The sequence below is a fragment of the Dysgonomonas hofstadii genome (assembly GCF_014196915.1).
Taxonomy (GTDB): domain Bacteria; phylum Bacteroidota; class Bacteroidia; order Bacteroidales; family Dysgonomonadaceae; genus Dysgonomonas; species Dysgonomonas hofstadii.
This window is the reverse complement of the sequence record NZ_JACIEP010000012.1, coordinates 57,672-115,342: the sequence shown is the minus strand read 5'-3', so window position 1 is coordinate 115,342 and position 57,671 is coordinate 57,672. Positions and strand designations below refer to the sequence as shown.

Genomic DNA, 57,671 nt, shown 5'->3' with positions numbered 1-57,671 from the left:
AAGCCCGGGGATTACGTGCATTATACAATTTCGAACTGGTACGCAGATACGGAAACATCGCATTAATGGCCAATACAGCCATGTCTAGCCAGCATCCTTCATCCTTTGTACAAGAAGACCCGATTAAGGTCTATGAATTTATCGAACAAGATTTATTATATGCTATTGAGAATCTCCCTTATGCAATAGATGACTCGTCACGGAGAAACAGTAGCTTCCGTCTTTCAAAAGGCTCTGTGCTCGGGCTCCTTGCCAAAGTATACGCTACCTGGGCCGGTTATCCCATAAAAGATGAATCAAAATGGGAAAAAGCTGCTAAAACGGCACAAATTCTGATAGAATCCGGAAAGCATGACCTCTTAGAGGATTATGAGCAGTTGTGGAAAAACTCAGGAGCAGGGGTTTGGGACTCTAAAGAGAGCCTGATTGAAGTATCTTTCTATTCTCCCACTACTACAGGAGCGGCAACAGACCCTGTAGGACGTATAGGAAAATGGAATGGAGTGAAAGCAACAGCAATCGCCGGAGAGCGGGGAAGTAATGCCGGAAATGTAAAAGTAGTACATACTTTTATTCTCGACTGGAGAAACTATGAAGGAGACAAGCGTAGAGACATCGCCGTCGCTAATTACAGATATGATCCCCAGAAAACACTTTGGGTAAAAGGTGCAAGCGATACGGAAGATATTGCTATTGCCAATGATGCAGATCCACTAAAAAAACAGAAAGAAAAGCAAAATTACACTCCGGGTAAATGGGATACCGAAAAATATGTACCTCAAAGCAACAAGCTCATTAACAATGACAAATCGAATGTTAACTGGTATATACTTCGCTACGCCGATGTGTTGCTGATATATGCAGAAGCCCTTAATGAATGGAAGAAAAGTCCTACAGCAGAAGCATATACCGCAGTGAATATTGTTCGCCGCCGCGGATATGGTTTACCAACAAATACAACCAGTAATGTGGCCGATCTTCCAAGCGGGCTGAACGAAGACGGATTCCGGCAGGCTATACGTAAAGAGCGGGCATTTGAGCTGGCTTTTGAAGGACATAGAAGACTCGACCTGATACGCTGGGGCATCTATTATGAAACTGTAAAAGAAACAGCAGGAGCATTGGGTACCTGGTGGAGTTCTTCCGATTCTCCTAATTATGCCGTTGCAAAGCCCGGATTTACAACAAAAGGCAAACACGAGCTATTCCCTATACCACAGCGGGATATGGACCTGATGTCTCAGTTTAAACAAAATCCCGGATGGCAATAATATTAATATTAATGAGATATAAGTACTAAAGTAAAGATGAATAACTTGAAAACAAAACTAGCTATTTGTATTTGCCTGTTGGCGGCAATGGTATCGTGTAACAACAAATCGAAGGAAGATCATAGTTGGATAAAGAAAAGCATTGATGTATCAGTTGCTCAGTTGGATATGACTGCCCGAGAGATTTCTGATTCAGCAAAAATACCCCGTTCCATATGGGTAGGATACGATACCGAGTTCCTATGTAAACAATTAGAGAAAGATTATTCGGCATTTAAAGATTCGTTACGTCCCAATCCAAACAGCAATAGACTTGGACAGAGAAGACTAGCCGACGTTTACGACTGGACAAGTGGATTCTTTCCGGGCAGCTTATGGTACGCGTACCACATTACAGGAGATAATTCCTTGAAGGAACAAGCGACCAGATATACCAATCTGCTATATCCTGTCAGCAATTACACAAAAACTCACGATCTGGGTTTTATGATCAATTGCAGTTACGGTAACGCAGAGCGTTTTGCTGCTAACGATACAATTATCCCTATACTTATCCGCACAGCTGATAACCTTATTTCGAGATTCGACCCCACTATAGGAGCGATTCGTTCCTGGGATTTCGGAACATGGAATTTTCCTGTGATTATAGACAATATGATGAATCTGGATCTACTATTCTATGTATCCCATCTTACAGGTGATAGCAAATACAAGGATGTTGCCCTGATACATGCAGATAAAACAATGGCAAACCATTTCCGTCCCGATTATTCTTCATACCATGTAGTAAGTTACAATAATGACGGTACGGTAGAGCGCAGACAAACACATCAGGGAAAAAACGATGAATCTTCGTGGTCGCGTGGACAAGCCTGGGCCGCATACGGCTATGTCTCATGCTATAGGGAAACTAAGAACAAAGCCTATCTGGATCAGGCAATCAATATAGCAACATTCATAATGAGCAGAGTTAAAACGGCTGATCTTATTCCGTTATGGGATTACGATGCACCTGATACACCAGAAACTCCCCGCGATGCATCTGCCGCATCCATCACAGCTTCTGCATTCATTGAACTCAGTACTATGGTTGAGGATGGCAGTAAATATTTCGATTATGCTGAAAAGATTCTTCAAAATCTCTCCAGCGATAATTATCTCGCTACTCTAGGATCCAATCAGGGCTTTATATTAAAACACTCCACAGGTTCATTACCAAATGGTTCGGAGATAGACGTACCCCTAAATTACGCCGATTATTATTTCCTTGAGGGTCTGGACAGATATATGAAACTGAAGAATATAGAATACAAAGATTTATAATAAAATAAAAAACCGTATATGTCAGCAAAATATCTCGTTACAGTTATTTCTTCAGTCTTCCTTCTCTCTTCTTCATTTGCTCAAAATAAAGAAATAGAAAAGCAGCCCGGCCAGAAAGCGCTTTACCCGCGTTATCGTGAATGGGCGGTTCCTACGGACGGTAAGGTCGTAAATATGAATCCTCCGGCTTTGCTCTGGCCTGCAAAAAAAGGTAAGACATACAAGGTAAGACTGTCACAGGATAATACATTCCCCAAAGAAAACACAATAGAGAGTAGCGAGATACAATGGGCTATGTACAGTACTCACAGAAAGGTAAATGTTGGTAAATGGTATTGGCAGTATGGTACTGTTACTCCAGCCGGCATAGAATGGTCTGACATATACGATTTTAAAGTACAGGAGAATATACCAGAGTTTGAGACTCCTCCCATCGAAGAATTTCTAACGGATTGCAGTCTTTCCCACCCCCGGTTATATGTTTCTCCATCGGAACTGAGCGACTTCAAAGAGAGGAACAGAAATAATCCGGAAGCTGAAAATATTATAAAAAAGGCTGAAAGGCAACTAAAAGCCCCCTTACCGGAAGAAATACCTACACGCCCGCGTGACACAACCGATATGACCGTATCGCAGAGAAATGTCATGATGACTTTTATGTATCACCGCTTTGGCGATAAGGTAAAAGAGCCTGTTAAAAATCTCGCGATGGCATATCTGCTGACAGGAGATATAAAATATGCGGCAACAGCACTAAAACAAGCTTTACATTTAGCAGAAATGAATCCGGAAGGATATGCTACACGAGAAGATTTCAATTCGGCAAGTATAATGCTGGCTATGGCTGTGGCATATGATGTTGCATATGATATTGCGACACCCGAAGAAAAACAAACACTTCTAAAAGCTATTAGCATACGGGGAAATAAATTTTTCAACAAATATGCCAATGAGTTTGAAACGCATTCGATGGATAATCATGTATGGCAACATACCCTGCGCCGATTGTGCTTCACAGCTATTGCCACAATGAACGACCTACCCGAAGCAAGGCAGTGGCTATCGTATTGTTACGAAGTCTGGTGTTGCCGGTTCCCCATACTGGGAGGACATGATGGCGGATGGCATGACGGCACAAGTTATTTTCAGGTCAACTTTGAAACATTCATCTATATGCCGTTTATATTTAAAAGATTTACCGGTACTGACTTTTTTAATATACCCTATTATCGTAACCTTTCCCGATTCCTTATCTACTCTTATCCGAAGGACTCTTATTCCACAGGCTTCGGAGATAATGCGGAAAATCAGAACAAACCGGGAAAAAGTTACTGGGGATTTGCAGATGCACTGGCACGTGAGCTACATGATCCTTATGCCCGGTGGTATGCGGATGAGATAAGCGAAGAAAAAAAAGAAATAGTAAATGAGAGCACCAATTTCTCTTTTTATCGGTTAATGACCAAAAATAGGTATGGAGATATAATTCCGCGTTCGCCAAAACACTTACCTCAAAGCTTATTATTCAGAAACGCCGGTTTTGCATTGATGCATAACGATGTAACCAATACACCCAATGACGTGATGATTTCCTTCATGGATCTCCCATTCGGATCGACAGGTCATGCACATGCTGCACATAATGGTTTTGGAATCAATGTGGGAGGAAAGCAAATGTTTGGAGGATCGGGACATTACAGCAACTTCACAGATAAGCATACACTGATGCATTACCGCACCCGTGGACATAATACCATCCTGGCAGACGGCATGGCACAGGTAATAGGTGAAAATGGCTATGGCTGGATAGCCCGTTTCAGGGATACCCCAGCGTTCACCTACGTTCTGGGAGATGCCACTCATGCTTATGGCCCGATAACTACTCCTTTCTGGATAGACAGAATGAAACAATTTGAGGTAAAATATACAAAAGAAAACGGGTTTGGGGATCCGGGAATTACTCGTTTCCGCAGGCATTTCATATTTCTCCGGCCGAATATTATTGTTATATACGATGAATTGAAAGCAAAAAGACCTGTTGAATGGACATGGCTGCTACATTCCTATAATAAAATGGAAAAAGGAGATAAAGAAAATGTAATCTGGGGTCAGAATGAAGTCGCCGACAGCAGAGTCGATATCTTTTGTCAACAACCGTCAAGAAGTTACATAACCGATGAATTCTTCTCTCCTGCAATCAACTGGAAAAACCGGGGAGGGTCTGATAATGGCCAACCATATGAGTATGCTAAACACTGGCATCTGGAGTTTTCGACATTAGATAAATCCGAATCCAACAGATTCCTGACAATAATTCAACTGGATAAAAAAGGAACTTCTAAAAAAATCGGTTCGCCGGAATCCGGACAGAACGGACTGTGGAAAATCAATGGATGGATTATAGAAGCTGAGATGGACGGGCAAAAAAAACCTTCCCTTAAAATAAAAAATGGGAAAGGAGATGCGGTAGAATATATAAATCAGGGTAAAACTATCATTCGTGAAAAAGGCAAAATAATAGATCAGCTGACAGACGAATTGCCTGATATTGCAAGATAATGTTCATACCTTTATTGTTTAAGTCAACATCATAATCACATACCATGTCTAGAATAATTGTAGCTATCTTATTTTTGCTTATCTGCCAACTTGTTTCCACCCAGAATAAAGAGTTGATCACAATTACCGAACGGGTAAATGTACAAGCCGATACCGTCCGGGCAGACCAGATTATAAACGATGAATGGGTAGCGGTGGGAACTAAAAAGAAATATGCTATCTGTTACGATTATACATTACCATTTAATGGGGAACCATCATTCCGCTTCGAACTGAAAGAAAATGACAACACCCTCGCCGGATATAGTGAAGGAGAAACAAAAGGCAGAGCCGAATTATCTTATTGTTACGCTACAGCACAAGACTTTAAAGGATTTACGGAAGATGTATTTCTGAATGCTCAGAAGATGAAAACTGTATATCATTACGGCAAAGGTATTTGTGAGCAAGGTAGTCATTGGAAATATACATTTTCTATATATGTGCCTTCAGCATTGCAGAGAGATGTTTCTACAATTTTCGCCCAATGGCACGGCATGCCTGACCGCACATTGGTATCTACACCTGAAGGAATAGTAAAAAAACTTACGGTAACCGAATTCCTCGAGTTATACGACCAGATGATATTCAGGAAGAATATCGCCCACGATATAATAAAAACAGTGAACGAAGATGGTACGACAAGCTATAAAGCCGGCAAGCCTAATGGTTGGCTGATAGAACAGGGTGGATATCCTCCGCTGGCATTTGGTTTTTCAAACGGCTACTTTTACATTAAGGCCAATTCTGACCGGAAATGGCTGACAGATAAAACTGATCGCTGTAATGCCAGTCCGGATAAAGCCAATATTATGCAACCATTGACATCAGAATACAAAGCCTCTACCATTGCATACAAAATGCCCTTCGATGATTTTCCTAAAGATCGCTGGGTCACTTTTATACTAGATATTAAATGGACTAAATACAGTGGTGAATCTGAAAAAATACAAGTTCCCGGAAAATTGGACGTTAAAACATCCTACAACGAGGGTAATAAACTCATAAACAAACATTTGGTAAAAAACGAAACAATACTTATCGGACGAAATGACGACGATGGCTATTATTTCAAATTTGGCATCTACAGAGTAGGAAATAGCACTATTCCTGTTTGCTACAATCTGGCAGGATATAAAGAGGAAAAGTTAAATATTCCGATAAATAATTAAAAGCCCATATTGTTATTCTTATAGAATGTATCTTTATATCTAATATCAATGAATACAGCAAGTTGTATAGTATTCATATAGATAAAAACCTGTACGATTATAATAAATACTGATCGCACATAATATAACGGGGACAAGAAAAATGATAAAAAGAAATCTATCTGTTCTTTTACTTCTCTTGATAGTATTAACAGGAAATGCCTATACAAATAAACGGACTCCACCCATTAAATTCTCGTCATTATCTGTAGAAAACGGACTATCGCAAAGTACTGTATTTGACATTATACAAGATAAAAAAGGATTTCTCTGGATAGCAACAGCCGATGGACTCAACAGATATGATGGATATACCTTCACTGTATACAGGCACGAAAATAATAACCCTAATTCTATACAATCCGATTTTATCCGGAGCCTCTTCATCAACGAAAAGGGAGAACTATGGATCGGTACCAATGCCGGAATCGCATCTTATGACTCAAAAAAAGATATATTCAGTACGTATCCATACAAGGCGCAGATAAACAGCATCATACAATCGTCTACGTCTGATCTGTATCTTGCTACAAGCGAAGGATTACTATCTTATAACATTGATCATAAAACATACAGGATACTTTCTCCAAAAGGGATATTATGCGAAAATTTTCATATACTGGCTAAATATAATGACCTCATACTGATAGGAACAGACAAGGGTCTGTACATGATGAACCCTAAAGACGAAAATATAGTCTTATACAGAAAAGAGTTAGCCAGTAAAAATATAATGGATATCTGTATCGGACGAAAGGGAATATGGATTGCTACTGAAGGGAACGGGCTATATTATATCGCAGATGACGGGAACCTGAAGAATTACAGGAACGACAAAAACGATCCGAACAGTATTTCTTCCGACTTTGTCCGAAGTCTGTGCTTCGATAATCAGCAACGATTATGGGTGGGGACCTTTATCGGACTAAACATTTATGATGAGATTGAAGATACATTCAGCCGTTATTACAGTAATGAAATTGAGAAAAGGTCTATCAACCAAAATTCAGTCCGGACCCTATATTTGGATAACCAGGGAGCGATGTGGCTTGGAACATTCTATGGTGGATTGAATTATCATCATTTGCTGCAAAACCAGTTTGAAAGGATATATCATATTCCCCATATGAATTCTCTGAGTGATAATGTTGTCAGTTGTATCGTAGAAGACAGCCCTTCCGAATTATGGATCGGCACGAACGATAATGGACTGAATCTGTATAATCTGGCGACAAAGAAGTTTACCTATTATACAAAGAATCCGAATAGCAATAATGCGATCTTGTCCAATAACATTAAAGCTGTTTTGGTAGATGGAGATTTTGTTTATATAGGTTCACATGGCGGAGGAATGGGCAAACTTGATAAAAGAACCAACAGAATAAAAAACTATACGAATCAAAATAGTGCTGTGGGAAGTGACAATGTATACTCTTTATCAAAAGACATTCGCGGCAATATCTGGATAGGGACTCTCGAGGGATTGACTATTTATAACCCTCAGAACGACACATTCTCTTCATTTGATTCTTTTTTGCAAGAAAGTAAAAGCAATAAAGAACTTCTGAAGAAGCTGAATAAATCACACATATATGTACTATATCTCGACACTAAACAGCAAATGTGGTTCGGTACGGAAAACGGAGTATATACATACTCTTTTCTCACTAAAGATATAAAAGAATATAACATCGGGATAAAAAACCAGCCCTCTACCAAAAACCGCATATATTGTATTGCCGAAGATAGCCAGAACAGGATATGGATAGGTACAAATCTGGGGCTAAACCGACTTAATGATAACCCGCAGAGTTTTAAGACCATCACAACTGCCGATGGATTGCCAAACAATAATATATATGGTATATTACAAGACAGTTTTGGCAGGCTCTGGCTTAGTACAAACCGGGGACTTGCATGCTACAATCCCAATAGTGAAGAAATAAGGACATATACAATGCTGGACGGATTGCAAGGCGAACAATTCAATAATTACGCCTATTGCAAAACATCATCAGGTGAAATATTTTTCGGAGGGATAAATGGTATAACTGCTTTTTCGCCCGAACACCTCACCGATAATCCATTCACCCCATCCGTAATAATTACCCAGCTATTATTGTTTAACAAACCAGTTATACCCGGAGACAATACCGATATCCTGTCTGAAGATATAAGTGAGACGAAAAAAATCATATTGAAACCCAATCAGACCTCATTTGGATTGTTATTTACCGTACCCAATTATTTATCAGCCCAACACAATACTTTTGCCTATAAGCTCGACGGCTTTGACAATGACTGGACTTATACAGACGACAGACGCATGATATCTTATTCCAACCTGAAACACGGGAAATATACCTTTTATGTAAAGGCGGCAAACAATGCCGGAAAATGGAATGACGAACCAACCATACTGGAAATCGAAATCCTTCCTTATTGGTGGGAAACTGTTTGGGCTAAAACATTATTCATCCTGATAGGACTTATAACCTTATTCCTCTTATTCAAATTTTTCTATAACCGTCAGTTACTGAAAAACCAGCTGGCACTAGAACGCTTGGAAAAAGAAAAAATAGAAGAAGTAAATCAGATGAAACTACGTTTCTTTATCAATATATCGCATGAATTCCGTACTCCACTTACCCTGATTGTATCACCATTGCAGGAAATACAAAGCATGACAAACGACAAGCGGATACTAAATCAGGTAAAAACAATACAGCGGAATTCTAATAAACTGCTGTATCTTGTCAATCAACTGATGGATTATAGACGTGCCGAACTAGGAGTATTCGAATTAAAGGTAGTGGAACAAAATCTTTTACCTCAAGTAGAGAATTCCATGAATTTATTTGAACGTCTGTCTAAACAAAAAAACATCGACTTCATATTAGAAGATGAGCTAAGAAACAAACCCGCTTTGTATGACCCTCATTATCTAGACCTTATCCTATCCAATTTATTATCCAATGCTTTCAAATTCACACCGGATAACGGATCGATCATTATCAATCTAAAATTTGCGGACAACAACTTTATACTGTCCGTAAAAGATACCGGAATAGGTATATCTCCCGAGTATCAGGCACGGATATTCGAACGTTTTTATCAGGTGAATTCCGATAACATTGGTACGGGAATCGGGCTTTCTTTAGTAAAGCGTCTTGTCGATCTGCACCATGGACATATTACAGTAGAAAGTGTACCGGGAAAAAGCTCTGAATTCACCGTCTTTTTCCCTCAAGATAAAGAACTTTATTCACAAAATGAGCTATCAGATATCCACAAGGACGATGTGCTCAAAAACACTTTCAGAGACGATGTAGATATTGTGCGTCTACTGAAAGAAAATGACAGGGAAGTTGATTTACAAGAAGAAATAAGCGAGAATAAGCCATCTCTACTGATAATAGAAGACGATCTCGATGTCAGGAATTACCTCGTTGACAACTTCCGACCATCGGCTAATGTACTTGCTGTTGCCGATGGTGAAGAAGGACTGAAACTTATCAAGGAGAATAAAATCGATCTGGTTATAACTGACCTCATGCTGCCGGGTATCGACGGACTGAAGGTCTGTAAAAGTATCAAACAGAATATACGCACCAGCCACATTCCCGTCATTATGCTTACGGCAAAGACTAACCAGCAGGACCAGATAGAAGGACTATCTGTAGGTGCCGACGATTATGTATACAAACCGTTCAATATCTCCATATTGAAAATGAAAGTACATAATATGATTAAATCCCGGGCACGTACACTCGAACATTATTCCAATTCGCTGGATGTTGATCCGCAAATGATTACATTCAATGAAATGGATAAGGAGTTTCTGGAAAAAGCAAAATCAATAGTTGAACAAAACCTTGATAATATAGATTTCTCTGTTGATGATTTTTGTGCTCAAATGGCAATGAGCCGTTCAAACCTTCATCTGAAAATGAAAGCAATAACAGGCGAATCAACTATCGAATTCATTAAGAAGATAAGATTCAGCCACGCCTGTAATCTACTGAAAGAAGGAAGATATTCCATAGCCGAAATCAGTGTGATGGTAGGTTTTAATACACCCTCATATTTTACTTCCAGCTTTAAGAAGTATTTCGGAATATTGCCTACAGAATATGTCAAAGACATAAAGAAAACTGATAAATAAACAATATTAATCTTTTTTGAGATAAAATTAATATCCACTGGCACCGTATTCCTATAATATAAGACATATCTGAAAGTCCATCCGGTATATATTGCATAATATTGCTATGCTGAATAATTTCATTTCTATAATGAATGGATAGTATATGCAATAGCAATATGAATTTATACCTAAAATTAAAAATATATGAAAAAACTGTCTCTTACTCTCCTCCTTATTTTCATTACTTGTTTTTCAAAAGCTCAAGAGCTAAACAAGGAAGTATTTAATGTCGTTAATCTCAATTATCCCGGACTGGAAACAGTCAAAGACCTGCATAATAAAGGAAAAGATAAAGAAGCTGTTTCCGCTTTATTAGATTATTATCGTAACCGCAAAGGGATCAACCATCCGGATATTGACCTCAATAATGTGAAAATCTCGAGGGAAGAACAGAAATGGGCCGACGATGGACTTAAACATGTTTTTTTTGTACACAAAGGATATCAACCATCCTTCTCTTATGGTGACGATATCGACTGGAAGTACTGGCCTGTGAAAGACAATGAACTGCGGTGGCAACTACACCGAACCAAGTGGTGGCAGCCTATGGGTAAAGCTTATTACCTGTCGAAAGATGAGAAATATGCCAATGAATGGATACATCAATATATGGACTGGATAAAGAAAAACCCGTTGGCCGATGAAAAAACGGATGAAAATGTGAAATTTGCATGGCGTCCGCTCGAAGTAAGCCATCGTTTACAAGATCAGACAATTCAGTTTCTTCTGTTTCTCAATTCTCCCGGCTTCACCCCGGAATTTCTATCCGGATTTCTTGTTAATTATAACAAACATGCCGAGCATATTCTAAATAATTATTCAGATCAGGGAAATCACCTTTTGTTCGAAGCCCAACGCGAACTGTATGCTGGCGTGCTTTTCCCGGAAATGAAAAATGCACCTGTATGGAGAAAAAGCGGAATAGATATCCTTAACCGTGAAATTAAATTACAGGTATATGAAGATGGCATGCAATACGAGCTTGATCCTCACTACCATCTGGCGACAATCAATATTTTTGCCAAAGCTATCAGCATAGCCGATGCTAACGGATTCAGGAACGAATTTCCTCAATCTTATCTCGATACAGTGGAAAAAATGATTATGGTTGTACTCAATACATATTTTCCTGATTATACTAACCCTATGTTCAGCGATGCCAAACTCGACGATAAAAAATCCATGATCAGGAACTATAAGGGTTGGGCAAAGATATTTCCAGCTAATAAGGCTATAAGATATATGGCATCCGATCGTAAAAAGGGAACGCCTCCCAGCAATCTGTCTATTGCATTCAGGCCATCCGGCTTTTATGTTTTCCGCAATGGCTGGACAGAAGAAGCAACCCAAATGACACTCAAAGCAGGCCCCCCTGCCTTCTGGCATTGTCAGCCGGATAACGGAACTTTCGAATTATATATTAAAGGACGCAATTTCTTCCCCGATGCAGGAAGTTACGTATATGGCGGGGATAAAGAAGTATTAAAAGAGCGCGATTGGTTCCGCCAGACAATGGTACATAAGACATTAACATTGAATAATGCAAATCTGGATAGCACAGATACCAAATGCCTGTTGTGGCAACCAAATCCTGATTTAGATAAACTGGTTCTCGAAAATCCGAGTTATAAAGGGCTTACACACCGCCGTTCTGTATTTTTTGTCGATCAAAAGTTTTTCGTAATAGTAGATGAAGCCTATGGTAATTCGACAGGAGATGTAGCCATACATTATCAAATGTGCGAAGGAAAAGTCAACATAATAAAAGAACAACTATCGGCAACAACAGAATTCGACGATAAAAACAATGTGCTGGTACAATGTTTTTCCGCGCAACAAACAAAAATGACAAAAGAAGAAGGATGGGTATCATACGCATATCGCCATAAGGCTAAACGTGAAGCATATGCATTTGTTACTGACAAACAAGATAACAATCCTGTCCGCTTAATTACTGTCATAATGCCGATAGAATCTCAAAAATCGGCACCGCAGATAAAAGCCTCATTCGACAATAAGAAATTCGACAATAAAGGCCTGAAAATAAGAGTAGAAGTAGACAAAAAGAAATACGACCTGAATTATACTCTATGAAAAAAAACAACCTGGCTGTAGCTTCATCCTTGTTGGCCGGAGGGCTGAGCATCATATCTGCACAATCGGCCCAAGCTTTTTCTTTCGAAAAGCAGGCAAAAGATAAGCCGGACATTATATTGATCATTACCGATCAGCAAACCGCATCAGCGATGAGCTGTGCAGGCAATCCTTATGTGAATACTCCGGGAATGGATATGCTGGCACAGGATGGAATCCGCTTTAGCCGTTCTTATGTAACATACCCGCTTAGCGGCCCCTCACGGGCAAGTCTGATAACAGGACGCATGCCCGTCGAAATAGGAGTGAAGGATAATGGCGGCAGAATTCCGGATAGGGATATGCAGAATAGTCTGGGCTTTGTCATATCGCAATCTGGATACGATTGTCTGTATGCAGGCAAGTGGCATGCCCCCGCCGAAGTGAATATACCCGAAACCGGAACAGGGTTTAAAAAAATTTGCAACGTGAACGATCCTACACTGGTAGACAGCTGTATACCATATATTGAAAAAAAGAGAGAAAATTCACTGTTTCTGGTAGCTTCTTTTCTAAATCCCCACGAGATATGTGAGTACGCCCGTGACGAAGCATTACACTATGGTCGTTTGTCAGAACCCAACATATCCGAATGTCCTCCATTACCTTATAATGCTGTGATTCCCGCCTATTACCCGGAAGCTATAACTCTGCACAGGCAGTGGGTTCCCAAGTCCTACCCCACCGGATTATACTCCGATGACGACTGGCGACGCTACCTCTTTGCTTACTACCGCCTTGTGGAAAGGGTGGACAGGGAAATTGTCAGGCTTATTAATGAATTAAAAAAGAATGGTTTATATGATAGCAGCCTAATCATCTTTGTAAGTGACCACGGTGATGGAGCAGCCGCCCACAGGGGAAACCAGAAACGGGTATTGCAGGAAGAGATTATCCGGGTACCGTTTATTGTAAAACCACCCAACAGAAAGACGAAAAGAATAGTGAACGATGATGCCCTCATCAGTATCAATCTGGATATTTACCAGACCATATGCGATTATGCCGGTGCCGGAGAAAATAAGGAAATGAAAGGTAAGAGCCTGCGCCACCTGATTGATGGTAAGATCAATACCCATCACGATGAAGTTTACGTAGAGACAATGCTGGATGGTATCGACACCAGAGGCTGGAGCGTTGTGTCCAAGGACTTTAAATATACGCTTTACCGGTATTATAAGAATAAAGAGCAACTCTCCGACCTCACAAAAGACCCTTATGAAATGCAAAATCTGGCTGTAGATAAGAGATATGATGAAACACTTCTGGCTATGCGTAGAAAACTATACGATTGGGGAATAAAGACGAATGACAAGATGTTAACCAGATTGCTGAAAAACGAACTGGACAATAAATAATCTGTTTATGAAACCATATAATCCATTTCTTTTATTTGTTCCCTTAGCTTTTTTCGCCTGTAAGGAAAAACCACAGGAGCAAAAAAAGCCAAATATCCTGTTCATAATGACGGATGATCATACAACACAGGTGATCAGCGCCTATGGTGGAAAACTGGTTAAAACTCCGAATATCGATCGCATTGCCAATGAAGGAATCCGTTTCGATAACTGCTACGCTACAAATGCACTATCCGGTCCTTCACGGGCATGCATACTAACCGGAAAATTCGGCCATATAAACGGATTTACCGATAATGCCAAAACTTTTGACGGCAGCCAAGAGACTTTTCCTAAGTTATTACAACAAAACGGTTATCAGACAGCTATTGTTGGGAAATGGCATTTGATCTCCGAACCGCAAGGTTTCGATTTCTGGAGTATCTTATCCGGACAACACGAACAAGGCGACTATTACAATCCGGATTTTATAGAGAACGGGCAGCTCATTCAGGAACAAGGATATGTAACTGATATAATCACTGACAAGGCGATTCATTATATCAAAGACAGGGATTCTTCCAAACCTTTTGCACTGATGGTACACCATAAGGCGCCACACCGCAACTGGATGCCGGCGGAAAGGCATCTGGGTGTTTTTAATGATTCTGTATTTCCCGAACCAGATAATCTTTTCGACGATTATAAGACCCGTAGCATGGCTCCTAAAGAACAGGATATGTCAATTGCCAAAACTTTGACGAATTATTGGGATCTGAAACTGGCCACTGCAAAAGAACTAGAAAAAGAAGATTTTCCGGATAAGCGCTTCAAAGGTGTATATGCCCGCATGCCGCAGCCGGCGAAGGATAAATGGAACAAAGTGTATGCCGGAAGGATTACGGAATACCGTAGCCAGAATATGACAGGTAAGGATCTTGTCAGCTGGAAATACCAGCAATATATGCGCGACTATCTGGCGACTACGCTAGCTGTAGATGAAGGCATCGGCAAAATATTGAAATACCTGGAAGAGATAGGTGAACTGGATAATACAATCATAATTTATACATCCGACCAGGGATTCTTCTTAGGCGAACACGGTTTCTTCGATAAGCGTTTCATGTACGAAGAATGTCAGCGAATGCCTCTCGTCATGCGTTATCCTAAAATGATAGAAGCCGGAAGCGTAACTTCGGCAATGAGTATGAATGTGGATTTTGCTCCTACATTTCTTGACATAGCAGGTATCGACATCCCTTCCGAAATACAAGGCAGGTCGCTATTATCTGTTTTGTCGCATAAAGGACAGACACCGGAGGACTGGAGAGAATCAGTTTACTACCATTATTTTGAATACCCGGCCGAACATAGTGTGAAAAGGCATTACGGAATACGGACAAACAGATACAAACTAATTCATTTCTACAACGATATAGACGAATGGGAGATGTATGACTTGCTGAACGATCCTAAAGAGATGAACAATCTCTATGATCAGCCGGAGTATATGAAACTACAACAAAAACTAACAGATATTCTGATCCATAACCGTGAATTATACAAAGACGACATCAACCAATAGTCAATAATTCATTGGATTAACTTGGTGGTAAGGAAATAAAACATATAAAATACATAAAGCTTGTCAGCTTTTAAAGTTGATGCACTCCAATAACAATAAAAAATTAATACCAATATAATCATGAACAGACGTAAATTCATAAGAAGTGCGGGGATTACCCTGGCAGGAATAGCCGCTGGAGGTAGTGTTTTACAAAATACAGCGAAAGCGATGTCAAATAAGAATTTCAGACAAACCCTAGCTAATGATAGCAAACTAAAAGTATACTGGGGAGACATTCACAACCATTGCAACCTTACTTATGGTCATGGTGGAATGCAGGAAGCCTTCGAAGCAGCCAGACAGCAACTGGATTTTGTATCGATCACCCCACATGCTATGTGGCCCGATATTCCGGGAAAAAACGATCCACGTCTCGAATGGGTTATTGAATATCACGAAAGTGCATTCCGCCGTTTGCGTACAGGGGGGTGGGATAAATATGTAAAAATGACCACCGATTATAATAAGGAAAAGGAGTTCCTCACATTCCTCACATACGAATGTCATAGTATGGAACATGGAGATCATGTAGTGTTGAATTACAACCTGAATGCTCCGCTAGTAGAGTGTACTTCTGTAGAAGACCTTAAACAAAAACTAAAAGGAACGAAGACTTTCATTACCCCACATCATATGGGGTATCAGGAAGGATATAGGGGCTATAACTGGAAACATTTTTCGGAAGGAGATCAAACTCCTTTTGTGGAAATGTATTCACGTCACGGATTAGCAGAAAGTGATCTTGGAGATTATCCTTATCTGCATGATATGGGCCCTCGTCATTGGGAAGGGACTATTATGTACGGACTGAACCAGGGACACAAATTCGGAATAATGGGCTCTACCGACCAGCATGCAGGTTATCCTGGCAGTTATGGTGACGGCCGTATCGGAGTATTGGCTACTGAACTGACACGCGAGGCCATCTGGAATGCTCTTAAGAACAGGAAAGTCTGTTGTGCCACAGGCGACAAGATAATGATTGACTTCCGTATCAATGATGCAACGATGGGAGATGTGATCAAGGGAAACAAACGTCATATCTACTTAAATGTGATAGGAGAAAGTGCGATTGACTACATTGATATCGTAAAAAACGGACAAACAACCGGGCGTATCAGCGGACCACTTATTCCATTAATGCCGTCAGAGGATATTGTGAGGGCTAAGGTTAAGTTCGAATTCGGATGGAACCGTTTTGACGAACCTGTGAAATGGGAAGGAACTATCAAAGTTAGTGAAGGTACAGTAAACGAGGTTACTCCTTGTTTCAGGGGTGCACCTTATACAGCCCCGGTTAAAGGTATCAAAGAAAGCCCGACACTGGTTAACCGCATACTTCAGAAAAATGGAAAAGGTGTGCAACTGGAAATGTATTCAACCAAAAACCCAAATACTACCACAGCATCTACCCAGGCAGTAATAATGGATGTAACGATGCAAAAATCGGGTAAACTGATGCTCAATTTCAATGATCAGCACCTTGAATACACACTAAATGAGTTGCTTGCAGGTACAAAAACTCATTTTATGAACGGATGGCTGAGCGAAGCTATCCAGTCCCACAGGGCAATCCCTGTCTCGGCATTTGTATTCGAACATTTTATGACAGATGATAAACCTGAAAAAGATACGGATTACTATTATATCCGGATTCGGCAAAGAGATAACCAATGGGCATGGAGTTCTCCTATCTGGGTTGAGAAAGCCTGATGAAACTTATAACCAAATTGAGTGGCAGAAAAACCTTATTAATGTAATTAATTTGTTATATAAACTTAATCCGATAAATCTGCATAAAATGAGAGTACTTCAAGTAAAAAGTACTCTCAAATTTTTATAGATATCAAATATATTCACTTAACTATTTCAATTCCTGCCTATTCTTTGGATGAAAAATTGTAAAAACAAATCCCTGACTGATCCCGATAGACGTACGATAAGTCTATTTAATACTATTTAGCAGATCGAGCTTACCTTCGTTGGCTAGCTTGGATATTAATTCTCCAAAGAGAGTATTCTGCCAGGCAAACCAGGCTCGTGTAAATTTTTTCGGATTATTCACGTTGAAAGATTCATGCATAAATCCGGTATCGGCATCTGTATCCATCAACATTTTGATGCACCATTTGATTTCATCATCGTCCTGGCTGGTAAATGACTTCATCATAATACTCATAGGCCATGCCATATCATAACCAATATGAGGTCCACCAATACCTTCACCTGCTGTTCCACGGAAAAAATAAGGATTATCCGTGCTCCAAACAAACCGGCGTGTATTCTGATAGATAGGATCATTTACATCCACATCTCCCAGATAAGGCATTGCGAGTAGACTTGGAACATTTGCATCGTCCATTAGCAACTGATTACCATAACCATCAACTTCGAAAGCATAGATCATTCCATATTTAGGGTGATTGTAAGTTGCATATTTTTTCAGGGCTTCTTCTACCTCCTTAGCCAAATCCAGACACTCTTTTACCAATGCCTCTTTTTTATTTACAGATTGAAGTATTTCGGCGGCTTTGCGTAAAGAACTTACTGCAAAGAAATTTGAAGGCACCAAAAATTGTAAAGTCGTTGCATCATCCGACGGGCGGAAAGAGGAAACTATCAAACCAACCGGTTTAACTGGCGCTCCCATACCGTTGTTATTCACCGTATCAAGGGCACGTTCGGTTTTCCGTTGGAAAAGATATGGGCCAACACCGTCTTTGCGTTGCTGTTCTTTGAATGTTTTAAGTATATTTTGTATAGCCTGTAACCATTCGTCAGAGAAAACACTGGTATCTCCCGTTGTTTTCCAATAATGGTATGCCAGGCGAATAGGATAACAATGCGAATCTATTTCCCACTTGCGTTCATGAACACCGGGTTTCATTTTTGTAATATCAGACTTCCAGTGTCCGACTTGGTTGGTATCTGTATAAAATGCATTCGCATAAGGATCCAGATTGATCGAACTGAACTGACGTAAAATTACACCTGCCAGCATTTCTTTCAGTCCGGGGTCTTCGTTGGCCAATCGGACATAAGGCCATACCTGAGCTCCAGAGTCTCTGAGCCACATAGCATGGATGTCTCCTGTATAGACACTTGTATCGGGTTTACCATTCTTTTTTGCAAAACGAACAGTAGTATCAAGCGTATTAGGAAAACAATTTTCGAACATCCAACGCAACTTTGGATTATGCAACAATGCTTTGATTCTGTTCAGCTCCTTTTCTATTGCTTCCGACCGAAACAGACGTTTTTCTTTGGCCGGACGTTTACTAACATAATCTATCTGTTGAATTGCTGTATTGTCTGAAACTATAGCAACCAGATCTTGATTTAATTGATTAATCTCTTTCGGAACTGTATTTGCCCCCCCAGACACACAAATTAATAATGTGCTGACAAGTAACATATACTCTCTCTTTACTAAAAATAAGGTTTTCATTGTAAGCTATTTATATTTTTCAGATTAATTATAGTTTAAGTATTAATGGTTGTTCTGATCAATCACAGGAGCGAAGCGTATGTAAATTGTTAAAAGTTGACAAAGTTGACACATTTTTTAGTTTTTAATTTTCTTTTTGTCATCCTGAGGAACGAAGGATCTCTTTCTTAGATGCTTCGCTTCGCTCCAACATGACAGAGTACAAAACCTGACAAACAACGTTCGGCAGAGCAAAGCGGAGCCAATTAGCTACTCTACGTTCCGCTGAACATTGTTTCTTACACATTTTATTTTCTTTATTTTTCATCTCTTTCATTGCCATATTGGCATATTACCGCATTCGCTCATTGTTTTCCTCATAGATAAAGATATTTTCTAAAAATGCAGATTTTAACTATTGATTTGCATTAAGAACAGGACTTAACTTTATTCCATTTATGGCTTGACTACTTTCCACTCATGCGGTGCTATAAAACCGTCTTTACCGTATCCATAAGGCAACTCTTTTACAGAAGGAGTAATAGTATCGTATGACATTATATATTTCTTAAGCCTGTCGGCCTCTTTTTTATGACCTGCGATATGGCTTGTACTTTCATATTTATCATCAGGATAATAGTTCAGGAAGTCTTCTTTCAGCTTCATACTTTTATTCTCTCCTGCCAGAATCATTTTATAGTTACTATTCACAGCAGCACCAACTCCAAGATACATGTCCCGTTCTATTTTTTTCTCTTTTCCGTTAAGCACCGAGAAAATACTAATACCATCATAAGGTCTTTGAGGTTTTCCCTCTACACCGATAATGTCAGCAATAGTAGGCAGCATATCCACAAAACCCGTTACCTGCTCTATTTTACGACTGTTTTTGAAGCCTTTGGCCCAATAGATTGCAGCGGGAACACGTACTCCCCCATCCCACTCCGATCCCTTGTTGCCTCTAAGAGGCAAACTGGTTGATCCGGTCTGTAAGTTAGGTACAGCTCCATTATCACTCATGAATAATATGATCGTATTATCCAGATCGCCCGATTTTTCCAAAGCTGCGAGTATCTTCCCTATTCCCTTATCCATACGGGTTACCATCGCACGATATGTATATCCGTTTTTATCTTTTTTATTCAAAGCCTTGAATTCCTCAGGGGAAATATGTTCTGCTATTTCATCCTCGGGTGCCTGATATGGGCTATGAGGTGCATTATATGCTATGTAGAGAAAATAAGGTCCTTTCTTTGAATACTGTTCTATACAATTCAATGCTTCATCAGTTATCAGATCGGTAGAGTAGCCTTTAGCATAACTCGGCTCCCAGTTACGATGCCAATCGAGTTCTCCCTCACGATGATGAGAGAAATAGTCTATTGCCCCGTTCAGGCAGCCATAGAAATGTGTAAATCCTCTATTCAGCGGATAATGCACTTTCCTGCCATGTCCCAGATGCCATTTTCCGATCATTGCCCTGTTCAGATAACCGTTTTCGGAAAGGACGTTGGCTATAGTCACTTCATTTTCATCCAACCCGTAGTCCCTCCAGGGAGGTATCACTGTTTTACGTATCCCGAAACGACTTGGATAACGTCCGGTCATCAGCCCTGCACGAGTCGGAGAACTAACGGGAGCTGTATAAAAACGGTCTAGTTCTATACCTTGTCTAGCTATACGATCAATATTCGGTGTTTTTATAATACTCCCATGAAAGCTCACATCGCCCCACCCCAAATCGTCAGCTACAATAAAAATAACATTGGGTTTTTCATGGGCTGCAAGGGTGCCTGTAAAAGCGAGAGACAAAACACCCAGATAAGGTAAGTGATTTTTCATAATTGATTCTTTTCAGGAGTTAAACGTTTAGCCCACCACTCAAGCAATGCTTTACTCAATTCTTTTACCACTTTAGGATTACTCTCGGCTACATTCATGGCTTCATTTTCATCTTTGGCCATATTATATAACTCAATCTGAGTTCCATCACTATTCATCAGCAGTTTCCAGTTGCCCCGCCTTAGTGCTAAGTGAGGACTCCTGTTAGCCCCTTTTAGCTGGGCAAAATATTTATTACGTCCAAAGTCCCACATCATATCTTTCTTCCTTTTTTGAGGTTTCCCGATAAGAACTTTACTCATATCTTCCCCAGCCCATGAATGTCCCTTTGGAAGATTAGCTCCGGCAATTTTACATAAAGAAGGCAATAAGTCCGCGGCAAAAATCAGACTCGTTTTATCAATCTCTCCGGCTTTTACCTTATCAGGCCAGCGAACCATAAACGGCATGCGGATACCTCCTTCATACAGACTGTTCTTTGTGCCTCTAAGGCCATTCGCGCGTATCTGTTTAAAACTGGGGGCAGGGCCGTTATCACTGGTAAATATCACTATCGTGTTTTTATCTATACCTAACTTTTTCAGACCTTCCATCAGGCGTCCCATCTGAATATCATATTCAATCAGTACTTCATGAAAATTAGGCTGAGATTCCCATGTCTTGCGTTTACCTACCGCTTCTTCATCTTGTACCCATGGGGTATGCATATCATCGGGCCATAAATTCACAAAACAAGGTTCTCCTTTATGACGGGAAAGGAAATCGAGCGTTTTATCTACAAAATAAGCTGTCCGGCTCCATCTTTTCACCTCATCTTTATCACTCCATATCCAGTTCGAACCGGTTATGACCGGATCTGGATCAGGACTTTCCCATGTGGAAATATATTCATCGAATCCATATTCAGTGATTTGCGGAGCATTCTTAACGTCACGTCCCCCTCCCATATGCCATTTACCAAAATGCCCTGTATTATATCCGGCATCTTTTAATATCCGTGCCATAGATGGAGCCGATGTACTTAAATAGTCAAATTGTTCGCAGTTAGAATTGTGTTTCTTATCCGAAAGATAGGTGTTGATACCCCATTGCAGAGGGAACATGCCCGTGGTAAGCCCAACCCGTGAAGCAGAACTAACCGGTGCAGCTGAATAATAATTATTGATTATCAGACCTTCCGAAGCAATCTGATCTAAATTAGGTGTCTTAGTCCAGCCGGTGTTATAGCATGACAGGTCACCTATACCCATATCATCGGTGTAGATTATTAGGATATTAGGTTTTTCTTCATTGGTATACGTATCTCTTGCTAAAGCAGGAACTGAAGCAATCAATCCGCTGCTCATGAAGCTAAGGCCGGTCAATAATTTACTCTTATTTATATTCATTTTGTCTCATTTTTGGTTTCTCCACTGGTGTTTTTTCGCTTCCAGTTCTGTTTCCTGTCCTTTATCCCCCTGGCTCTTCATCCATGTTTGTAGCTTATTTTTCAGCCTGCTTCTTACTTTATCATAAGATTTATTTTCCGCCAGATTATTCATTTGAAAAGGGTCGGCAATCACATCATATAGCTCTTCCGCAGGGCGATGCTGATATATCTCTACTCTTTGTTGAGCAAATTTGTCTTGCTCTGCTACTTTATTCCAGGATGTCCACAGCTTGCTGCCTTTGGCAGTTACTACATTTTTAAATTCCGCATCAGGGGTAAGATTGTTGATATACAGATATTGGACATCCCGCACCGAACGGCTTCCGTAATATTCAGAACCGGCATGGATACCTCTGGTTGTTTGTATTCCGTAAACGTATTCTTTATGTTCCTTTTTCTTGCCCTGCAGTATTGGTAAAAAACTTTTACCATCCAGACCGGAAAGCGTCTTACCTGTGGCAATATCAACAAGTGTAGGCGTTACATCGACATATTCACACATAGCATCAACTGTCGTGGACGGCTCAATTACTCCTTTCCAACGTACGATGAAACCTGTTTGCAGTCCGGCATCATAACATGTCCATTTCGCAAAAGGAAATTGATGTCCCTGTTCGCTGGTGAATATAAATATAGTATTATCTGTTAGCCCGTATTTTTCTAAGAGTTTCTCCACTGCTCCCAAATCATTATCCAGCTGGTTAATTTCAGCCAGATAATTAGCATACTGTTTTCTTAAAACCTCTGTATCGACTAAATTAGGTGGTAATGTCAGGTTCTTTGGATTAAACAGAGACTGATCGCCCCGGGTCCACGGCGAATGAGCATCATTCGATGCTACATACAAAAAGAATGGCTCCTCTTTTTTTGCCGCATCGGCTATAAACGGTTCGATAAGTTGTGTATCTACATCGGTCTTTGTACCCAGATATTCGAAAGGAAACGACTCCTCGGGATTGATATGCCTTTTTCCCTGTAAAGCAACTCGGTAACCTGCTTCTTTCAGATAATACGGAAGCGTTTTCACTCCATCGTTAATAAACGTGTGATTGGGATAAGCTCCCGATTTAACAGGGTACAGACCAGTTAACAGGCAGTGCCGTGTAGGGGAACTCATTGCTGTAGCCTGAAAGAAACTATTAAATTTCATCCCCTGCTCCGCTAAACGGTCAATATTGGGAGTAATAGCATCGGGGCTTCCGTAACATCCAAAATCGCCCCTGCGGCAATCATCAGATATCATAAGTACGATATTAGGCCGGGATTTCTGTGGGGGATTACCTGCAAGAGCATTACTGCCAACTATCCCAGTAAGAGTAATCGGGAAAAGATATAAGCTTTGATTTTTCATGATATTTCAGCTTTTATAATAGTTTCTTTTATTCTTATTTTTTAGGCCTCTACGATATTTTATATGCGTTCCATTATTCGGTATTGTTACTTAATAATTCTTATTCAGATTGTTGAGGGAATACATTGCGGGGTTCGGCCCACTCATTCCATTTAGCGATCAGTTCTTTTAAAAGCGTAGAGTTCTTAGCTGCAAGATTGGTTGTTTCCGACCGGTCTTTAGATATATCATATAATTCCCACTCGGTCGATTCCTGATCTTTGACAGCTTTCCAGTTGCCTTTTCTCACGAAGTTATTCTGAAAATGCTCACCAAATATATATTGATGCAACTCTGATTTTGGATTAGTAACTGTAGACAGCATACTTTTACCTTCCAATGGTTGAATATCGTTCCCTTTATAGGTCGCCGGATAAGCACCTTGTCCCGCATCGATGAATGTTGCCATTATATCGGGCAGGAAACATATATTATGACGTATTTGGTTGTTGTAAGCCGAAAGCTTTTCTGGCCATGACATAATGAAAGCAGTAGATATGCCACCTTCATAGGCTCTCACTTTATATTTTCTGAACGGAGTATTACTTACTTGCGCCCATGGCTTGCCATAAGACGGTGATACCCAGCTCGAATGTTTATTTATATCGGCAATTGTGCTAAATCCGGTTTCGCTATATGGCTCGGCGCATCCGCCATTGTCAGAAAAGAATACGATCAGGGTATTCTCTTTCTGTCCGGTTTTCTCCAGATAGTCAATAATGCGCCCCACATTATAGTCCATACTGTGAATCTGTGCAGCGTAAACTGACATCCGAAGCGCCGAATGACGGCGTTCTTTTTCATTCAACTGATCCCATGAGCGGTTTTCCCATTCTGCTAATTCCCAGTTTTTATCAATAATACCAAGCTTTTTCATGCGTTCATAACGTCCTTCACGGATTACTTCCCAGCCTTTGTCGTATTTCCCGATAAACTTTTCAATATCTTTATCTTTCGCATGCAATGGCCAGTGAGGAGCGTTATAGGCTACATAAAGAAAAAACGGATCATTTTTATCGTTACTATCCATAAATGAAATAGCATGGTCTGTGAATGCATCTGTAGTATAGTAAGGTTGTTGAGGTGCAGGTAGTTCCGAATTATCGAGAGTCAGCCCTCTGTCCCCTTGTGGAGAGAAATAGCTGGTTGCTCCTGCAAGAATACCATAAAACCTGTCGAATCCCCGCTGTAAAGGCCATTTTTCCATCCCGTCCATACCCAGGTGCCACTTGCCTACCATATAAGTATGGTAACCGGCTTCTTTCATTACCTCGGCAAGGGTAACACTATTACGGTTGATAAATCCTCTGTAGCCCGGCAATTGCTTATCGTGGGGTGATCTGTCGCGCTTACTCTTATCATAAGGATCTTCGGACATGCCTCCGATTCCGGCCTGATGCGGATACAATCCTGTCATTAAACTGGCCCGGGTAGGACAAGATCGGCCTACATTATAGAATTGTGTATATTTAATGCCGTTTTCTGCCAGTTTATCAATATTCGGAGTCGGGATCTCACTACCAAAACACCCTATATCAGAATACCCCATATCATCTACCATTATGAGTATAATATTAGGTTTTTTGTCTTGTTGATTAGCATACGCACTATCAATGGAGAGAAGTGCAGCTGTAGTAGAACCTAATAAAAGAGCTGTGTTTTTCATATTCGTTTTATATATTATGATAAGTATCAACCGATTTTAACAGAAAAACAAGTTGTAGTGAAAATCTTTATTGTTGAAATTAAACCGGGATTCAGCATCATCCTAAATCCCGATTTAGTCATATTTCAAAAGTATTTAATAATATTCTTTAGTCCGGTAATTTCATGGACTCGATAACTTCCTTATTAGCAGACTTAATACGGTCAGGTATAACTTTCAGCACTTTACGATCGTATGTAAACAAACCGTTTACTTCACCCTCTACATCAGTTGTCTGGGTATATACCGCACCTGAAAATCCCAGGCGTACATATTTAATAAGATCTTTAGCATATTTCTCATACTCGGCAGTTACTTCTTCAGCGCTTTTAAACTGGACATATCCCCAGTTACGTTTGTTCCACCATAAGTGATCCTCCATAGCAAAACCGATGCCGCCATATTCACCTAACACATTTACCCGCTGCGGATCGAAAAGTTTCATCGCAGGCCCCGGATAGTTATGCAAGTCCATCATATCCCCGCAAGGACGATGGTTACCTCCACTTGCAGGATTTACCAAACGGGAAGGATCATATTCCTTAGTCCAGTCAGCAATACGCTCTGTATCGAATTGCCCCCAGGCCTCGTTAAACGGAACCCATACAACAACACTTGGAGAAGATATACAAAGATCCATAATCTCTTTCCATTCTTTACTGAAATTATCTTTGGATGCCTGAGTACGGTCTTTATCTGTCCCACCGTTATATTTATACATTTCCCATGTATTACCCATATCTCCGGATGGCATATCCTGCCACACAAGAATACCTTCGCGGTCGCAATGGTAATACCAGCGAGCCGGTTCAACCTTCACATGCTTACGGATCATATTATACCCCATTTTTTTTGTCTCTATAACATCAAACAGAAGGGCTTCATCCGTTGGAGCTGTATACAACCCGTCAGGCCACCAACCCTGATCTAAAGGGCCGAAATGGAATACTGGTTTGTTATTGAGTGTCATGCGCATAATACCTGCGTTATCCCTTTCTGCCGAAATTTTACGCATGGCTGTATATGAATCAACTTTATCTACCGCTTTACCGGCCTGTTGTAATGTTACTTCCATATTATAGAGGAAAGGAGAATCAGGGCTCCACAGCTTCGGATCGGTGATACTTAAACGTAACTGGCTACCAACACGGCCTGTAGCAGTAGCAACGACTTTATTTCCATCAGAGATTGCGACATTCACTAAATCTTCATTCCTGGTATTCGCTGCATCCACAGTCACTTCTATATATTTATTATCTAAGTTGGGAATAGATTTGATGTTTGTTATATGACTCGGCGCAACAGGTTCAAGCCATACAGTTTGCCAAATTCCACTAACAGGAGTATACCATATACCGTGAGGATTTAATATTTGTTTACCCCGAGGCTGATATCCTTTATCTGTTCCGTCAAATACCCTTACAACAAGTTTTTGCTCTCCTTTAGTATTCAAGAAAGGCGTAATATCAAATGAAAACGGAGTAAAGCCTCCGGTGTGGGTGCCAACATGAATATCATTGACAAAAACATCAGCCTTCCAGTCTACAGCACCGAAATGAAGCAACAAATTGCGTCCTTTCCACGATGCAGGCACCGAAAATGAATGACGATACCAAAGTTCGTCTTTCTCTGTCAAGGGTTTTTGCACACCCGACAATGATGATTCCACAGCAAATGGAACAAGAATCTTTCCATCCATTTTTTCAGGCTCCTGTGCTCCTATCGGTTTTATACTGTAATCCCATAATCCATTAAGATTCTTCCAATCTGCACGCACCATCTGAGGGCGTGGATATTCAGGAAGTGTATTATTGGGATCTACTTTTTCCGCCCATGGCGTTTTTAACTTATCTCCCTGAGGCTGCCATTGGGCAAAAGTGCCTAGTGTACAAATCAATGCTATAACAGTTAAAGCTGTTTTTCTCATTCTTTCAAATTTTATATATTATTATTTCTTCTTTTTGTTTTGTCCCGGATAAGGTTCTACCATACATTCTTTTGCCCATTTGTCGTATTGAGCAGTCAACTCCTTAAGTTTTTCTGGATTTTCATCAGCTACATTATTTAGCTCTGTACAATCTGTCTTCAGATTGTATAGCTCCCAAGGCTTCTTCTCTCCCTGACGAATAATCTTCCAGCCGTCATTGGAAATAAATGCACGTTCATTGAAGTGTTCGAATCCAAGATACTGATGTCCTTCACGTTTTCCCTTGTTTAATATAGGGACAAGGCTTTCTCCTCTGAGTGGAATAATTTCATTACCTTCATATACCGTTGGATACTTAGCGCCCGATAGTTCGATACAAGTAGCCATAATATCCATTACGTGTCCCATTTGATTTGAGACTTTCCCTTTCAGATTCTTATTCAGCCCTTTTGGCCAATGGGCAATTAAAGGAGTGGAAATACCTCCGTTAAATGATTTAGCTTTCCAATAGCGAAACGGAGTATTGGCGACATTTGCCCATTTTTGCCCAATTCCGGCATAAGTAGTTTGCGGGCCAGGCAGTATTTCTTTATTCTTAGGATAAATAACAGTCTTACCATCGCGGGTCATATCGCCCCGGTCGTTCTCACCAGGAGAATAATGCTGAGGACTCTCTCCACTACAGCCATTATCCGATAAGAAAAGGATTAAAGTATTATCCAGTTGTCCGTTCTTTTCCAATGCATCCAGCAAATGGCCTATTCCCTGATCCATCCGGTCAACCATTGCCGCATGCACGGCCATAGCCCGTGCATCCCATTCAGCATCGGGATTATCTGCCCAACTATCACTAAACTGTCGGGGAGAAAGGAAATCTTCTTGTTCGGGGAATATATTAAGTTTCTTTATACGTTCATAGCGTGCCTGACGAATAGCATCCCATCCGTCCTTGTATGTATCTTTATATTTTTCTATATCTTCGGGTAAAGCATGGAGAGGCCAGTGCGGAGCAGTATAGGATAAATAAAGGAAAAACGGTTTTTCGTCACCGGCATATTTGTTTACATAATCTACAGCCTTCCGGGAGAAATCATTGGTTATATAATAACCTTCCGGAACTTCACGTACCGGCTCTTCACCGTTTACCAGACTAAATGGATCGAAATAATCTGTAACTCCGTATATTATACCATAAAAATCATTGAAACCCCTGCGAGTAGGATAATTTACCTTGTCGGCAAATTCTTCGTGGTAAACCTGATGGGCAAGCCATTGTCTCTGATCGGGACGCAATGGTGTTTCTGCCACGTGCCATTTGCCTACCATTCCGGTATTATAACCTGCGGTATTCAGCACTTCAGCAATCGTTACAGCATTTTTTGACAATGTACCCCGGTAACCGGGAAGATGGTTGTCAAACGTCATTCGTCCTATTCCGGCCTGATGAGGGTAAAGTCCTGTGAGAAGGGATGCACGTGTTGGGCAACTACGGCTTGTATTATAAAAATTATTAAAACGTAATCCGTTATTCGCCAACCGGTCAAGGTTTGGTGTCTTAATTTCACCGCCATAGCATCCTAAATCAGAATACCCTAAGTCATCGGCCAGAATAACAATAATGTTAGGCTTACCATCTTTCTTTGACTCTATTGAGTAACTTGCCTGTCCTGAAACGGTTACCGTTAACAGTGATGCAGGCAGTATCAATTTACTTGGATTCATCATTTGTTATATTATTAATATTTTTCGTATTCTTTATGCCTGATGGTTTCTTAAAAGTCTTTCCTATTGGTTCAGGCATTCCCAAATCAGGTGTTCCCTCCGGAGAAAAATTTATTTTCTGCATCCGCACACTACGTGAATAAGGTTGGTAGGGATTATTGGCTATGTCGCGTGCCATGTAAACCAGATAATATTCTGTGCTATCGGGCGAAGGAATGATATAAGGGTATCCCGGAGAATAAACTACTCCGATTTCCACAGGGTGATCTTCGTCTACATTGCCTCTTGATGGATCATATGTCGAAAAGACAGGTTTGCTACTTTTTTTCCACGAAGATGAATCGAGCAAATCACTTCCCTTAGATGCCGAAAGCTCACCTATAGCATAGTATGGCGTCCACATAGCACTGGCTGAATAATATATATAAAGCTTATCTGTAATATTGTTCGTAAAGAAAAAAGGAGCTTCGTTTACATATACAGGATATGCAGTTTTATATCCGTCAGGATTTACCCATTGTCGTTCCCATTCATATTCCGGTTCTGATATCTTCACTCTTTGAGAAGATAATGTCCACGGATTTTCCAGTTTTGCAATATAAAGAACCTGTGTTTCGGCATATACTCTTTTGGTTTGCCAGCCAGACCATAGCAAATAAAGCTCTTCATTATATTCAAATACATGGGGATGAATTGCCCAGTTATCTATGGAATCGGTTTTTATTCTGTCCCGGACAACAAATGACCCTTTTGTAGGATCACTTTCCTTATTTTCTAAAACATAGATACGGTGATTATCTGTATTACCATCATCTGCACTGGCGTATATATACCAAACATCTTGTATATTCACGATCTGGGGATGCCAGATATGACGTAACCCAAAATCTTTTCTGGCACGACACACAATCTGAGGCCCGCTGCTTTCCAGTTGAGTCGGGTCTTCACTTACAAAAAGAGATAAATTCGCATCCGCATCAACAGTTACATAGTAATAACGCCCCTGATAGAAATGTATAGAGGTGTTTTCATATTTTTGAATTATCGGATTTTCATAACTGGCTGTGCCGGTAGATTTATTTTTTGAGCAGGAAACACATAGAATTAACACAAAGCACAAAAAAAATGCTTCTACCATATGGTTATTGATTATAGATATCTTCATCTTAAGGTTAATTTTAGCATTAATTCCACGTACAAATTTATTCAATAATAATAGTAATATACTGCTTCTTTTTGTTCAGAAAAGTTTAGAAATTAGTCAAAACAGTTCCTGTTACCAGATTATGATACTTATTGATTAAAAAATAATAGTATCCATCATCGTTTTATTTAGTTATATGAGCATCCATATATTGTTTTGGCGTCATGCCATACTCTTCTCTGAAACAAACAGAAAAATAACTTGATGTTTTAAATCCTACCTGTTCATATATCTCTTTAATTATATACTCGCCACTGAGAATCAATTCGACAGCTTTGCGCAACCGGTAGGTCTTCATATAGTCATTAGGAGAAACTCCGAAAAGACCTTTTACCTTGCGATAAAAATTAGAACGGCTCATGTTCATTTCTTCTGCCAACTGTTCTATATAGAAATTCTGCTCACTGATATGTTCTTCAATATTCTTATTTAGTTTTTTGATAAACTCGGCATCGCGTTTGCTAATACCCAACATCTCTCTTTCGGTAACATTGCCTGACAATAATGCAATACGGATACGTTCTCTGTTTTTGATCAGGCTTTCAATCTGCGCCATCAGGTGATCTGCCGAAAACGGCTTTTCAATATATGCCTCGGCGCCGTGCTCCAAGCCTCGCACTTTATCCTCCAATGAGGTTTTAGCTGTAAGTTGTATGATAGGTATATGGCAATATTTTATATCAGATTTAACATGTTCACATAATTGATAACCATCCATTTCAGGCATCATAATATCGCTTACGATAAGGCTACAATTGTTCTCAGCCAGCATATCCAATGCCTCTATACCATTTGCTGCGGCTACAACCTCATACTTAGCTCCGATAATTCCGGTAATCATCGTCCTGAGATCATCATTATCCTCTACGACCAATACCTTAGGCGTTTCTTCGTCTTCAAGGGAATAATTAATCAACTCTGAATCTGCGACATACTCATCTTCCGCTCTCAATTTTTCTTCCACATAAGGAAGATCTGCATTCAGAGGAACCTCTACGGTAAAGACCGTTCCTTCACCCGAAGTATTGTCCAATACCAGACTTCCGCCATGCTTAACGGCAAGCATCCGTGCCAGAGTCAACCCTATCCCTGTTCCTCCTTTACTGTTGTCTGACTGATAAAAAGTGTCGAATATACGTTCCATATCTTCGGAGACTACTCCTTTTCCATCGTCAGCAACCATTATTCTAAATATAGTTTCGTCAGAAATAAGAGATACGGATATTTTTTCATTGGAATATTTAAGTGCATTTGACAACAGATTGTTGACTATCTTAGAAATAGCATCATGGTTTATCTCCGCCATAACGTCCGGCTTTATCTGCATTTCAAGGGTTTTGCCCATTACCTCGGCCGCAGAGCTAAAATGCAGACACAAATCCCCTATCATTTCGGAAATATTACATTTCACTTTGGTTAGAGTATAATTTGTAGTCTCGGCTTTGCGTAAGTCAAGCAACTGATTTACCATATTCAGCAGATTATCAAGATTTTTGCCCATAACATGCAGATATTCCGATGTCTTAGGTAAGAACTTTTCATCAGACTTCAAGATCGACTCAAGAGGCACTTTGATCAAAGAAAGAGGAGTACGTATCTCATGTGCGACATTAGTAAAAAAGTCAATTTTTGATTGATAACTGAGGTTCTCCTGTAGCGATGCAAATTCAGCCATTTTCTGCCTATGCCTGTATCGTACATACAAGAATATTAAATATAATATCAAAGCTACCACCAAAATGTACACTACAATAGCCAGAGGTGACAGGTAAAACGGATATGAAACTACGAAATCTATTCTGGCCTGAGTCTCACTCCACAATCCATCATCGTTCGTTCCTTTGACAACAAAGCTATATTTACCTGGCGACAAAGATGAATAATGGACTTCACCTTTATTGGTATAATTCCATTCTTTCTCATACCCTATCAGCCGATACGCATACCGGTTTTTAGTCGGAGACTGATAACTTAGTACAGCGAATGTGAAACCTACAGAATTCTGGTTTGATTTCATCTGTAAATTATCACTTAGATGCAAAGGCTTTTGGAGCGGTGATGTGTCTTTACCTCCCTGATTAATTTCCATCGGCCGATCGTTGATAAAAAGTCCGGTCAGTTGTACAGGCGGGACAAAATTATTTCGCTGTAGTGTTTTGGGATAAAAAGATGAATATCCGCTAATGCCGCTAAAATAAAGTTTTCCGTCTTGTCCGTGCAAAGAAGCTCGGCTGTTAAATTGATTACTCACAAGCCCATCATTCACTGTCAGATGATAACGGATCTCATGTATCTCGGTATCCAGACAAAAAAGCCCGTTATTACTACTAATCCATAACATTCCATCACTATCTTCTTCCAAAGAGGCAACCCCAACCCCTTGCAATCTGTTATCCAACGCATTGTATAAACCAAAGCGTTTTTTCCCCTGATCAAGGCGGTACAATCCGGTTTCTGTACCCAACCATGTGTTTCCCTTACTATCTACCAAGGTACAAACACTTTTCAATTTTCCTTTCCCATCAAAAGGGTAATGATTGAACTCTCCGGTTTCCATATTATACAGAAAGGAACCTTTGTTACGGGAAAGCACCCATATCTGACCGGGTTCTGCCTGAAAAAAACCGCACACATACAGGTCATTTCCTCCTTTATTTATACGCACAAAAGAGTCCTTTTCTCTATCATATTTTGAAAATCCCCAGGGAGTACCGGCATAAATATTTCCATTAAAATCTTTAAAGAGTGTAAGAATATTATCATCACACAATGAACTGCTTTCAGCCGGATCGTTACGATAGTTAGATATAGAACCCCGTTTCATATCCCAACTATACACACCTCCTGAATAAGTGCCAATCCAAAGTAGGTTATTATCGGCAAGCAATGTTTTAACATTTCTTATTTCACGAAGAAAAGATCTTGACGCATTGTGAATAGGGTTTGTATCAAGCCTTCCATCTGTACCCATTTTCATTATTCCATACTTATCTATCCCCAGCCACAAATTACCCCTTTCGTCTTCGGTAAAAGATGTTACAAGAATTTTATCATTCTTCCTTGTTTCACGAACCATATGTTCTATTGGTTTTAAACGGCGGGGAAGATATGTTATACCATTGTTCTGGGTTGCAGCCCATACTCCACCTTCACTGTCACGAAAAAGTGTATTGACTACCTGCGTATAAATATCGTTTCTAACCGACATGTCCGAAACAGGCTCAGTTCGTCCTGTTGTAGGGTAAAAGATAGACAGTCCTTCATCTGAACCGACCAGTAATTCTCCTCGCGAAAGTGGCAACAGCTTATATGCAGAGAAGTCCTGTTGGGCAGTCCATTCAGAATACTTATTTTCACGCCAGATCATTTTAGCGACTCCGGCAGTCTCGAAACAAACCCACAACTCATCATTGTTGTAGCATAACGATTTAATGACAGGTACATGATCGTCTATTGTTTTTGTTTGCGTTGAGAATAGCTGGCTACCCTCGCTGTCAAATTCTGCTACAATACCACTACTGGTGCTTAGGAATACATTCCTGTCGGAACCTCCGGATATATCGGTCACCGCATCGGATAAGCGGCTGTTCTGTACAAGCAGACGCTCTTCCGGGTAATAGATAAAAAAGCCCTGTGCCTCAGTCCCTATCCATATTCTTCCGTCTTTATTCTCATATATACTGGTTATACGTCCAGTTACAACTACACCATATTGGGTGCGGAAATTAAAGTGAGAAAATGTATCTTTATTTTCATCATATAAATATAATCCGTTTTCTGTACCAACCCACAGAACATTCTTCCTGTCGACACAGAGTGAATAAACAAATGTATTCATCAATTTATGTTGCGACTGATTGTCTGAATAGTATGCTCTAAAATTAATTCCGTCGAAACGATTCACTCCATCGGCAGTACCGAACCACATGAAACCATATTGATCCTGAGCTATACTTGTAACTGTATTATGCGAAAGTCCATTGTCGGCATTGTAATTCACTAAAGCGAAATTCCTCCCCAAAATCTCCCCCGCATAATACAGTATTAAAATTAGTAATATAACTATTCGTTTCATATAAAAATTCCAGGTTTACCAAAAAACAGATTTACCAACTATTTTAATGCTTACTTCACAAGGCCAAAGCTTATTTCATTAAATTGTGTAATGGAATAGCCGGAAGTTCCCGGAGTAATTGGTTGTAACTTAAATTTTAATTGAGTTGTAGTATATTCTTTTTCAAAATAGTAAAATTCCCAATTTGAATTATACAATAACTTAAATTCTGATGGTATAGTAGGCTTCCACTCGTTTGCATCTATATCCCAGTATTCAATATTATAAATATAACTTGTAAAATAATAGTTATTCACATTCCACATACTTATTGTGTTGAAAGTAACAGGTTCTTTAGAATATTCGTCTCCTGCGCCCGGAGGGCCGATGAAGCTCATAGTGTATTGAGGAATATGTGCCCATGGCGAATGAGTAACGGGTTGCATGTGTCCAAGAAGACCGTTTTGATTACTGGTATTGCCATCAAACACATTTTTCCATGCCGGATTGTCTATCGAGTTACCGGAATATGGAGTTCCATCTCCCCGCATCGCCATTACGCTATCCGGATTAACCGGATCGTTATACTTTTCGTAATCTAAGCCTATACCGCTCAAATACCAGTTTTCCTTGTCATCCCCATCATACATTTGGAAGTTTATTTTCCACGAAGGTCTGTTCAGACTCTTATTTGGTGTCTTTTTATCAAAAGACGGCTCCTTGGTAGCATCATAAGCTGTCCAGAATTGTTCGTTTGCAGCCAGCTGTTGAAACTGATTCATGTATTTAATAGCGATGGTAGAGCATGGGAAGTGCCAGCGGCGGAAAAAAGGCAATAAATTCCTATCTGCATATTCACATGCACTCATGGCAAAAAAATCACACGCAGCTTGCCCTCTAATCAATTCATCTGCTTCGAATTTGAACTGAAGTTCCCGGGCACGTTCAGATACATACGAGAATAGTCGCCAGCCCAAATAGTCGGCAAGTTGCTTAAGCATCGTTGTACGAACATCACTATTTCCATGTCCATACATGATACCGTTGTCTTTATTATTCAATGTACGGGCATAGTCTGTATTCAACTTTTTAACATTATCCGAGAAGTTTATTATCTTTTCGGGCCACACGCCTATTGTTCGCGCATAATGATAATAGCCGATATTCAAAGATGGTTCCAACAGAAGCTCACTATCCTGCCATTGACTTTTAACAGCCTCTCCAAAACCATAGAAAACATTGAACCAACTGGTACCTTCATCATTCTGCGCCCGTAATATATTTGTATTTATAAGTTTTTTCTCATCTACAAATTTTATATATGATTCTCCCCTTAAGAAACCGATAGGATAACCTCCATATTGTTGAATTTTAGCAGTTGGCAATACTACGGTTTGATTCGCATCTGGAAGTTGAATATCGGAATAAACACGCATCGGAGGCTGGTTATTTGGGTCATACCCTCCGAAATGGTAATATGCATCGGCTATCTTTCCATAATACTCCAATACTCCGTTAGGGTCAGTCATAGCACTCATTTCAGATACTCCGGCGGTAAGGATAACCTTATCGGATATCAACTCCGTCCATTGCAGAAATGCCATAGAATCTGCTTCCTGACTTGGGTTTGCCAACAAAGAAGAACGTTCAATCATTGTAGTGGTCCACTCTCTCGCATTAGTTTCTCCTGCCACATAATTATATGATTCTACCACACCACCAACTTTAACTGTTATGTCTGAAGAAGCAACTTTATCTACAGGGTAACAAAAATATAGATAACCGCCAAAATAACTCGAAATGGTATTCTGTCCCGGATTCAGTTGTTTTTTTGTTACCACGTCATCGTAACGCATCCGAAGCTGTCCCGCAACCAGTGTATATCCCATACCTATCTGACACTGCAAATCAGTGACATTATCAGGAACAACAATTTCAACATTCTCTCCTGATGCCACATAAAGGCCTGTTGACTGGAGTACCGGCGAATCGGGTGCATAGGCAATAGGTTCATATCCACCTTTTACCACTACTTCTATGTCATATACCCGTTCGATATTGGCAGAAACCACTCCCGGATATTTATCTGCCCAATCCCAATATGGGTTCCCCGAAGAGCCTCCTTCTTCAGAATCTCCCCTATCTATAATAGCCGTTTCTGTTATCAGGTCTTCTGCACATGAGGCAGCATGCATTGCGATTATAACAGACAGCAAAATTATCAATGATTTTTTCATAATATTATTTTCGTAATAGTTCGCAATTTTTTTAATTAGCTAATTCCAGGTCATAATCGATAAACCAGTTATTGCTGTTCATCAATTTTTCCCGGTATACAAGCCTGTCCCCATCTGAGAACTTACGGCTAGCCAGGTTTGCCAGTATTTCCGGTTTGTTCGAATTGCGTGCAATACGCATCATAGTGAACCAACGTTTTCCTTCGCCAGCAAGCTCTCTTCCTGTTTCTTCCACGATAAGGCTGTCCAGGACGAATTGTCTGCGAACAGAATATTCCGGACTTTCAGGATCCATATCTCCCATAAACCGTGAATCTGTAGAGTTTACTTTTGGAATACCTATCCTGCCACGAACCCCTAATCCTGTATTGAGTTTCTCAAAAGCATAAATCGGCGCATCGAATGGGGGTTTATATCTGTTCCCCGATTCATTATACTGTGCAAATCCATCATTGATGATAGCATCGGCAGCAGCATAATTGCCCAATCCGGTAAGAGCTTCGGCAATCATCAGATGTATTTCGGCAGCGCGATAAATATATATCGGAGCATCTTGTTGTTGGGTAGTGCGAGATTTATTATATTTATGAAATACACTTTGTCCCATTTCGGTAGCATAGGTCACTCCGTCTCCGCGAGGATCTTTTATGGTTTGTACACCCGACTGATATTCATTGCCCAAATAGAGATTTATCAACGACTGAGTGGGTTTCAGGAAATATTCAGAAACCGGGTCAGCAGAAAATAATGAATAAAGAGGATTAATCTGGCGTTGGGCATTATCGAATAAAACAATAGTCAGTCCTTCGTTGGTTTGAGGATTTGCTGTCGCTTCCGTAAAAAGGGTGTGCCATTCCTTTGTAACTCCAAAAAGAGGCGAAAGAGTCATCTTATTTTTATCGCCGGCAGCTGTTAATGCCTGACCTGTAATCAGGTTTATCCCTTTTTTAGCAGCAGACTCATAATCTTTGTTCCAAAGGTATAATTCGCACATCAGCGCATCAGTAGAAATGGGAACACTTCCCCAAATACCGGTGGTACCAAACATATCATTCACTTCTACACTGCGAAAACCATTAATATTATCTACACCTGTATTCATAAAGTAGATTAATTCACGTATCAACTCTTCGAATGTCAGTACAGGAAGCTCGTTCAGGTCGACTTCTCCTACCATAGCATAATCATAATACACAGCCTTACCATATAACTTGCCAATATTGAGGTATGCCCATGTGCGAAGCGTAACTGCACCGGCAATCATCTGCCTGTATGTTGTAACAGGGATTACTCCGGGATAACTGGCATTGTATTCTATGGTATTACGCATAAAGTCGTTGCAATTTAATACAATTCTATACAAAGGAGTTGGATCGGCCACCGAATTATCTGAATTTATGTCATATCTGAACACATCCCAGTAATCATCGGGAGCCTGATCTGTAGGCGCTATCAAATCGCCCTGTAGCTCACTCAACACCAACAGCTTAGGCGCTGCATCCTGTAAGGTTGACATTAGCCCCATAAATGATGCATACACATTAGACCGGTCAGTGTAATTGTCATCTGCCTCAAGCATATTATCCGGCGTCTTCTCGAAGAAACTTTCACAAGAAATCAGTGAAACGCCACATATTACTATAATTATTATTGTCTTAAACAGTTTCATATATTGCATTTTTAGCATTAAAAATTCATTATAATTCCAATTTTCACACACTTAGGGATAGGAATTTTTGCCACATCCATTCCTAATGTAGCCATATCATAAGAGTATGCAAATTCAGGATCGGAACCTTTGTAATCAGTAAAGCATAACAGGTTTTCTCCGGTAGCGAACACTTTGAAGCTATGCATAAAAAGCAATTTTTTCCGGGTTTCCCACGAAATGGTCAGTTCTTTTAGTTTCACAAATGAACCATCCTCGATCCAGCGGGAGGAGAATCTGTTGTTACCGGCAGGATCACCATAAACTGCGCGTGGAATATCTGTAACCTGTCCTTCTGTTACCCAACGACGTCCTACGCTTGCTGCCTGGTTAGAGAAACCATCACTCGATTCATTTAACCGGCGGGTAGCATTATATATCTTATTCCCGTAACTATAAGCGAAATTAGCAAACAATGAAAATCCTTTCCAACTCATTTTGGTATAGAATCCGCCAAAGAAATCAGGATCGGCACTTCCGAGGATATCACGATCCGCATCGGTTATAAGCTTATCCCCGTTATAGTCATGAAACTTGGCATCACCACCTGTAAACTGGTAGCCGCTTATGTTCTTGTAACCATCGGTATTAGCCTGCGCTGTAGTAGAATAAATCCCATCAACCGAATGTCCGTAATAAGAAAAAGGAGCTTCACCTACTTTATTAATGAGCGTTACACCATCGCCAAGATCAATTATCTGCTGATCTCTATTACCTAAACTCATGATGCGGGTATTGTAAAACGCAATATTTCCTCCGATACGCAGGCGGAATGCACCTTCGGTGAGAAGTCCGCTAAGAGAAAGTTCTGCTCCACGTGTACGCATCGATCCACTATTCTTATAAATATATTTTGAACCATAAACAGGCGAAGCTTTCGTATCAACAATCATATGACGGGTATGCTCTTCAAACACATCTGCACTCAATGTGATCCGGTCCCCAATAAGTGAAAAATCTACTCCTAAGTTCATATTAGTAACACGTTCCGGCCCTATTTTCTGATTTGGAATACCAGCCCGGACAAGACTACTCACGTCACGCAACAAGTGCAAAGTATAGTAATAATTACTATATGCGCTACTGTAGCGGCTGTTGGGATTTATACTGAATTCGCTACGCAACATCAGATTTGAGATAAGCGGGCTATTTCTGAGAAAAGAAGAGTTGCTTATTTTCCACCCTGCTTTTACACCCGGAAATACATACCAGCGATTGCTGTAATCACCATACGTAGATGCCGCATCAACAATACCGATTGCTGAGAGATAGAGTTGCTGACGATAATTATAATCAGCTTTTACATATACATTCATCCAATTAAGAATATCAGCATAACCTCCCGAAGTACGCCCTACTGACGACACATTAGATAGGGTACGATATCTGTCGGTAGTCGTATTGATTCCGGCTCCGCTACTGGCCTGGTATTTCGAAGAAATCATTTGCCAACTGCCCTTAACATTAAGATGGTGATCGACGGTCGAAAATTTATAAGAAAGCCCCGCCTTTGTGTAATAATCAGTGGCTTCGGAAGATCCGCTGCGCACCGTATTAAGAGCCAGTCCACCCATTAAAGGGGCAATTGTCTGGGAACTCAGACCTCCGATAAAAATATCATCCTTGATATATCTGTAATAGATGCCGAAAGTAATATCCGCATCCAGATTTTTCATTACATTATAATTAAGGCCTGTATTTACAAGGAAATTGTAGATTTTATTTTTTCCTTCTATATCACTAAGCATCGCTTTTGGGTTGGAGATATTCATTGCAGGATCAATCTTTGCATATTCGGTCAGTATTAATCCGTTATCATCTACCTGATATAATCCTGTCAGCGGCGATTGTGCATAGGCTGCCAATACCGGGTTAGTTTCACGAGTCAGCCCTTGTTCCTGTAATTTCATATCAGAAAAATCGAATGAAATGGATGCGAACGCTTTTAGCTTATCGCTAAAGTTAATGTTCGTATTACCATTGGTATAGAACTTATTTTTCGAGGTTCCATCCACTACACCATCGTTTATCTGGTAACCTGCGGTAACAAGGTACTGAACTATTGCATCTCCTCCGCGCACCTTAATCATGTTTTCGGAAAGGAAAGCCGGTGTATAAATTTCTTTTTGCCAATCGGTGTTGAATCCATAGCGTACCTTTTGCCCGGGAGTCATATTTCCACTGAGGAAAGGAAACACTTTTCCGATCTCTTCAGAGTTTGCATAACGGCTTCCCGCTATATCAGCAATATAGCGGCTATAGTCAAGTCCCGACAGCAGAGGAAGCTTTTTACCGACAAAACTCAACCCTTCTACGGATTGTATTTCAACCAGCGTCCGGCTTACTTTCCCTCTTTCTGTTTTAATCATCAGCACACCATTGCTTCCGAGTGAACCATAAGGCATTGCTTCCGCACCTTTCAGAAAAGTAATTTGTTCGATATTTTTTAAATTACCCGGTTCGAGAATGTCTGGTGAAAATCCGTTGATAATATTGGATGAATTCTGGTCTGTCAGAAAAGGAACCCCATCGATAACCAATAACGGAGTGTTCTGTCCTAATAAAGTACGATTTCCGCGAAGATTAAAAAACGATCCCTCGCCAACCATACCACTTTTATTGAGCACCCTTAGTCCAGCAAATCTTCCGGTAAGTGCGTCACTGGCAGAAAAATATCCCCTGTTAATATCCTTAATATCCAATGCTTCGGCCGCACTGGTCTTGTCGCGCACCGATCTTTCACCATCAGGTGTTGTATAAGTATCTGTTGCTAATGTTTTATCGATATTCTGCATATAAACTACCACACTGTCCCGTCCCAACAGATTGATACGGGCTGTATAATAGCCTTCTTTCACCATATTGAGCTCGGCCATACCGGACAAGGTTCTTCCTCTGAAAAATCCACGGGGACCGCTTACTACCGCACGCACCAGATCAGCGGAACTGACTTGCACCGACTCCAGCGGTTCGCGTGTATTAGCATCTAATACAAGTCCTACTATTCGTTGACCTTCGGTTGAGTTATCTTGTTCTTGCGCTTGAGATCGTCCCCATGAAAAGAGTACGAACAGCAACAAAATATATTTAATAATACGCATATTTTACACTTTTATGAGGTTAATAATTATCTGCCGGAATCAAAGTGACTTTGCCTACACAGATACGACGTTTATAGCCTTGAGTATACGAACCGGGAACAACAACCTTTAATTCCAAAGGTTCATACATACCCTTTACTTCATATTCATCAACAAGAATTTTCCCGTCCAAAGTCTGATCATATGCACCAGCGACTATACCCTCGGCTCTTCCTATAAAAGTAGATTCGGTTTCGCTATGCACTTGATACACTTCCAGTATATCGGTTTCATTGTCTTCAGTGTTCTTCTGGCTTACGAAATGGCACATGATACTATATTTTCCCGGCATTATATTGAGTGGTGTATTCACCAATGCCTCTTCATCCCATGAGCAACTTTTAAATTGATAATAATTATTATTAAAGTTGGTGGTATACTGCAGAAAAAAAGCGAGTTTATTATCTATCAGTTTACTGTTAACATTGTTGATAGTGCTCTTATATGAATCGTAAGTTCCCGGATTAGTCAGAAGGCCACCTCCGTTGTCCACAATTTCCTTACGCAAATAATAAGGGTTGAATTCCTGTTTTGTAAAATATATATTACGAGGGACATAACAGGTTGTCATAGGATAAATTCTGCCATTACTCAGCTCTATAGGGCTGAGTACGACCTGATAGTCGGAGCGTATCTCAAGATCGTTTACAGACTTTATTGATTGAGAAGGCTGAAAATTAACAGTTCCTTCGTGAAGAGCAGCCTTCATCATCCAATTAATCCACATAGATTCATCGTTATCTGCTACCTCACGACCAATACTTTCAAGATATGCTGTTTTCTCTTTGAACATTTCTTTAAATGCATCATTATTTGGCACAAATAGGGTATATCGTGCACTTTCATCATTTAGGTCTATGTTTTTCAGCAATTCGTTTTCTATAACCCACACTGAGTCGTGAATAATCTGGCCATTTTCGTCTACTCCTATTATAGGACTACTGTCTTTATCGAAAACTTTGTGATTATAAGTGAACAATGTATCTCTGAACATAGAATATTCATCCCCTGCTTCTTCAAGCCATTGCTGAAGGTTTTTGCGGGTAACAAGCCACTCTCCGGCTTTATGTACGACTCCGTTTTGAAAAACCTGGTCTAATTCTGAAAGTCTGACACCATCAACCGTATAACCATCTGATATGCGTCCTACATTAAGATATTTACCTGCCATAGTTCCCACAGTTGATAAGCGATCTAGATTACGGCTAAAGATGGTTGTTATAGAGATATGATTGCGTACAAGTCTGAGTTTCTCTGTATCGCTCATTGTAGCAACATTTTGCGGAATTGTTGAGTTTACCGGAGCCCATACTGTTACAAGATCCTTGCCAGAGAGTATATCCCTCATGCCTGTTTCGTTAATCAATTGCACAAACTCAGAGTAATCGGGAGTCTCTTCCAAATACTGGAGTATCGTTTCTTCCCGGGTTATTGTTTGCCCTCCTTTGTAATAGTCGTCTATCGCATTGCTACATGCATAGTTTACCAGGAATATTAAACATCCCAATACTTTTACAATTGTATTTTTAGAAATATACATATTCATTTGTTTTTTTAGATTCAACCTCGAAAACTATTTTACAGGAACCAGAATGAGACGGTCAAATCCACATATTCCGCCGTTAGAGCCTACAATAAACCGTACCGTATGCTTTTCTTCGGTGGTCAACGTTACATTACCCCATGTTCCCAGATTATCGCCATTAATGAAATTACGGTCGCTACCTAAACTTATATCATCCCACAGAATATTGCATTTGCCTCCATAGTCGGCATCATTCGATTTTTCTATAGTAAAAGTATATACTCCCGTAGGTATAACCGGAAGGTCTACCTCAATCCATCCTATATCTCCCACATTCCAGTATAATGCGTCATTATAGAGGTAACGCCCACCATCTACATATTCACTGTGATACCATACCTGGGCATTTTCTTCAGGAATTGCTTCCCAACGAATACCCGGAATCTCCAGATTATTTTCTATAATATCATATTTCTGCACCTGGCTACCTTCTACCTTGTCGGCCCGGTAAAATGGCACCGCCATAAACTCTTCTTTATCAGTAGGCTCCCATACGACTACATACTGAGCCATTGTTTCGGGAAGAATACCCAGATTATTGATTTCATGAACATATCCGTTTTTAGCTGGAATATCACGTCTTTCCTCTACAATACGGAAGCCTTCTTCTCCGGCCTGAGGATTAAAGTCTATCGCTCCTCCTGTATCGAGTACCGAAAGGCCTTTAATCTCAGAACAAGTGTAAAGAGTCATCGATTTATAGCCCTTTGGGAAGGAGGTAAGTTCAGCATAGCCGTTCAACTTGTCCATCATGTGATAGAGCATGTATTGGTAAAATCCCGATTTTTTATCAGTAGGATCAGCATCGCCAAAGTAAGCTATCAACTCATCGATATTATTAATGTTTCTACTTCGAAACACTTCATCCGATACTACCAGTACAGTTTTGTTCTCACGGATGGTTGTTCCCCCTATCGTGCGAAAAACATTATTCAGCCATTCATCAAATCCACATTTTATGATGGCTTCTGTGAATATGGAATAAGAAGAATTAGAAGAAATTACATCCCATACACTTTCAGTCAGCGGCTCCAATAGTTTATCAAGACAATGAATCACGCCATTCGTTGCACTTATGTCTTTACGAATAATATAGGAAGGCTCCTTACCGTCACCATTTTCAATATAGCGTTGCTCCGTTCCCAAAACGGCTCCGGCAGTCAGATAATCACCGGTCACAGTGGGTAGAGGAAGTTTCAGCATTAGGTTACCATGTGCCAACTTGGTTCCGTTAATGATATGATAGCGCAATAGGAAATCTATTTCTTCCAGAGGCATTTCGTCTATTGAGCTATATTGTGTTTTTTCCCGGATATAGGTTTCCACCGCATCATTATCTGCAACGAAACAGGTAAATTGATTTGCGCCTAAATTCAAAGCATTAAACAGGTTCGCTTTCTCCAGTAGTTTTACCCACAGAGAAAATTCGGGCTGCCCGGCAAGCCATTCACCAACGGGTTTCTCATCATAGGCATAAAACACTTCATTCTTAAAGGGGTCTTTACAGCCACACATTAAGAGGATAGTCATTATTATTAATATTATTTTACGCATAGCTACGTGTTTTTGTCAATTTAGATTATAAGTAGTAAGGATTTTGTATAAGAATACCACCACTAGAGGTTATATCACTGTCGTTTATCGGTAAGAAATACCCATATACATTTTGCAGCTTGGCCTGATAAAGCGGACGGTCTTTTGGCGATACATTCTGCAAGAGTAGATTTACAAGCTTGTTTTTATACTGTCCATCATTGCGGACAGCTACTCTTACCAGATCAAACCAACGTTTTCCTTCAAAACAAAGCTCCCGCAAACGTTCGTCAAGAATCATATCTATCGCCTCCGACTCGTTATCCGACATAGGAGGATGCTGTGTATAACCAGCACGTGTACGGATATTAACTATAATTTGATAGGCTGCATCATAATCGGCTGCATTTCCCCGCATAATCAATGCCTCTGCTTTCATCAGCAAAACATCGGCATAACGATATACGATCCAATTGGCATCCCGCCGGGCCGACTCTCTCAGGTTATCATTTCCACGGGCTGTACCTGCGTATTTCCAAATTTTATAGTTCGATTCAATATAACTGGCTCCTGCCCCTCTCATATCCACTTCATCTTTTATCTCATTGAATTTAGCAATGGCAGATTCTGAAATAGCATAATTGTTACTACTACTCTCATTGTAGAACCATGCAAAAAGAGAGTTAGTCTGAAGTAAAGTCGCACTCCACTGTAATTCGAAAATGCCCTCTTCCGAATTCCCCGGATAATATAGGCTGTACCAGTTTTCTGTAGAAAGCAATGAATATAATCCGGCCTTTTCTATATTTTCACACATAGTTATTGCTCCTTCATAGTCTTCAAGCCATAAATATATATCAGCCAATAATGCGTACAGCGCCCATACAGTGCCACGCCCCTTATTTTCCCACGATCCCGGACTATAAGATACAGGAATCTGTTGTGCGCATGAACGAAGATCCTTAGCTATCGTTCCCATGATTTGTTTCCCGTCAGTTTTTGGTACACGGAATTCCTGACTATCATTCAGATACGGTTCTGTGATATACGGTACATCACGAAAGGTACGTACCAGATAGAAATAGCATAACGAACGCACCCAGATAGCTTCTGCTATATATGCATCACATGCTTTTTGGGTAAAAGTTTTATCTCGTGACAAAACATCTTCAGCCGATTGAATGATCGCGTTGCAACGGCCTATTGCATTATATAAACTTTGCCATTCACATACCGGATTGGTTGATTTGATATCTAGATTCTTGATGGCAAGCATATTTTCATTGGATGTTAATCCCGGCCCAAGCTCTGTAACATCTCCCCGGATCTCACCCCATCTTACCAATAGCTCCAGACTATTCCGGAGTTGTTGATATGCCCCCATCATCACAGCGTCGACCTCTTCCTTGTTGTTCCAGAATTCATCATTCGGCTGTTCGTTTTCAGGTTTTACGTCAAGCCAGTCATTACATCCTGTAGCTCCCAGCATCAGCAAGAGAAACAGAATTATTTTTATACTATTAGAAAAAAATCTTTTATTCATATTCTCAGGTTTTAAAAATCGAATGAAACACTAAATGCTACGCGGCGAGAGGGCGGAGTACGATTACTATCGATTGCAAGCCCATAGGCACCACTTCCGACACCCACTTCAGGATCTTGTCCCGAGTAATTAGTTATCGTAAAAAGATTATAGGAAGTAATAGATGCCGTGCCACGCGATAGCCCCAATCTTTTACAAAATTTTTGGGGTAATTTATAGGTTAATGTTATGTCCTTTATTTTCAGGAAAGAACCGTCTTCTACAAATTTACTGGATCCTAAAGAGTTATAATTGGTTCCCCACAGAGCACGAGGCACATCGGTATCGTCACCTTCATACCTCCAGCGGTTTAGTACGTTTTTCAACTGATTATTACCATTATTCATCTTCTCCAGATCATGTCTCACCATATTCACGATACTGTGTCCCAGACGAAAATGCGCAGTAGTACGCAATGTCCATGCTTTATAGTTCAACAGAAGTGTTGCACCACCTGTGACTGTTGGAAAAGAAGCACCGAGGTAAACAATATCGCGTTCATCAATTATTCCGTCATGATTAAGGTCTGCATATTTAGCATCACCGGGACGCATGCGGGTGGTTCCATCTACACGGATAGGAACCGTATTACCGTTAATATCACGGATAAGTTCTCCACCGGCATCACGTGCTAAAGTTTCATCATCGTTTTGATATACCCCTTCGAAAACAAAGCCATAAATAGATCCTATCGGATTTCCTTCCATTATTTTACGGGCATACTGTCCGTTCCCGATTGTATATTTTTCAGCCTGAAGATTATCAGGCATAGAGGTAATCTTATTTTTATTCCGTGAAATATTCACATTAGTCAAACTTACTTTGAAATCGCCCGCAGTGACTATATCGTTAAGGTTCAATATTATCTCCCAACCATTATTGACTATATTCCCCGCATTATACCACCTTATCGAATTATAACCGGTGGAAGACTGGATACTCATATTCTGCATCAGCAGATCAGATGTTTTCTTATTGTAATATTCTAATGTAAGGTTTATCTTGTTTTTCCATAAAGAAACATCTGTACCCAGATTGTAGGTAGTTACTACCTCTGGTCTCAGATTATCGAGCTGCATCCGGTTGGGCTTAATAGAAGGACGATCCATATAGGCATCTTCATATGCAAACGTACCTGTTGTATAATTAGAGTTTGGCACACGGTCGCTTTTTCCCCAACTGACTCTGACCCGCCAGTCATTAAGCAATTTCACATCTTTCAGAAATTTTTCATTCTTAGCCCTCCATACAGCAGAGATCGAAGGCCGGATCGATGTCCATCGCGAATTTTTTCCTGTATTTGAATTCGCATTCATACGGCCGGCAAGCGTAAATGCATATCGTTCGTCATATACATAATTTGAACTTCCTACAAGACCTATCTCGCGGCGTTTGTTCCAGGCCGAAGCCATGGAGACAATCTTTCCTTCGGAAGAAGGTGAACTTACTTCTTCGGCTCCACTACCTGCAGTAGAAATACTATAGCTATTATTATCAGTTGCATTGATCTGATCGGAGAAACTTGTAGTGATTGCGTGTTTCTTATTTATTGTTTTTTCATAAATCAGCTTGATATCAGCATACGTTACAGCTTTATTAGCCTGAGCTTCGACTCCCTGATTATAATTCTTATTTGCCCACTTAACATTCAATACAGAAGAAGGAAGAAACCCATTGTTTCGTATAGCAGAGAGTGTATAAGCAATGTTTCCGTTAATTGTAAATCCGTCAAAAGGCCTGTAGATTACAGCAAAATTGGCTGATACGCTCCGCAATTTGGTATGATTGGTAGATTCAAGGACATGAGCCAGCGGATTAGGGAACACACCTTGCAATGAACTCTCGGGAGCACTGAAATATTCGTCTGTCGGCATACCGGACTTATCCAGTACATACGGACTCATATTAGGCATTTTAATCATAGCCGTATTACGCACCGGTTTACGTATCTGATCGTTTACATCATATATCTCGCTCAATTCATTATCTCCGGTTCCTATTGCCAAATCCTGGGAAGTCTGCCCAAAAGGTTGATTTCTGTCTGATTCCACATAGCTAAACCGGGATTCGATACGGAACTTTTCGGAGAATTTTATGTTCAGGTTCAACCGCGATGTAATACGCTGATAGTCAAAACCCCGTGTTGTACCATCCTGATTTTCATATCCTAATGAAAACCTGTAGGTCGCTACTTCTCCACCACCATCCATAGAAAAGTCTGTCGTAGTATTCAACGTGTTCCGTGATATTAAATCTAACCAATCAGTGTTACAATTAAACTCGTTAAAATATTCATATGAACGGTCGTACAGAATATCTTTTTGATTTGTAAGCTTTTTAACCCTGTCCTGGCTAAAATCACCATCTTTGATCCAATTCCACAGAGCATCCTGCATAAGGGTAACATATTCCTGCCCGTTCAGTAAAGGTAAGGCTTTAGGTTCGAAAGAATAATTCAGTTTCTGGCTGAAAGAAAATCTCGGTTTATGCCTTCCCCCTCTCTTAGTGGTTATTATCAATACCCCATTAGCTGCACGAGGGCCCCATAAAGCTGTTGCTGCAGCATCTTTTAGCACTTCTATCGATTGAATATCGCTTGGAGCTATATTTAGCATCGTACCAAAATCCTCTACATTGGCCGATGCAAAGTTGAAATCTTCATCAATCTCGTTATCCTGCGGAATACCGTCTATCACTATTAGCGGTTCGTTACTCGCATTCAGCGAGGCTGACCCGCGGATTCGAATTGTGGAAGTAGCACCGGGGTCACCTGAAGCTGAGACAATATCGAGATTTGCCAGTTTACCCTGAAGCATATCGGTTACTGAAGTTACACTCATGTCTCCAAGATCCGATATATCGATATACTCCGATGCGGTACCAAGATTTTCTTTATTGACCCCCATATTATTTCGGCGAATGGTTTTTGCTTCAACAACAACCGCTTCCAGCGTTTTACTATCACGGCCCAGATATACATTATAAACCCGCTGCCCTGTATAAGGTACTTTTACAGTTTCACATCCTACAAAACTGGTTACAATCATAAGACCCTCTGCTTCGGAGGGGATATTTAACAGATATTCTCCCTGCAGACCGGTTATAACACCTACAACGATTCGTTGATCCTTGTTTTGCAGATAGACAGTTGCTCCTGCTAAAACACCATATTCATCCGTTACAACACCATGTATCGTTTTATTTGTCCTCTTATTCTGTTTATCAGAATTTCCGGCCTGTTGTCCTTGTTGTGCAAACAAAATAGAAGGGAGCATGCATAGAGCTGCCAATATAATAAGTAGTAAGTTCTTTTTCATTATCGGCTTGGTATATTGTAGTTTTAATTTATTTCCAGATTCAATTTCCATACATTGTACGATAATCAAAACATTCGTCAATAACATAGCAGGCACAATTAGTACGCAAGTAGATTACATCCGGTTGGGTAGTAATAGAAGATCCGCCCATATCTGTAATAGTAACCGATCCGGGAGATTCAGGAGTCCATGCGAACGATATTGTTTTGGCATCGGCTTCGGTCAGAGACTCCGACATTGTAATATAGTTACCCGAATATGCATTAGGTGTCATACCGTCTGGGCCCAGACCGGGTAAGAGATAACTGTTGAGCTTATTTTTCTTCAGCTGGATAAAATAGTACTGAAGATACTTTCTCAACTCGGTTACATCTCCATTTACAACAGTAGGAATTTTCCCTGCTGCAATAGCGGCAGTTACGGCATCATTTGTCGGAAAAAATATTATCGCATCAGCCATAGGACTTACCAGTCCTCCACTGTTATTACCTATACCCGCCTGAACCATCAGTTTCTTAAACTCCTGAAATTCGGCAAGTTTTCCTGTTTCTGAATATGGCCCTACCCGTGCAGGTATAGTCCTGTCCAATTGATAAACGACACCATTTTCGGTATCAAATTTAGCTTTCACCGAAAGAGCCTTACCTGAATAGTCATAAAGAATCTTATTTCGTATATAGAAATAGTTTTTTTCATCCTTTGCCACAAAATAACGAAGATCGTCTGTATTTTCCAGAGCCGGCAGTTCTCCAAAAAGGAATTGCGACAGCAGCAGATTTGAAACCGCATTGGCAGCCATATTCCCGGCTTTATTACGAAATGTATAATTGCCATGTCCTATAGTACTCTCGGCCGATGAATAACCTTCAACAGCTAAATCCTGATCATCTTGTATAAATAAGGTAAAACGGTTGTTAGCATCTACCATTTGCTGATACATATTCTTTATATTGAAAGCATTGGCATAGAATGTAAACTGCGGGTAACGGAATAAAGGTGCTGTCATGTGGGTAAACACTGCAGGCTGAAACACCTTTTTCATACCGTATATAACTCCATTGGAGCAATATTGTATCGCTGCCATTTCTGAAGATGAAACGCTGAAACGTTCGCCGTTTACACCATTAATCGGATTCTTTTCCAGTTCGGATGGAAATATAAAATCTTTTCCACCATATGCATGAGCTCTCAGGAAATGATAAATGGCATTTTTGGGAATTACACTTATGAAATCTTCCTGAGTATATGTACCATATTCTCTGAAAAAGTCTTTCAGATAAGGTTCTAAAACATCATCGGTAGGAAGAAAACAATTGGTAGAGTAGCGTAGCATGCGATCGAAAACAACTCCACTTTCATCGTGATATGTCCACTCACTGGCTATTTCAGGAATTTCACCGCTGCGTGTGGGTGCACTCCAATGATAGAAGTAAAATAAAGAGTCGCCCGTAGAAGAATAATTCTTTGTAATTTCAGCATTGTACTGATAAAAATTTATTTCATCAAAAAGCCTTTTACTGATCGAATAATTATCTTTCATAGAGCCTGACAATTCTTTATATATTGTTTTTGACGGCTCTATCACTTTATCAATAATATAAAGATACCCGTTGTCTGAAGAAATGCCACTTTCAAGGACGGCTGCATTTCCGGCATAAAGGCGATCATCCGAACCTTGCCAGTTAACATCAGGAAATAACTTGCGATAATCTCCTTCAGCATCTGAAATTCCCCGGCCGGATAACATCCGGGTAGAAAATACGGGCATATATTTTTCCCGTGAGAACAGTTTCACCTTCCGCCTTGTGACAGGGTCTGTGAAATCTTCAACAGACTCACGCCCATACGTCTTATATTTATAACAAAATGACTTTTTCGTTCCCGAATCATCTTCGGAAGAACTGGTAGAGAAAGAAAGAAAGTCCTCCTTATTATAGGCGAATTGAATCATATGACAGCCAACAAGTAACGAAATATCTTCATCCGAAACCTGACTCATGTCAACAGTACCATACTTACTTTCAAGATAACTCTTAAAAGCATTATCATCTGGAGCAAAAACCGTTACGAGCCCACCTCCGTTAACCAGACGATAGTAACCGCTACGATTAAGTGCTTCAATAAAATAAGTAAAATTACCTCTACTTTCTAGAATCCGGCAAGTCGTTCCTAAAGAATATTGGTCTCCATCTTTCTGATCCGATGATTCACAGGATACAAAAAACAGTACCAATACAGAAAGTATAAGCAGTAAAGATCGTAATACTCTCATACAAATTAGTTTAAGGTTAAAATGATTTTAGGTCTTAGTATTATGACAAAGGAAATTTAATAAAGGGAAACCACCTTGTATCCGCTGTTCGAAAAGCATCAATTTTTGGTCAAAATAGCAAAAACAGCCTCATTAAGGACTATAAACCGGTATTCGTGTGTTTCATAAACGGAATTATTTGTTTCCATTCTCCTTGAGTTTCATTTTTTTGAATCTCACCGGGAGTCGACCGGCCACGATCGATATATTCTCTCATCTGAGTTATAAGGCGTGCAGCTATTTCCGGGTATTCATTTATTACATTTTGAGTTTCACCCGGATCTTTTTCTATGTTATAAAGCTGAACCAATGGCAATGTAGCTATATAATCTTTATCACGGGAATGGGTAGGAAAGCTCCAGCCTCCTGAATCGGGTGTAAAAAGAATTTTCCAATCCCCTTCACGCAGAGAGAAATTCCCGTTATTTGAATGATGTATTATATTCTTACGCTGATTTTTACCTTCGCCGGTTATAATACCATAAATACTATAACTGTCTTCTCCTTCGTTCGATGCAAGTTTGTATCCCGTTATTTCGGCAAAGGTCGCATAAAAATCGGTTAATGAAACATGTCCATGTTCGGTTCGTCCTCCGTTACGTCCCCCTCTCGAAACTATAAGGGGTATACGATGTCCTCCGTCGAAAAGATCGGATTTGTAACCACGATAAATATAACTCGGAAAATGCCCCTGTTTTTCCATCGGTTTAACTCCGGCTCCATGAAAGCATCCGTTATCTGCAGTAAATACTATAATCGTATTTTCATAAAGCCCCTGCTTTTTTAGTTGAGCTATCACCTGAGCTACCACATCATCAACCATCATAACAAAATCTCCGTAAGGAGAAAGTCCCGATTTTCCCTGAAATTCAGCCGAAGGTAATATAGGTGTATGAGGTGCCGTTATTGGCATATACAAAAAGAAAGGCTGGTCTGCATTTTGCTGTTCTATATATTCGAGAGACTTGGATGTAATTCGTTGCAGGCATTCCGAATGTTCGAAATCCTCTCCCTGTGGACCACTGCGTTGCAGGTAAATTCCTTTACCCTCCTTCGATACGCGGTTGGGAAGTGCTGTTACCCTGTCATTTTCTATATATACATAAGGTGGCATGTCGAGTGATGCCGCAATGCCAAAGAAATAATCAAATCCCCGGGTCGTCGGCCCGTCTTCAATAGGTAACGAATAATCTACCTCCCCGTCACAGTGCCCCCAATTCCATCCCAGATGCCATTTACCGATACACGCTGTGTTATAGCCTTTTTCTGACAGATAGGTAGCTATCGTCCTGCGATCCGGAGTTATAATAGGCGAAGAGAAGCTGTTCAGAACTCCGCTTTTCATTGATGTGCGAAAAGAATAGCGTCCTGTAAGAAGCCCATAGCGCGAAGGAGTACTGACCGACGAAGACGAATGTGCGTCAGTAAACGTTATTCCCTCTGCGGAAAGTTTATCTATCGCAGGAGTCGGGATAAGTGATTTTTCGTTAAGTGCCGAAACGTCACCATACCCCATATCATCTGCCAGAATAAATACAATGTTTGGCTGAGAATTACATGTAAGTGAAGATGTCAGTACTGTGACTGAAGTAAGAATAGTGTTTTTACTCAATTTCATAGTTCCAAGATAATTGGGTGTTCTAGATTGGGGTTAGTTGCTGTGCCTAAAATTAGAACAATAATATATATATCAAAAATGGATTTTTGTTAATTCCGGCTTTTGGTCATTTTTTAACCAACTATGACCAAATAATATTGGGCACTCTGTATTTATCATTCTAATTTTGTTTAATCTTCATTGTTAAAACAACTTGAACTTATAACCTGATGAATACAGTAAAATTATCATTAAGCACAACAGCGATTGTATCTTTGGCCATATCGTCCGCAGCTGCACAGGAAGCTGGAATCTCGCCGAAACTTAATTTCGTTTTCATTATGACCGATCAGCAAAGAGCCAGTCTTTGCGCCAGAGAAGGTTATCCACTGGATGTTACACCTTTTGTGGACAAGATGGCTGATCAGGGAATATGGTTCGACCGGGCATTTACCGCCACCCCTGCCAGTGGCCCCGCACGGGTAGCAATGCTTACAGGACGTTTCCCAAAAGCAACCCGGGTAAATTCGAACCATAATATAGAAGATGCAGTATATGAGGATCATTTATTTGCTTTAGCTCATCGGAATGGCTATCGTACAGCACTTGTCGGAAAAAACCATTCGTTTCTTAAACCTAAAGATGCTGACTACTGGAGTCCATATGAGCACTTCGCACAGCCGGATGCAAAGGATGAGGAAACCAAAGCTTTTAATAAATATCTCGGCACAACAGATATGTATGCCGATTATAATCCTGCCCCATTCGGAGCTGAGATGCAGCATCCTTACAGAATGGTAGATGATGCCTTGCAATGGATAAAAACCGATGATAATAAGCCATTTATGATGTGGCTATCTTTTCCTGAGCCACATAATCCCTATCAGGTGAGCGAACCTTATTATTCGATGTTTCCACCTGAAAAATTACCGCCGTTACTTACAGGACTTACCGACCTTGCCACTAAAGGTGAAAAATATGAGACTTTGCATGAAATGCAATCATTGGGGCATAAGGGCTATTATGAAAATATTGGACGATTAAGAAGTAACTATCTGGGTATGATACGCCTGATCGACGACCAGATCGCCCGTTTTGTTGAGCAACTTCGTGAAAACGGGATGTATGAAAACACCGTATTTGTAATTATGTCGGATCATGGCGATTTTGCAGGAGAATACGGATTGATGAAAAAAGGCGTCGGGCTGTCAGATGCTATTGCACGTGTGCCTTTCGTTTGGTTTGGCGGAGGCATACCTGCAAAGGGAATATCTCATGCACACGTTTCGTTGGTCGACCTGTTCCCTACTTTTTGTGAAATGATCGGGCAGGAAATACCCAAAGGGGTACAAGGCCGAAGTCTGATAGATATTATTAATGGCAGGCAATTTCCCGAAAACGAGTTTCGCAGTATCATGATTGAAAACGGATATGGCGGACAATATTATACAAAAGAAGACGGTACAGATTATATAAAAGAGGGAGCGATGCGCCAAAAGCCCGGCTTTTTCGATGAGTTGAATACCTGGTCGCAAAGCGGTTCTACCCGGGCCTTGCGTATGGGCGACTGGAAACTAGAATTCGATATGTTAGGCAACGGACTGATGTATAATGTAAAGAATGACCCCTCTGAAATAAAAAATCTTTACAACGATGAAAAATATATCAAAATACAGTTGGAGTTGGTATCCGAATTACTGAAATGGGATATAGCAACAGAAGATCCGCTACCGTTGCCCCGTCTCCGGTATCGTTTTAAGCGGAATCTGCATAATTACTTGTTTTACACTAAATAATAAAACACCTTAATGAAATAAAAATACGAAAAAATTATGTTACTATCATTATCCAGACTTAAAAAGACAATCGCCATTATTATGGTTGCTCTTTGCTCCATAGCAATTATACCTGGCACTGCCCAACAAAATAATTTACGTGCGCCGGCATACCCGCTTATCACTATCGACCCGTATACAAGCTGCTGGTCGGCTGGTAATTATCTATATGATCAGCAAACAACTCATTGGTCAGGCAATTCTTTTCCTCTTGTGGGAGCCATACGCGTGGACGGACAAACATACCGGTTTATGGGAATAGACAGTCCTACAGGCACCTATGAAGGAGAACTCGGCAGCGAACGCTATTTATCCGTTCCCGCAACACAACTATCAGCCGATGTACAGGCTACACGTACGATCTATACATTCAGATGTGGAACGGTAGAGCTCACAGTAACTTTCGCTGCTCCACTATTTCTCAACAATCTGGAGTTGATATCCCGGCCTGTGAATTATATTTCTTACCAGACTAAATCACTCGATAAGAAAAAACACGATGTACAGATATATTTTGAAGCTTCCCCGGCCTGTGCTATCCATACCGACGACCAGTTTACCGTCAGTAATGGCTTCAGGAAAGATAAACTGATGTTTGTAAGAACAGGCGCTGAAAACCAGAAAGTCTTGGGACGCCACGGAGACCAAATCAAAATAGACTGGGGATATTTTTACCTGTGCACAGAAGATAATGGTTCATCCCAATCTGTGGGTAATGTAATGTCATTGCGCCGGGATTTTGCAACCAACGGTAAACTCAACGGAAATATAAACGAATCTAAAAACTCAAACATTGCCATCTCTCGTGATTTGGGCTTGTCTGCTGATACTCAAGGGATGATAATGGCAGGATTTGACGATATATACTCCATACAGTATTTCAATAAAAACCTGCGCCCTTATTGGAACAGGAAAGAGAATAGCTCTATCGAGGTGCAATTTGCCCTTGCGTCAAAAGAATATACATCACTTATCAAACAATGCGCTAATTTCGATGAAGAGCTGATGAAATCGGCTACCCGTGTAGGAGGAGTTAAATATGCCGAACTTTGTGCTATGGCATATCGTCAGGCTGTAAGTGCGCACAAGCTTGTAGAAGCACCTAATGGCGATCTCATGTTTTTTTCGAAAGAAAACGCCAGTAATGGTTCGATAGGGACAGTAGATATCACTTATCCTTCATCTCCATTATTTTTATATTACAATCCAGAACTGGCCAAGGCGCTGATGAATCACATATTCTATTACAGTGAAAGCGGAAAATGGAAAAAGAACTTCCCTGCGCACGATGTAGGTACATATCCGAAGGCGAACGGACAAACTTATAAACATGATATGCCTGTGGAAGAGTCCGGTAATATGCTGATCCTCACTGCTGCAATTGCTTCCGTTGAAGGAAATGCAGAGTATGCCCGCAAACACTGGGATTCATTGACTACCTGGGCCGAATATCTTGTGGAAAACGGATTAGATCCTGACGACCAGCTTTGTACCGACGACTTTGCCGGAAAATCGGCACACAACGCCAATCTGTCGATAAAAGCCATAATGGGAATAGCCTCATTCAGCTATTGCGCACAAATGCTAGGGAAAGAAAAGGAGGCTGGAAAATTTTTGGCTACTGCAAAACAAATGGCACAAGAGTGGATAAAAAAGGCTGATGATGGAGACCATTACAGGCTGAATTTCGATAAACCGGGTACATGGAGCCAGAAATATAATCTGGTATGGAATAAAATACTGGATTTCGGTGTATTTCCGTCCTCTGTTTATCAAAAAGAAATCACATACTACCTTACAAAACAGAATAAATACGGACTCCCACTCGATAGCCGCCGGCTATGGACAAAATCAGACTGGATCATGTGGAGTGCAACTCTTGCCGACAATAAGGAAACCTTCGGGGAGTTCATCAATCCTGTATGGAACTTTATGAACGAAACAGTTCTTCGTGTTCCCATGTCTGACTGGTACAAAACAGATGTACCTGCGCATGTTATTTTCAAAGGCCGTTCTGTTGTCGGTGCATATTGGATCAAAATGCTGGAAGAAAAATTAAATGCTAACAAATAAAATAGTTCTAAAATGAATAACAGATACCTAATAATTTCAATATCATTACTACTATGCTTTGTCTTTAGCTCCACACTGTATGGAGAAAAACCATCGAAAAGAAAAAAAAATAAGAACAATATCTCATGGAATAAAGCGGCAGACTATTCCACCGGACTGTTAATGGACAATTTCTGGAGGGTACCGGATAACGGATTTACAGGAGATCAACCTCCATACCACTTCACCATTGGGATTAAAGGACAAGAAGACCGTTCAAACAACTACTGGCCGCAAGCCCATGCTATGGATGTTGCTATTGATGCTTATTTACGTGCCAAGCGTAAAAAAAATAAAGAGGCAATTT

The 57,671-nt window shown here is 40.3% G+C and carries 30 protein-coding genes (2 of these 30 cut by a window edge); 12 read left to right on the top strand and 18 right to left on the bottom strand.

Features of this window, described 5'->3' with window-relative positions; translation table 11 throughout:
* The 9 genes from GGR21_RS15505 to GGR21_RS15465 all read left to right on the top strand — a co-directional run.
* A protein-coding gene (locus GGR21_RS15505; protein ID WP_183308141.1) for a RagB/SusD family nutrient uptake outer membrane protein crosses the window boundary here: on the top strand, window positions 1–1,271 show its 3' portion. Its footprint begins 427 nt before the window's first position; the window shows 1,271 of its 1,698 coding nt (coding positions 428–1,698); its start codon lies beyond the left edge, outside the window; it ends in the stop codon at window positions 1,269–1,271.
* Window positions 1,272–1,307: 36 nt separating this feature from the next.
* A complete protein-coding gene (locus tag GGR21_RS15500; RefSeq protein ID WP_183308140.1) occupies window positions 1,308–2,594 on the top strand; it encodes a DUF4995 domain-containing protein in 1,287 nt (428 codons plus the stop codon).
* An 18-nt stretch (window positions 2,595–2,612) separates the two neighbouring features.
* Window positions 2,613–5,153: a DUF4962 domain-containing protein gene (locus GGR21_RS15495; protein WP_183308139.1), complete on the top strand. Its 2,541-nt coding sequence runs from the start codon at window positions 2,613–2,615 to the stop codon at window positions 5,151–5,153.
* A 44-nt stretch (window positions 5,154–5,197) separates the two neighbouring features.
* The gene (locus tag GGR21_RS15490; protein WP_183308138.1) at window positions 5,198–6,364 is read left to right on the top strand and encodes a heparin lyase I family protein; all 1,167 of its coding nucleotides are present in this window, start codon (window positions 5,198–5,200) and stop codon (window positions 6,362–6,364) included.
* A 142-nt stretch (window positions 6,365–6,506) separates the two neighbouring features.
* Window positions 6,507–10,568 carry a hybrid sensor histidine kinase/response regulator transcription factor gene (locus tag GGR21_RS15485; protein WP_183308137.1) on the top strand — a complete coding sequence of 1,354 codons (4,062 nt, stop codon included), beginning with the start codon at window positions 6,507–6,509 and terminating at the stop codon, window positions 10,566–10,568.
* A gap of 186 nt (window positions 10,569–10,754) precedes the next feature.
* Window positions 10,755–12,704: a heparin-sulfate lyase HepC gene (gene hepC, locus GGR21_RS15480; protein ID WP_183308136.1), complete on the top strand. Its 1,950-nt coding sequence runs from the start codon at window positions 10,755–10,757 to the stop codon at window positions 12,702–12,704.
* Entirely contained in the window at window positions 12,701–14,101 is a 1,401-nt protein-coding gene (locus GGR21_RS15475; protein ID WP_183308135.1) for a sulfatase family protein, read from the top strand. The genes hepC and GGR21_RS15475 overlap by 4 nt, the downstream gene beginning before the upstream one ends.
* 7 nt (window positions 14,102–14,108) lie before the next feature.
* Window positions 14,109–15,665 (top strand): sulfatase family protein, encoded by a 1,557-nt coding sequence (locus tag GGR21_RS15470; RefSeq protein ID WP_183308134.1) that lies wholly within the window; start codon window positions 14,109–14,111, stop codon window positions 15,663–15,665.
* A 120-nt stretch (window positions 15,666–15,785) separates the two neighbouring features.
* Entirely contained in the window at window positions 15,786–17,420 is a 1,635-nt protein-coding gene (locus GGR21_RS15465) for a CehA/McbA family metallohydrolase domain-containing protein (RefSeq protein ID WP_183308133.1), read from the top strand.
* Window positions 17,421–17,652: 232 nt separating this feature from the next.
* Here GGR21_RS15465 and GGR21_RS15460 read toward each other — a convergent pair whose 3' ends face one another.
* The 18 genes from GGR21_RS15460 to GGR21_RS15375 form a co-directional block, all read right to left on the bottom strand.
* Window positions 17,653–19,122, bottom strand: coding sequence for a glycoside hydrolase family 125 protein (locus tag GGR21_RS15460; protein ID WP_183308162.1), 1,470 nt, complete (start codon window positions 19,120–19,122; stop codon window positions 17,653–17,655).
* Window positions 19,123–19,590: 468 nt separating this feature from the next.
* Complete coding sequence (locus GGR21_RS15455; RefSeq protein WP_183308132.1) at window positions 19,591–20,976, bottom strand: arylsulfatase B; 1,386 nt, start codon at window positions 20,974–20,976, stop codon at window positions 19,591–19,593.
* Window positions 20,973–22,364, bottom strand: a complete 1,392-nt coding sequence (locus tag GGR21_RS15450) for a sulfatase family protein (RefSeq protein WP_183308131.1) — start codon at window positions 22,362–22,364, stop codon at window positions 20,973–20,975. The genes GGR21_RS15455 and GGR21_RS15450 overlap by 4 nt, the downstream gene beginning before the upstream one ends.
* A 6-nt stretch (window positions 22,365–22,370) precedes the next feature.
* Window positions 22,371–23,756 (bottom strand): sulfatase family protein, encoded by a 1,386-nt coding sequence (locus GGR21_RS15445; RefSeq protein ID WP_183308130.1) that lies wholly within the window; start codon window positions 23,754–23,756, stop codon window positions 22,371–22,373.
* Between the two features lie 100 nt (window positions 23,757–23,856).
* Window positions 23,857–25,461, bottom strand: a complete 1,605-nt coding sequence (locus GGR21_RS15440; protein WP_183308129.1) for an arylsulfatase — start codon at window positions 25,459–25,461, stop codon at window positions 23,857–23,859.
* Between the two features lie 148 nt (window positions 25,462–25,609).
* Entirely contained in the window at window positions 25,610–27,427 is a 1,818-nt protein-coding gene (locus GGR21_RS15435; RefSeq protein WP_183308128.1) for a glycoside hydrolase family 2 protein, read from the bottom strand.
* 21 nt (window positions 27,428–27,448) lie between these two features.
* Window positions 27,449–29,149 (bottom strand): arylsulfatase, encoded by a 1,701-nt coding sequence (locus GGR21_RS15430; protein WP_183308161.1) that lies wholly within the window; start codon window positions 29,147–29,149, stop codon window positions 27,449–27,451.
* Window positions 29,136–30,314 (bottom strand): glycoside hydrolase family 43 protein, encoded by a 1,179-nt coding sequence (locus tag GGR21_RS15425; RefSeq protein WP_183308127.1) that lies wholly within the window; start codon window positions 30,312–30,314, stop codon window positions 29,136–29,138. The genes GGR21_RS15430 and GGR21_RS15425 overlap by 14 nt, the downstream gene beginning before the upstream one ends.
* 163 nt (window positions 30,315–30,477) lie before the next feature.
* A complete protein-coding gene (locus tag GGR21_RS15420; RefSeq protein ID WP_183308126.1) occupies window positions 30,478–34,428 on the bottom strand; it encodes a hybrid sensor histidine kinase/response regulator transcription factor in 3,951 nt (1,316 codons plus the stop codon).
* 50 nt (window positions 34,429–34,478) lie between these two features.
* Entirely contained in the window at window positions 34,479–36,644 is a 2,166-nt protein-coding gene (locus GGR21_RS15415) for a M60 family peptidase N-terminal accessory domain-containing protein (RefSeq protein ID WP_183308125.1), read from the bottom strand.
* A 31-nt stretch (window positions 36,645–36,675) separates the two neighbouring features.
* Window positions 36,676–38,313 carry a RagB/SusD family nutrient uptake outer membrane protein gene (locus GGR21_RS15410; protein WP_183308124.1) on the bottom strand — a complete coding sequence of 546 codons (1,638 nt, stop codon included), beginning with the start codon at window positions 38,311–38,313 and terminating at the stop codon, window positions 36,676–36,678.
* A gap of 17 nt (window positions 38,314–38,330) precedes the next feature.
* On the bottom strand, window positions 38,331–41,453 hold the full coding sequence (locus GGR21_RS15405; protein ID WP_183308123.1) for a SusC/RagA family TonB-linked outer membrane protein: 3,123 nt from the start codon (window positions 41,451–41,453) through the stop codon (window positions 38,331–38,333).
* Window positions 41,454–41,472: 19 nt separating this feature from the next.
* On the bottom strand, window positions 41,473–43,038 hold the full coding sequence (locus GGR21_RS15400) for a fasciclin domain-containing protein (RefSeq protein WP_221233015.1): 1,566 nt from the start codon (window positions 43,036–43,038) through the stop codon (window positions 41,473–41,475).
* Window positions 43,039–43,065: 27 nt separating this feature from the next.
* Window positions 43,066–44,631: a fasciclin domain-containing protein gene (locus GGR21_RS15395; protein WP_183308121.1), complete on the bottom strand. Its 1,566-nt coding sequence runs from the start codon at window positions 44,629–44,631 to the stop codon at window positions 43,066–43,068.
* A gap of 25 nt (window positions 44,632–44,656) precedes the next feature.
* The gene (locus tag GGR21_RS15390) at window positions 44,657–46,153 is read right to left on the bottom strand and encodes a RagB/SusD family nutrient uptake outer membrane protein (RefSeq protein ID WP_183308120.1); all 1,497 of its coding nucleotides are present in this window, start codon (window positions 46,151–46,153) and stop codon (window positions 44,657–44,659) included.
* Window positions 46,154–46,164: 11 nt separating this feature from the next.
* Window positions 46,165–49,509 carry a SusC/RagA family TonB-linked outer membrane protein gene (locus GGR21_RS15385; RefSeq protein ID WP_183308119.1) on the bottom strand — a complete coding sequence of 1,115 codons (3,345 nt, stop codon included), beginning with the start codon at window positions 49,507–49,509 and terminating at the stop codon, window positions 46,165–46,167.
* 40 nt (window positions 49,510–49,549) lie between these two features.
* A complete protein-coding gene (locus tag GGR21_RS15380; RefSeq protein WP_183308118.1) occupies window positions 49,550–51,781 on the bottom strand; it encodes a fasciclin domain-containing protein in 2,232 nt (743 codons plus the stop codon).
* Between the two features lie 139 nt (window positions 51,782–51,920).
* Window positions 51,921–53,438, bottom strand: a complete 1,518-nt coding sequence (locus GGR21_RS15375) for a sulfatase family protein (RefSeq protein ID WP_183308117.1) — start codon at window positions 53,436–53,438, stop codon at window positions 51,921–51,923.
* A gap of 209 nt (window positions 53,439–53,647) precedes the next feature.
* On the opposite strand from GGR21_RS15375, the gene GGR21_RS15370 reads away from it, so the two are divergent.
* From GGR21_RS15370 to GGR21_RS15360, 3 genes are all read left to right on the top strand, one after another.
* The gene (locus GGR21_RS15370) at window positions 53,648–55,213 is read left to right on the top strand and encodes a sulfatase family protein (protein ID WP_183308116.1); all 1,566 of its coding nucleotides are present in this window, start codon (window positions 53,648–53,650) and stop codon (window positions 55,211–55,213) included.
* Window positions 55,214–55,294: 81 nt separating this feature from the next.
* The gene (locus GGR21_RS15365; protein ID WP_183308160.1) at window positions 55,295–57,325 is read left to right on the top strand and encodes a glutaminase family protein; all 2,031 of its coding nucleotides are present in this window, start codon (window positions 55,295–55,297) and stop codon (window positions 57,323–57,325) included.
* A 12-nt stretch (window positions 57,326–57,337) separates the two neighbouring features.
* On the top strand, window positions 57,338–57,671 hold the start of the coding sequence (locus GGR21_RS15360; RefSeq protein WP_183308115.1) for a glycoside hydrolase family 76 protein. It continues 1,043 nt past the right edge of the window; the window shows 334 of its 1,377 coding nt (coding positions 1–334); its start codon is at window positions 57,338–57,340; its stop codon lies beyond the right edge, outside the window.

Coding starts and splice junctions, on each gene's coding strand:
- GGR21_RS15500 (WP_183308140.1), top strand. CDS start 1,308: ATGAATAACTTGAAAACAAAACTAGCTATTTGTATTTGCCTGTTGGCG.
- GGR21_RS15495 (WP_183308139.1), top strand. CDS start 2,613: ATGTCAGCAAAATATCTCGTTACAGTTATTTCTTCAGTCTTCCTTCTC.
- GGR21_RS15490 (WP_183308138.1), top strand. CDS start 5,198: ATGTCTAGAATAATTGTAGCTATCTTATTTTTGCTTATCTGCCAACTT.
- GGR21_RS15485 (WP_183308137.1), top strand. CDS start 6,507: ATGATAAAAAGAAATCTATCTGTTCTTTTACTTCTCTTGATAGTATTA.
- hepC (WP_183308136.1), top strand. CDS start 10,755: ATGAAAAAACTGTCTCTTACTCTCCTCCTTATTTTCATTACTTGTTTT.
- GGR21_RS15475 (WP_183308135.1), top strand. CDS start 12,701: ATGAAAAAAAACAACCTGGCTGTAGCTTCATCCTTGTTGGCCGGAGGG.
- GGR21_RS15470 (WP_183308134.1), top strand. CDS start 14,109: ATGAAACCATATAATCCATTTCTTTTATTTGTTCCCTTAGCTTTTTTC.
- GGR21_RS15465 (WP_183308133.1), top strand. CDS start 15,786: ATGAACAGACGTAAATTCATAAGAAGTGCGGGGATTACCCTGGCAGGA.
- GGR21_RS15460 (WP_183308162.1), bottom strand. CDS start 19,122: ATGTTACTTGTCAGCACATTATTAATTTGTGTGTCTGGGGGGGCAAAT.
- GGR21_RS15455 (WP_183308132.1), bottom strand. CDS start 20,976: ATGAAAAATCACTTACCTTATCTGGGTGTTTTGTCTCTCGCTTTTACA.
- GGR21_RS15450 (WP_183308131.1), bottom strand. CDS start 22,364: ATGAATATAAATAAGAGTAAATTATTGACCGGCCTTAGCTTCATGAGC.
- GGR21_RS15445 (WP_183308130.1), bottom strand. CDS start 23,756: ATGAAAAATCAAAGCTTATATCTTTTCCCGATTACTCTTACTGGGATA.
- GGR21_RS15440 (WP_183308129.1), bottom strand. CDS start 25,461: ATGAAAAACACAGCTCTTTTATTAGGTTCTACTACAGCTGCACTTCTC.
- GGR21_RS15435 (WP_183308128.1), bottom strand. CDS start 27,427: ATGAGAAAAACAGCTTTAACTGTTATAGCATTGATTTGTACACTAGGC.
- GGR21_RS15430 (WP_183308161.1), bottom strand. CDS start 29,149: ATGAATCCAAGTAAATTGATACTGCCTGCATCACTGTTAACGGTAACC.
- GGR21_RS15425 (WP_183308127.1), bottom strand. CDS start 30,314: ATGAAGATATCTATAATCAATAACCATATGGTAGAAGCATTTTTTTTG.
- GGR21_RS15420 (WP_183308126.1), bottom strand. CDS start 34,428: ATGAAACGAATAGTTATATTACTAATTTTAATACTGTATTATGCGGGG.
- GGR21_RS15415 (WP_183308125.1), bottom strand. CDS start 36,644: ATGAAAAAATCATTGATAATTTTGCTGTCTGTTATAATCGCAATGCAT.
- GGR21_RS15410 (WP_183308124.1), bottom strand. CDS start 38,313: ATGAAACTGTTTAAGACAATAATAATTATAGTAATATGTGGCGTTTCA.
- GGR21_RS15405 (WP_183308123.1), bottom strand. CDS start 41,453: ATGCGTATTATTAAATATATTTTGTTGCTGTTCGTACTCTTTTCATGG.
- GGR21_RS15400 (WP_221233015.1), bottom strand. CDS start 43,038: ATGAATATGTATATTTCTAAAAATACAATTGTAAAAGTATTGGGATGT.
- GGR21_RS15395 (WP_183308121.1), bottom strand. CDS start 44,631: ATGCGTAAAATAATATTAATAATAATGACTATCCTCTTAATGTGTGGC.
- GGR21_RS15390 (WP_183308120.1), bottom strand. CDS start 46,153: ATGAATAAAAGATTTTTTTCTAATAGTATAAAAATAATTCTGTTTCTC.
- GGR21_RS15385 (WP_183308119.1), bottom strand. CDS start 49,509: ATGAAAAAGAACTTACTACTTATTATATTGGCAGCTCTATGCATGCTC.
- GGR21_RS15380 (WP_183308118.1), bottom strand. CDS start 51,781: ATGAGAGTATTACGATCTTTACTGCTTATACTTTCTGTATTGGTACTG.
- GGR21_RS15375 (WP_183308117.1), bottom strand. CDS start 53,438: ATGAAATTGAGTAAAAACACTATTCTTACTTCAGTCACAGTACTGACA.
- GGR21_RS15370 (WP_183308116.1), top strand. CDS start 53,648: ATGAATACAGTAAAATTATCATTAAGCACAACAGCGATTGTATCTTTG.
- GGR21_RS15365 (WP_183308160.1), top strand. CDS start 55,295: ATGGTTGCTCTTTGCTCCATAGCAATTATACCTGGCACTGCCCAACAA.